This is a genomic window from Pseudomonas sp. OV546, assembly GCF_900116845.1.
GTDB classification, from domain to species: Bacteria; Pseudomonadota; Gammaproteobacteria; order Pseudomonadales; family Pseudomonadaceae; genus Aquipseudomonas; species Aquipseudomonas petroselini.
In genome coordinates this window covers 346030-403700 of record NZ_FPCE01000004.1, presented here as the reverse complement: position 1 = coordinate 403700, position 57671 = coordinate 346030, and the positions used below count along the sequence as shown (strand labels likewise).

At 60.9% G+C, this 57671-nt stretch carries 46 protein-coding genes and 2 pseudogenes (2 of these 48 only partly in view); 33 read left to right on the top strand and 15 right to left on the bottom strand.

What is annotated here, in order from left to right; genetic code table 11:
- The 3 genes from BM403_RS12190 to gpmI all read right to left on the bottom strand — a co-directional run.
- Window positions 1-603, bottom strand: partial view of a S41 family peptidase gene (locus BM403_RS12190; protein WP_012721751.1) — the start only. The gene continues 714 nt to the left of window position 1, outside the view; 603 of the gene's 1317 nt are visible here — the first part of the coding sequence; it begins with the start codon at window positions 601-603; its stop codon lies off the left edge, out of view.
- 30 nt (window positions 604-633) lie between these two features.
- The gene (locus BM403_RS12185) at window positions 634-1929 is read right to left on the bottom strand and encodes a murein hydrolase activator EnvC family protein (protein WP_093542915.1); all 1296 of its coding nucleotides are present in this window, start codon (window positions 1927-1929) and stop codon (window positions 634-636) included.
- Between the two features lie 197 nt (window positions 1930-2126).
- The gene (gpmI, locus tag BM403_RS12180) at window positions 2127-3653 is read right to left on the bottom strand and encodes a 2,3-bisphosphoglycerate-independent phosphoglycerate mutase (protein ID WP_012721753.1); all 1527 of its coding nucleotides are present in this window, start codon (window positions 3651-3653) and stop codon (window positions 2127-2129) included.
- 151 nt (window positions 3654-3804) lie between these two features.
- On the opposite strand from gpmI, the gene BM403_RS12175 reads away from it, so the two are divergent.
- From BM403_RS12175 to secB, 3 genes are read left to right on the top strand one after another with little or no spacing between them, the layout of a single operon-like run.
- Window positions 3805-4218 (top strand): rhodanese-like domain-containing protein, encoded by a 414-nt coding sequence (locus BM403_RS12175; RefSeq protein WP_043204648.1) that lies wholly within the window; start codon window positions 3805-3807, stop codon window positions 4216-4218.
- 1 nt (window position 4219) lies between these two features.
- Window positions 4220-4474: a glutaredoxin 3 gene (grxC, locus tag BM403_RS12170; protein WP_010213876.1), complete on the top strand. Its 255-nt coding sequence runs from the start codon at window positions 4220-4222 to the stop codon at window positions 4472-4474.
- Between the two features lie 40 nt (window positions 4475-4514).
- Window positions 4515-4994, top strand: a complete 480-nt coding sequence (secB, locus tag BM403_RS12165; RefSeq protein WP_012721755.1) for a protein-export chaperone SecB — start codon at window positions 4515-4517, stop codon at window positions 4992-4994.
- A 119-nt stretch (window positions 4995-5113) separates the two neighbouring features.
- Here the strand turns inward: secB and BM403_RS12160 are convergent, their stop codons facing one another.
- The gene (locus BM403_RS12160; RefSeq protein WP_003171120.1) at window positions 5114-5569 is read right to left on the bottom strand and encodes a tRNA (cytidine(34)-2'-O)-methyltransferase; all 456 of its coding nucleotides are present in this window, start codon (window positions 5567-5569) and stop codon (window positions 5114-5116) included.
- Between BM403_RS12160 and BM403_RS12155 the strand changes: the two genes are divergently transcribed.
- Entirely contained in the window at window positions 5568-6008 is a 441-nt protein-coding gene (locus tag BM403_RS12155; protein ID WP_012721757.1) for a hypothetical protein, read from the top strand. The genes BM403_RS12160 and BM403_RS12155 overlap by 2 nt on opposite strands.
- Window positions 6009-6540: 532 nt before the next feature.
- On the opposite strand, the gene ntrC is transcribed toward BM403_RS12155, so the two are convergent.
- From ntrC to BM403_RS12130, 4 genes are all read right to left on the bottom strand, one after another.
- Window positions 6541-7977 (bottom strand): nitrogen regulation protein NR(I), encoded by a 1437-nt coding sequence (gene ntrC / locus BM403_RS12145; protein ID WP_046034637.1) that lies wholly within the window; start codon window positions 7975-7977, stop codon window positions 6541-6543.
- Window positions 7974-9059 (bottom strand): nitrogen regulation protein NR(II), encoded by a 1086-nt coding sequence (glnL, locus tag BM403_RS12140; RefSeq protein ID WP_046034638.1) that lies wholly within the window; start codon window positions 9057-9059, stop codon window positions 7974-7976. Before glnL ends, ntrC begins: the two co-directional genes overlap by 4 nt.
- 295 nt (window positions 9060-9354) lie before the next feature.
- Complete coding sequence (locus BM403_RS12135) at window positions 9355-9780, bottom strand: cupin domain-containing protein (protein ID WP_012721759.1); 426 nt, start codon at window positions 9778-9780, stop codon at window positions 9355-9357.
- Window positions 9781-9857: 77 nt separating this feature from the next.
- Window positions 9858-10394, bottom strand: coding sequence for a chorismate mutase (locus tag BM403_RS12130; RefSeq protein ID WP_046034639.1), 537 nt, complete (start codon window positions 10392-10394; stop codon window positions 9858-9860).
- Between the two features lie 447 nt (window positions 10395-10841).
- Here BM403_RS12130 and BM403_RS12125 point away from each other — a divergent pair, with 447 nt between their 5' ends.
- A complete protein-coding gene (locus BM403_RS12125) occupies window positions 10842-11078 on the top strand; it encodes a DUF6124 family protein (protein WP_046034640.1) in 237 nt (78 codons plus the stop codon).
- A gap of 76 nt (window positions 11079-11154) precedes the next feature.
- Here BM403_RS12125 and glnA read toward each other — a convergent pair whose 3' ends face one another.
- Complete coding sequence (gene glnA / locus BM403_RS12120) at window positions 11155-12561, bottom strand: type I glutamate--ammonia ligase (protein ID WP_012721762.1); 1407 nt, start codon at window positions 12559-12561, stop codon at window positions 11155-11157.
- A gap of 334 nt (window positions 12562-12895) precedes the next feature.
- Here glnA and thiI point away from each other — a divergent pair, with 334 nt between their 5' ends.
- Window positions 12896-14350, top strand: coding sequence for a tRNA uracil 4-sulfurtransferase ThiI (gene thiI, locus BM403_RS12110; RefSeq protein ID WP_012721763.1), 1455 nt, complete (start codon window positions 12896-12898; stop codon window positions 14348-14350).
- A gap of 139 nt (window positions 14351-14489) precedes the next feature.
- Window positions 14490-16310 (top strand): translational GTPase TypA, encoded by a 1821-nt coding sequence (gene typA / locus BM403_RS12105; RefSeq protein WP_003217997.1) that lies wholly within the window; start codon window positions 14490-14492, stop codon window positions 16308-16310.
- A 226-nt stretch (window positions 16311-16536) separates the two neighbouring features.
- Here typA and BM403_RS12100 read toward each other — a convergent pair whose 3' ends face one another.
- Window positions 16537-16971 carry a YkgJ family cysteine cluster protein gene (locus BM403_RS12100; RefSeq protein ID WP_012721764.1) on the bottom strand — a complete coding sequence of 145 codons (435 nt, stop codon included), beginning with the start codon at window positions 16969-16971 and terminating at the stop codon, window positions 16537-16539.
- A 239-nt stretch (window positions 16972-17210) separates the two neighbouring features.
- On the opposite strand from BM403_RS12100, the gene BM403_RS12095 reads away from it, so the two are divergent.
- From BM403_RS12095 to BM403_RS12070, 6 genes are all read left to right on the top strand, one after another.
- The gene (locus BM403_RS12095; RefSeq protein ID WP_012721765.1) at window positions 17211-19661 is read left to right on the top strand and encodes a glycogen/starch/alpha-glucan phosphorylase; all 2451 of its coding nucleotides are present in this window, start codon (window positions 17211-17213) and stop codon (window positions 19659-19661) included.
- Window positions 19662-19820: 159 nt separating this feature from the next.
- Entirely contained in the window at window positions 19821-23345 is a 3525-nt protein-coding gene (locus tag BM403_RS12090; RefSeq protein ID WP_093542908.1) for a DUF2339 domain-containing protein, read from the top strand.
- Window positions 23342-24697, top strand: coding sequence for a DUF3999 domain-containing protein (locus BM403_RS12085; RefSeq protein WP_012721767.1), 1356 nt, complete (start codon window positions 23342-23344; stop codon window positions 24695-24697). Before BM403_RS12090 ends, BM403_RS12085 begins: the two co-directional genes overlap by 4 nt.
- 108 nt (window positions 24698-24805) lie before the next feature.
- Window positions 24806-25816 carry a class 1 fructose-bisphosphatase gene (locus BM403_RS12080; RefSeq protein WP_003237460.1) on the top strand — a complete coding sequence of 337 codons (1011 nt, stop codon included), beginning with the start codon at window positions 24806-24808 and terminating at the stop codon, window positions 25814-25816.
- Window positions 25817-25992: 176 nt separating this feature from the next.
- Complete coding sequence (locus tag BM403_RS12075; RefSeq protein WP_012721768.1) at window positions 25993-26247, top strand: hypothetical protein; 255 nt, start codon at window positions 25993-25995, stop codon at window positions 26245-26247.
- A gap of 30 nt (window positions 26248-26277) precedes the next feature.
- Entirely contained in the window at window positions 26278-26847 is a 570-nt protein-coding gene (locus BM403_RS12070; protein ID WP_012721769.1) for a lipocalin family protein, read from the top strand.
- Between the two features lie 129 nt (window positions 26848-26976).
- Here the strand turns inward: BM403_RS12070 and BM403_RS12065 are convergent, their stop codons facing one another.
- Window positions 26977-28341, bottom strand: a complete 1365-nt coding sequence (locus BM403_RS12065; protein ID WP_012721770.1) for a formimidoylglutamate deiminase — start codon at window positions 28339-28341, stop codon at window positions 26977-26979.
- Window positions 28342-28488: 147 nt separating this feature from the next.
- Between BM403_RS12065 and hutC the strand changes: the two genes are divergently transcribed.
- From hutC to BM403_RS11965, 20 genes and pseudogenes are all read left to right on the top strand, one after another.
- The gene (hutC, locus tag BM403_RS12060; RefSeq protein ID WP_224265956.1) at window positions 28489-29199 is read left to right on the top strand and encodes a histidine utilization repressor; all 711 of its coding nucleotides are present in this window, start codon (window positions 28489-28491) and stop codon (window positions 29197-29199) included.
- A complete protein-coding gene (locus BM403_RS12055) occupies window positions 29196-29756 on the top strand; it encodes a HutD/Ves family protein (protein ID WP_064054080.1) in 561 nt (186 codons plus the stop codon). The genes hutC and BM403_RS12055 overlap by 4 nt, the downstream gene beginning before the upstream one ends.
- 406 nt (window positions 29757-30162) lie before the next feature.
- A complete protein-coding gene (hutU, locus tag BM403_RS12050; protein WP_012721773.1) occupies window positions 30163-31833 on the top strand; it encodes a urocanate hydratase in 1671 nt (556 codons plus the stop codon).
- A 78-nt stretch (window positions 31834-31911) separates the two neighbouring features.
- A complete protein-coding gene (locus BM403_RS12045; protein ID WP_012721774.1) occupies window positions 31912-33357 on the top strand; it encodes a purine-cytosine permease family protein in 1446 nt (481 codons plus the stop codon).
- A gap of 69 nt (window positions 33358-33426) precedes the next feature.
- Window positions 33427-34392 (top strand): ABC transporter substrate-binding protein, encoded by a 966-nt coding sequence (locus tag BM403_RS12040; protein ID WP_012721775.1) that lies wholly within the window; start codon window positions 33427-33429, stop codon window positions 34390-34392.
- A gap of 71 nt (window positions 34393-34463) precedes the next feature.
- Entirely contained in the window at window positions 34464-35315 is an 852-nt protein-coding gene (locus tag BM403_RS12035; RefSeq protein WP_012721776.1) for an ABC transporter permease, read from the top strand.
- Window positions 35312-36136 carry a quaternary amine ABC transporter ATP-binding protein gene (locus BM403_RS12030; protein WP_005783958.1) on the top strand — a complete coding sequence of 275 codons (825 nt, stop codon included), beginning with the start codon at window positions 35312-35314 and terminating at the stop codon, window positions 36134-36136. The genes BM403_RS12035 and BM403_RS12030 overlap by 4 nt, the downstream gene beginning before the upstream one ends.
- A gap of 143 nt (window positions 36137-36279) precedes the next feature.
- Window positions 36280-37788: a histidine ammonia-lyase gene (hutH, locus tag BM403_RS12025; protein ID WP_093543083.1), complete on the top strand. Its 1509-nt coding sequence runs from the start codon at window positions 36280-36282 to the stop codon at window positions 37786-37788.
- Between the two features lie 46 nt (window positions 37789-37834).
- Entirely contained in the window at window positions 37835-39373 is a 1539-nt protein-coding gene (hutH, locus tag BM403_RS12020; RefSeq protein ID WP_093542906.1) for a histidine ammonia-lyase, read from the top strand.
- Window positions 39374-39575: 202 nt separating this feature from the next.
- On the top strand, window positions 39576-40985 hold the full coding sequence (locus BM403_RS12015) for an amino acid permease (RefSeq protein WP_046034002.1): 1410 nt from the start codon (window positions 39576-39578) through the stop codon (window positions 40983-40985).
- A gap of 15 nt (window positions 40986-41000) precedes the next feature.
- On the top strand, window positions 41001-42206 hold the full coding sequence (gene hutI, locus BM403_RS12010; protein ID WP_093542903.1) for an imidazolonepropionase: 1206 nt from the start codon (window positions 41001-41003) through the stop codon (window positions 42204-42206).
- 12 nt (window positions 42207-42218) lie between these two features.
- Window positions 42219-43019: an N-formylglutamate deformylase gene (gene hutG, locus BM403_RS12005; protein ID WP_046034004.1), complete on the top strand. Its 801-nt coding sequence runs from the start codon at window positions 42219-42221 to the stop codon at window positions 43017-43019.
- Window positions 43020-43334: 315 nt separating this feature from the next.
- Window positions 43335-44306 carry a prolyl aminopeptidase gene (gene pip / locus BM403_RS12000; RefSeq protein ID WP_012721782.1) on the top strand — a complete coding sequence of 324 codons (972 nt, stop codon included), beginning with the start codon at window positions 43335-43337 and terminating at the stop codon, window positions 44304-44306.
- On the top strand, window positions 44303-44740 hold the full coding sequence (dtd, locus tag BM403_RS11995) for a D-aminoacyl-tRNA deacylase (protein WP_012721783.1): 438 nt from the start codon (window positions 44303-44305) through the stop codon (window positions 44738-44740). Before pip ends, dtd begins: the two co-directional genes overlap by 4 nt.
- A gap of 267 nt (window positions 44741-45007) precedes the next feature.
- The gene (locus tag BM403_RS11990) at window positions 45008-46753 is read left to right on the top strand and encodes a glucan biosynthesis protein G (protein WP_093543080.1); all 1746 of its coding nucleotides are present in this window, start codon (window positions 45008-45010) and stop codon (window positions 46751-46753) included.
- A pseudogene (mdoH, locus tag BM403_RS11985) lies at window positions 46746-49318 on the top strand (glucans biosynthesis glucosyltransferase MdoH); the annotation flags it as partial. The gene BM403_RS11990 and the pseudogene mdoH, both read left to right, overlap by 8 nt.
- Window positions 49319-49501: 183 nt before the next feature.
- A complete protein-coding gene (locus BM403_RS11980; protein ID WP_012721786.1) occupies window positions 49502-50302 on the top strand; it encodes a transporter substrate-binding domain-containing protein in 801 nt (266 codons plus the stop codon).
- A 220-nt stretch (window positions 50303-50522) separates the two neighbouring features.
- On the top strand, window positions 50523-51320 hold the full coding sequence (locus tag BM403_RS11975; protein WP_046034015.1) for a transporter substrate-binding domain-containing protein: 798 nt from the start codon (window positions 50523-50525) through the stop codon (window positions 51318-51320).
- A gap of 37 nt (window positions 51321-51357) precedes the next feature.
- Window positions 51358-52317 (top strand): amino acid ABC transporter permease, encoded by a 960-nt coding sequence (locus BM403_RS11970; RefSeq protein ID WP_012721788.1) that lies wholly within the window; start codon window positions 51358-51360, stop codon window positions 52315-52317.
- Window positions 52310-53044 (top strand): amino acid ABC transporter ATP-binding protein, encoded by a 735-nt coding sequence (locus BM403_RS11965; RefSeq protein ID WP_032890203.1) that lies wholly within the window; start codon window positions 52310-52312, stop codon window positions 53042-53044. Before BM403_RS11970 ends, BM403_RS11965 begins: the two co-directional genes overlap by 8 nt.
- Window positions 53045-53237: 193 nt before the next feature.
- Here BM403_RS11965 and BM403_RS11960 read toward each other — a convergent pair whose 3' ends face one another.
- The 4 genes and pseudogenes from BM403_RS11960 to BM403_RS11950 all read right to left on the bottom strand — a co-directional run.
- Window positions 53238-55145 carry a HAMP domain-containing methyl-accepting chemotaxis protein gene (locus BM403_RS11960; protein ID WP_093542901.1) on the bottom strand — a complete coding sequence of 636 codons (1908 nt, stop codon included), beginning with the start codon at window positions 55143-55145 and terminating at the stop codon, window positions 53238-53240.
- A gap of 171 nt (window positions 55146-55316) precedes the next feature.
- Window positions 55317-56021 carry a methyl-accepting chemotaxis protein gene (locus BM403_RS32500; RefSeq protein ID WP_371914020.1) on the bottom strand — a complete coding sequence of 235 codons (705 nt, stop codon included), beginning with the start codon at window positions 56019-56021 and terminating at the stop codon, window positions 55317-55319.
- 201 nt (window positions 56022-56222) lie between these two features.
- Window positions 56223-57143, bottom strand: a pseudogene (locus BM403_RS32495) (methyl-accepting chemotaxis protein); the annotation flags it as partial.
- A 197-nt stretch (window positions 57144-57340) separates the two neighbouring features.
- A protein-coding gene (locus BM403_RS11950) for a 16S rRNA (uracil(1498)-N(3))-methyltransferase (RefSeq protein WP_012721792.1) crosses the window boundary here: on the bottom strand, window positions 57341-57671 show its end. It continues 377 nt past the right edge of the window; only the last 331 of its 708 coding nucleotides appear in the window; its start codon lies off the right edge, out of view; its stop codon occupies window positions 57341-57343.

The following is a 57671-nucleotide window of genomic DNA, read 5'->3' as shown; positions in this document are numbered from 1 at the left end:
CAGCTGGCTCTTCACGCTCTTGACCACAATGGTCGCGCGGGTCAGCGTCACGTCGAACGGGTTGCCGCCGTCGCGTACCAGGGTCAGGGTGATTTTCTGGCCGATCTTGCCGCGCATCTTGTCGACGGCTTCGGTCATGGTCTGGCCACGGGTCGGCTGGCCGTTGATCTTCACGATGAAGTCGCCGGCCTGGATGCCAGCCTTGGACGCCGGGGTGTCATCGATCGGCGAGACGACCTTGATGTTGCCGTCTTCGGCGCCGACTTCAATGCCCAGGCCGCCGAATTCACCGCTGGTGCTCTCCTGCAACTCGGCAAAATCTTCCGGGCCCAGGTAAGCGGAGTGCGGATCGAGGTTGCTGAGCATGCCCTTGATGGCATTCTCCAGCAGGGTCTTGTCATCTACGGGTTCGACATAAGCGGCCTTGATCCGGTCCATGACCTCGGCAAAGGTGCGCAGCTCGTCCAGCGGCAACGGCGCCTTGGTGGTTGCGGCCGTGGCGGCGGGTGCAGCCGGAGCGGCCTGGTCGGCGAATGCCAGAGGCGCGCCGATCACCAGGGCGATCGTCAAGGCCAGCGAAGTGAGGCGGGACAAATGCAGCATGTCGAACGAACTCCTAATGTAGATGCGACCCTATCCTTGGGATCTGCACCATTGTGCAGGATCGCTCGGGCGACCCTGCTGACGAATAGCGAAGTACAGCGCCGGGGTGTCCTGGCCACCACTGTTACCGACAGTGGAGATGGATTCACCGGCTTTTACAACATCACCTGCCGACTTGAGTAAAGTCTGATTGTGGCCGTAAAGGCTTAAATAGCCATTGCCGTGGTCAAGAATCACCAACAAACCGGCGCCCCGCAGCCAATCGGCAAACACGACACGGCCACCGTGAACAGCGTGGACCTGGCTGCCGGCGGAGGCGCTGATCATCACACCATCCCACTTGGCGCGGGTGTCATCGCCACGGGTTTCCCCAAAGCGTGCCAGTAATCGACCATCAACCGGCCATGGAAGTTTGCCGCGCGCTGAAGCAAAAGGGCCACCGAACGATTCGCCTGCGCTGGAAACCAGCGGGCCAGGGGCTGCATGCGCCGGTTTACGCGGTGCCGGGGCGTCCGAGGTGGCAGCCATCTCGGCCTCACGCTGGCGCTTTTTTTCGGCTTCCTGCTGGGCGATCAGCGCTTTTTGCCGCGCTTCTTCGGCCTCGCGTGCCTGGCGAGCCAGGGTTTCTTCGATGGTCTTGAGCACTTTGGCCAGGTCGGCCTGGTCCTGCTCGCGGGCCTGCAGCTTGGCGTCACGGGCTTTTACGTCGTCATTGAGCTTGGCCAGGGCGACCTGGCGCTCCTTGCGCACCTTGTCCAGCTCGTCGCGCTGGGCAGTGAGGCTGTTTTTCTGGTCTTCCAGCTGCGATTGCTGGTTGGCGATTTCCTGTTCGACGTTGACCAACTGGCGCAAGGTCTCGTTGAAGCTTTTCAACTGCTCCATACGGGCCTTGCTCAGGTAGTCGTAGTAGGTCAGGGTGCGCGCGAATTTTTCCGGGTTCTGCTGGTTGAGCAGCAGCTTGAGGTATTCCTGGCGGCCGTTCTGGTAGGCGGCACGGGCCTGGATAGCGATCAGGCGTTGCTGTTCAACGCGGGCGCTCTGGAGTTTTTTTTTCTCAGCGTCGAGTCGCTCCAGTTCCGACTCGCTCTTCTTTAATTCTTTTTGTAGCTCCTGGACCTGCTTCTCGAGCTTGCCCATCTCGGTTTCCGTACCGCGCAGGTCTTTTTGCACCCCGGACTTTTCTTCCTGGAGCTTGCCGAGCAGTTTTTTCAGCTCGGTAATGTCCTGACGCGTAGCGTCCAACTGTTGTTGGGTTTGTGCGCGCTCATCGGCAAACGCCGGTTGGAGCAGGCAGACAAGAGCAAGGGTAATCAAGGCGCGAAGCATAGAGGCGGGCGACACCAGGGAAAGGGACGGCCTAGTATGCCCGCCAAGCGCGGCAAAAAAAACGCCCAATTCGGGCTGGAAGGCAAGATAGGTGCCGAGCGGCGCTGGAATGGCGAAAAGATATCTACCAAACACAGAAGATCCAATGTGGAAGGGAGCAAGCCCCCTCCCACATTATTTTTCGGTGATGCTGGGAATCAGACCAGGATCGAAGTGCCCGTCATTTCCACCGGCTTCTCCAACCCCATCAGCATCAACATTGTCGGTGCCACATCCGCCAGCACGCCGCCATCACGTACTTTGAAGTCGCGCTTACCGACGTAGATGAACGGCACCGGCTCGGTGGTATGGGCGGTGTGGGCTTGCCCAGTGGATTCGTCGGACATCTGCTCGCAGTTGCCGTGGTCGGCAGTGATCAGTGCTTCACCGCCAACGTTCTCCAGGGCATCGACGATGCGGCCGACGCACAGGTCCAGGCATTCCACGGCCTTGGTCGCGGCTTCCAGGTTGCCGCTGTGGCCGACCATGTCGCCATTGGCGTAGTTGACCACGATCACGTCGTAACGCTGGTTGTCGATGGCGTCGACGATCTTGTCGGTGACTTCCGGCGCACTCATTTCCGGTTGCAGGTCGTAGGTGGCGACCTTTGGCGATGGGATCAGGATGCGTTCTTCGCCTGGGAACGGCTCTTCGCGGCCACCGGAGAAGAAGAACGTCACGTGGGCGTACTTCTCGGTTTCGGCGATGCGCAGTTGGGTCTTGCCGTTTTTCGCCAGGTAGTCGCCCAGCACGTTATCCAAAGTGCCGGCGGCAAAGGCGGCGGGGGCCGGGATGCTGGCGGCGTATTGGGTCAGGCCCACGTATTGGACTTTTGGCTGGCGGGCGCGCTCGAATTCCTTGAAACCATCTTCGACAAATACGCGGCTCAGCTCGCGTGCGCGGTCTGCGCGGAAGTTCATGAACACCACGGCGTCGCCGTCTTCGACTTTCACCGGCTCACCGATGGTGGTGGCTTTGACGAACTCGTCGCTTTCGCCACGGGCATAGGCGGCTTCAAGGCCTTCCTGGGCGGTGGCGGCGTGGAAGTCGGCCTGGCCGTCGACGATCAGGTTGTAGGCCTGGGAGACGCGGTCCCAGCGGTTGTCGCGATCCATGGCGAAGTAGCGGCCCACCAGGCTGGCGATACGGCCCTTGCCCAAGGCGGCGAACGTGGCGTCCAGCAGCTCGATGGAGGATTGTGCGCTTTTCGGCGGTGTGTCGCGGCCATCGAGGAAGGCGTGCAGGTAGATCTTGTCGGCGCCGCGCTTGAAGGCCAGTTCGGCCATGGCGACCAGGTGGTCCTGGTGGCTGTGGACGCCGCCATCGGACAGCAGGCCCATGAAGTGCACCGCTTTGCCGGCGGCGACGGCTTTATCGACCGCGGCGCAGATGGTTGGGTTCTCGAAGAACTCGCCGTCGCGGATCGCTTTGGTGACGCGGGTGAAGTCTTGATAGACCACTCGTCCGGCACCGAGATTCATGTGACCGACTTCCGAGTTGCCCATCTGGCCGTCCGGCAGGCCCACGTCCATGCCCGAGCCGGAGATCAGGCCGTTGGGTACGGTGGCGGTCAGGCGGTCGAGTACGGGCTTCTTGGCCGCGTATACCGCGTTGTCGTGGTGGCTTTCACTGTGTCCGAAGCCATCGAGAATTATCAGGACCAAAGGTTTAGGCGTAGTAGTCATAGATCCTCTCGCGGCGGTAATAAAGGAAGACAATTGAAAAGGGAGTGGCAGTTTAAAGCGAAGTTCCGACCACGTCACCGCTTTACGGGGGTTGGCCCCCCCTGGCGGCTGTGTATACTTACCGCCATTTTAACGCCCTGGAACCTCCTTGATGGTTGATCACCTGATTGCATTTGCCACTGCCCACTATCTGCTCGTGGGTGCCTTCGTCATCCTGCTGGCGCTGCTGATTGCTCATGAAATGAGCCGTGGTGGCCGCAGCCTGAGCACGTCGGAGCTGACCGCGCTGGTCAACAAGGATGAGGCCGTTGTCGTTGATATCCGCCCGGCCAAGGATTTCGCCACCGGCCATATCGTCGGCGCCCTGAATATTCCACAGGACAAGCTGATCGCACGCCTGGCCGAGCTGGAAAAATACAAGGCCAAGACCATCATCCTGGTCGACGCCCAAGGCCAGCACGCCGGCACTCATGCGCGCGAAATGCTCAAGGCCGGTTTCACCGCCGCCAAGCTGTCCGGTGGCATCAGCAGCTGGCGCGGCGATAACCTGCCACTGGTGAAGTGATATGAGCCAGGTCGTCGTGTATTCCAGCGATTGGTGCCCTTACTGCATGCGGGCCAAGGCCTTGCTGGAGAAAAAGGGCGTTGCCTTCGAAGAAATCAAGGTCGATGGCAAACCCCAGGTGCGTGCCGAAATGGCCCAGAAGGCGGGGCGCACGTCCGTGCCGCAGATCTGGATCGGCGCCAAACACATCGGTGGCTGCGACGACCTGTTCGCCCTGGAGCGCGCGGGTAAACTCGATGCGCTGCTGCTCGTCTGACTCCCAACCCCTATAAAGACCCCAAGATCAAGGATCTGAGATGACTGACCAACAGAACACCGAAGCAGCAGAAGCCCAAGGCCCACAATTCTCGTTGCAGCGCATCTACGTGCGTGATCTGTCGTTCGAAGCGCCGAAAAGCCCGGCCATCTTCCGTCAGGAATGGACCCCAAGCGTTGCGCTGGACCTGAATACCCGCCAGAAAGCACTGGAAGGCGACTTCCACGAAGTCGTGCTGACCCTGTCCGTTACCGTCAAGAACGGCGAAGAAGTGGCCTTCATCGCTGAAGTGCAACAGGCCGGCATCTTCCTGATCCAGGGCCTGGACGAAGCATCCATGAGCCACACCCTGGGCGCGTTCTGCCCGAACATCCTGTTCCCGTATGCCCGCGAGACCCTGGACAGCCTGGTCACCCGTGGCTCGTTCCCTGCGCTGATGCTGGCACCGGTGAACTTCGATGCCCTGTACGCGCAAGAGCTGCAGCGCATGCAACAGGAAGGTTCGTCGACGGTTCAATAAGTCGACGCGGTAAAAATGTGGGAGGGGGCTTGCCCCCGATAGCGGAGTGTCAGTCGCATAGATGTCGACTGGCACTCCGTCATCGGGGGCAAGCCCCCTCCCACACTTGTTTTACGGTGTTATTTGAAGCCGAGTTGGCGCCAGCCTTCATAGACGGCGACGGCCACGGTGTTGGACAGGTTCAAGCTGCGGCAACCCTCGCGCATTGGCAGGCGCAGGCGATGGCCGTCGGGCAGGGCATCGAGAACCTCGGCCGGCAGGCCCCGGCTTTCCGGACCGAACAGGAAAGCATCGCCCTCGGCAAAGCTGGCATCATGGAACGGCCGTGAACCCTTGGTGGTGAACGCGAACAGTCGCGGATGCCCCAGGCTCTCCAGGCAGCTGGCCAGGTCGGCGTGGCGCTTGAGGGTGGCGTACTCGTGGTAGTCCAGCCCGGCGCGGCGCAGGCGTTTGTCGTCCATGTCAAAGCCCAGGGGCTCGATCAAATGCAGGTGGCAGCCACTGTTGGCGCACAGCCTGATAACGTTGCCGGTATTCGGCGGAATTTCTGGTTGAAAAAGGATGACGTGAAACATGCACGGCTCCGAAGGCAAAGATGCGCTGCATTCTACCCCCGAAGAGGACCCAAGGCCGAAGCTAATGCCGAGGGTCATGGGTTCGTTGGCGATTGTCGGCCTGATGGTGGGCCTGATGATTGGCCGGCTGACCACGCCGGACCCGGTCGAGCTGCAGCAGGTCGAGACTGTGGCGGACGGCGTGGTGGTGTGGTTCAACAGCGAACCCAAGCTGCACGGCGAGCTGATCGACGGCACGGTGGCGCTGCTATTCGACGCACAGGGCAAGGCGGCCAGTGGGCAACTCAAGTTCAATGAAAAGGACGTGAACTGGCGCGTGCGCAAGACCGATGCGGGCCTGCTGCTGAACCTGGTGGCGGCCCGGCCGTTGCGAGGGGAGTGGAAAGGCGAGAAAGCCGATGGCCGCTGGCGGCTGGAGATCCATCTCCAAGAGCAATAAAAGAGGGAATCCCCGGCCTGCCTGTACCAAGGTCCCCAAAACGGGCTGGGGCTATGGGCGCTGCGCCACATAAGCCCCGGGTGTAAAGAAGGGAGTTCCCGGCCTGCCTGTACCAGGGCTCCCAAAACGGGGTGAAGCCTTGAAGGCTTCGGTGTTAAAGAGGGGATTCTCGGCCTGCCTGTACCAAGGTCCCCGAAACTGGGTAGTACGAGGGTTATTGCAGGGCGCGTGCCAGAGTTGCCAGATTGTGCCAAAAAAATTTTCCAGAAAGCGCAAAGCCCCGGAATACGGGGCTTTGGTGTTTTTGGTGTTCAGTTTTTTTCCAATGAGGCATAGGTTTCAGGTGTCGGATCCATGCCCGATGCCGGTTCATGGTGCATTGAAGCGGTGCACAGTCTTGAACCTTGTGAAGATCCAAATGTGGGAGGGGGCTTGCCCCCGATGGCAGTAGGTCAGTCACAACATCTGTGGCTGATATACCGTCATCGGGGGCAAGCCCCCTCCCACATTGGATCTTCAGTGGATCGGCGATTCAGACTTCATCGCCCTCGTCATCATCCCCACCATCCACCTTCATCCCCAACTCCTTGATCTTGCGCGTCAGGGTATTACGGCCCCAACCCAGCAGCACGGCAGCGTCGCGACGGCGCCCGGCGGTGTGCTTCAGGGCGGTTTCGATCATGATCCGCTCAAACGCAGGCACGGCGCTGTCCAGCAGGTTCGACTGGCCGCGTGCCAGGGCCTGATCGGCCCATTGGCGCAGCGCCTGTTCCCAGTTGGTGACGGGGGCAGAGTCCTGCGGCAGGCTCAACAGCTCCGGCGGCAGGTCGCTGATGTGCACTTCGCGCCCGGACGCCATCACGGTGATCCAGCGACAGGTGTTCTCCAGCTGGCGCACGTTGCCCGGCCACGGCAGGTTCTTGAGGTATTCCTCGGTCTCGCTTTTCAGCAGCTTCGGCTCGACGGCCAGCTCCTGGGCGGCGCGGCTGAGGAAGTGGCGGGCGAGGGTCGGGATGTCTTCGCGACGGTCCGACATGCGCGGAATATGGATGCGGATCACGTTGAGGCGGTGGAACAAGTCCTCACGGAATTTGCCCGCGTGCACCAGGGTTTCCAGGTTCTGGTGAGTCGCCGCGATGATGCGCACATCAACTTTGACCGGCGTGTGCCCGCCCACCCGATAGAACTCGCCATCCGCCAGCACGCGCAACAGGCGGGTCTGGGTATCGGCCGGCATGTCGCCGATCTCATCGAGGAACAGGGTGCCGCCGTCGGCCTGTTCAAAGCGGCCGCGACGCAGATTGGCCGCGCCGGTAAACGCCCCTTTCTCATGGCCGAACAGCTCGGACTCCATCAAGTCCTTCGGGATCGCCGCCATGTTCAGCGCGATAAACGGCGAGGCCGCCCGTGGGCTGTGACGGTGCAGGGCATGGGCCACCAGCTCTTTACCGGTACCCGATTCGCCGTTGATCAGCACGGTGATGTTGGAGTGGCTCAAGCGCCCGATGGCGCGAAACACTTCCTGCATCGCCGGCGCTTCGCCGATGATCTCCGGGGTGCGGGTCAGGGCGGGCGGAGCTTCTTGGTTCTGCTGCTCCTGGGCGTGCTGGTTGGCGCGCTTGACCAGCGCCACCGCCTCGTCCACGTCGAACGGCTTGGGCAGGTATTCAAAGGCGCCGCCCTGATAGGACGCGACAGCGCTGTCCAGGTCCGAGTGCGCGGTCATGATGATCACCGGCAAGCGTGGGTGCTGCTCGCGAATCCGCGCGAGCAGGTCCAGGCCGCTGGCGCCGGGCATGCGGATGTCGGAGATGATCACGTCGGGCTGCTGGCGAGCCAGGCGGCTCATCACCCCGTCCGCGCTGTCGAAGCTCTGGGTGGTCATGCCTTCCTGTTGCAAGGCTTTCTCGAGGACCCAGCGGATAGAACGGTCGTCATCGACGATCCAGACGGTTTCACTACGGCTCATGTCGATGGGGCTCCTTGTTCCAGAGGCAAAAAGATCGAGAAGGTGGTGTGGCCAGGATGGCTCTCACATTCGATCAGACCCTGGTGCTGGCTGATGATGTTCTGGGTAATGGCCAGGCCCAGCCCGGTACCGTCCGGGCGGCCGCTGACCATGGGAAAGAAGATAGTTTCCTGGAGTTCCGCAGGAATGCCTGGGCCGTTGTCGATGATCTCGACTTTGGTCACCAGGCGATGGCGCACATGGCCGATGGTGAACTGGCGCAGAGCGCGGGTGCGCAGGCTGATACGGCCCAGGCGCAGCTCGTTCTGGCTGCTGATGGCCTGCATGGCGTTGCGCACGATATTGAGCACCGCCTGGATCATCTGTTCGCGGTCGATCAATACGTCGGGAATGCTCGGGTCGTAGTCGCGCACCAAGGTGATGCAGCCCTGGCTTTCGGCTTCTACCAGGTGACACACGCGTTCGAGCACTTCGTGCACGTTGGTCATCGCCAGCGATGGCAGCTTGTTGGAGCCGAGCATGCGGTCTACCAGGTTACGCAGGCGGTCGGCCTCTTCGATGATGACGTTGGTGTAGTCCTTGAGGTGTTCCTCTGGCAGCTCGCGGGCCAGCAGTTGTGCCGCACCACGAATGCCGCCCAGGGGGTTCTTGATTTCGTGCGCGAGGCCGCGCACCAGCATCTTGCTGGTTTCCTGCTTGGACAGTTGCGCTTCTTCCTTGGTGATGCGCAGCAGGCGGTCGCGGGGGTGCACTTCCAGCAGCAGCAAGGTCGCACCGTTGCTCAGGATAGGGGTCACGGCGTAGTCGACCGTCAGCGTCTGGCCGGTAAGCGCAGTGAGCATGGCTTCGCGCTTGGTGAACGGGTGTGCTTGCTCCACTGCCTGGCGCAATGAACTCAGGGCTTCGGCCGACTCGGTGAACAATTCACTGATGAACTGCCCATGGCTGCGCTGGCCGCTGATGGCCAGGAGCATCTCTGCCGCCGGGTTCATATACTCAAGGCGCAAGTCGTCATTGAGCAGGATGGTCGCGGTGGTCAGGTTGTCGAGTAGCAAACGGTGCAGTGCATCGCTGATGGTCATTGGGACCTCTTTTGGAGCAAGGCGCGGGCTTGAGGCACACGCTGATACAAGGAAAATGCAAAAACCAAACCAAGGCTCCGAAAAGAAGCGTGCAAGCCCTGAAATGGGGGATTTAGGCGCGAAACTGTGGCGTTCTGCCAGCTTGCTCGGGAAGTTTCGAACCAAAATGGGCTGGCCAGGTGGGAAGGGTGCAGCCTGTCGCACCAATATAGTGCGGTTTTATGAAGGTTGTTCAGGAAGTGGCGAGTGGATCGTTTTCAGGGCGGGTTGAAAACGATCCGGAGTGGGGGATGGATCAGTGTTGTTCGGAAAGTGGCATGCCCGGACGGCCCGCGTAAAAGACCAGCAGCTCGACCGGGGTGTTGCCGGTAATACCACGATGTTCAATGCCTACCATCTCGGCCAGGGTTTGCCCTTGCCTCAAGGTGCGCGTCAGTCCGCCCTTACGGGTTTCAACGGTTAGTTCTCCCGAAACGATGTAGGCGGCATTCGGCATTGGGTGAGTGTGCCAGGGCAATTGCGTGTGCGCAGGGATCTTGAGGCGTATGAGCGTCAGTTGCGGCGGACCTGAGGGGTAGGCTTTGTAAGGTGTGCCATCCCATGACGCGCTGCGTTCAAGCAACACCTCTTTTTCGATGTGTACGGCGTTCTTTGGGTGGGTGCCGCAGCCAAGCAACGACAAACCCACCGCTGCTGCAATCAAGCACTTGAGGGTGATCATGGTTCCATCCTGTTCGATAAATGAACAGTCAGGCTATGGCTACCGGCCTCGGTGAAGATGCAGGACGGGTCCTCAAATCAAGTAGGTCCAGTGCACAGTTCGGCCGTGGCGCGGATCATCGCCAGCTGACGCAACGGATCGTTCAGCGGCTCATGCACGGCCTCGGCCAACCATTGTGGGCACTGCGGGTCGGTACGCTGCGGGGTGAAGTCAGCCAATTGCTGCAGCAGGCGTTTCTGCAGCTCGTCCAATTGCGGGCGGATCTGTTTCACCAGGTCGGGGCGTGGATCGTCAGGTGCCTTGCCCTGGAATTGCCAGTCGGAGAGGTGGGTGTACTGCACCAGTTTGTTGGCTTCGATCTGCGCCGAGAAGAACTGCTCGGCAGCGCCAGGTGGCAGCTTGTAGCTCGGTGCCTGGGCGGCGACGCTGGCGATCACCTCTTGTTCGCGCTTTTTATCTTCTACAGGCTTTTTGCTGTCCCATTTGCTCAGTGCGACCTGATCGGCAATCTCCAAGCGTTCGGCGATGCTGTTGAGCAGCGGTTCGAGCGTGGGTGGTGCGGCACTCGCAGTGGCACTGACGAACAGCAGAGCGAACACAAATCGAAACTTCAAGGGTGATCTCCTGTGGGAGGGGCTTGCTCCCGGTGGGGGTGTATCAGTTGGCCTCTATTTGACTGAACCACCGCCATCAGGAGCAAGCCCCCTCCCACATTTAGATTGGGTTGGCAGGTTTTGAGCGGCGTCAGCCAGAGGCTACCTTAACTTGCGTGGTTGCCTACAGGTGCGCCAGAATCCGCCGGCTTGTACGGCTGGCTTGTCGTCTCTAAGGTTGCTCGGTCGCTGCTCATCAGCGATCAGGTTTAGTAGCCTGGATTCGAATTGTAGGTCGTGCATTCTCCATCAATCAGATTTCCCGAATCTGTGCTTGATGGTGGCTGTGCGCAGGGCATTTTCGGATGCGCCGGGCTTCTACATTCACCGGTCTACTAACCTGCGCACAGCCGCCACCCTTTCGTTTAGTAGCGAAGCGAAGGCGGCCTCATTTGAGGAATGTAGAAAATGTTCAAGCCAACCCCAAATCCACCCCCATCAGTCTTCACAATCGCCGACGATATCGACGACGAAGCCCTGATGATCAACAGCTTCGAGACCTTCTCATCGGTCAGCACCTTGTTGCTGGATCTCTCTGAGGATCTGGATGGCAAGCACCGCGATGCAGCGCTGGCCATCCACCAGTTGAGTGCATTGGGCACGTTGATGGTCAGCCGGATGCTCGACCGCCAAGCGGCCATCTGATAATCCCCAGGCAAAAAAAAGACCTCCCGGAGGAGGTCTTTTTTGTCACGCCGCTCTAAGAGGCGGCGCTACTGGATTAGCAGCTGTAGTACAGCTCATATTCCAGTGGGTGTACGAAGGTACGCACCTTGATTTCTTCAGCGCTTTTCAGCTCGATGTAGGCATCGATGAAGTCGTCGCTGAACACGCCGCCTTTGGTCAGGAACGCACGGCCCTTGTCCAGCTCTTCCAGGGCTTCTTTCAGGCTGCCACACACTTGTGGGATCTCTTTGGCCTCTTCAGGCGGCAGGTCATACAAGTTTTTGTCGGCGGCGTCGCCAGGGTGGATCTTGTTCTGGATACCGTCCAGGCCGGCCATGACCAGGGCAGCGAAGGCCAGGTATGGGTTGGCTGCTGGATCCGGGAAGCGGGCTTCGATACGGCGAGCACGAGGGCTGGACACGTAAGGAATACGGATCGACGCGGAACGGTTACGTGCCGAGTAGGCCAGCATTACCGGTGCTTCGAAACCTGGGACCAGACGCTTGTAGGAGTTGGTCGACGGGTTGGTGAAGCCGTTCAAGGCCTTACCGTGCTTGATGATACCGCCGATGAAGTACAGGGCGGTGTCGGACAGGCCGGCATAACCTTCGCCAGCGAAGGTGTTCTTGCCATCTTTGGCGATGGACAGGTGAACGTGCATACCCGAACCGTTATCGCCGTACAGAGGCTTAGGCATGAAGGTAGCGGTACGGCCGTAAGCAACGGCGGTGTTGTGTACGCAGTACTTCAGGGTCTGTACTTCGTCAGCCTTGGCAACCAGGGTGTTGAACTTCACACCGATTTCGTTCTGACCGGCAGTGGCCACTTCGTGGTGGTGCACTTCGATGACCAGGCCCATGTCTTCCATGGCGTTGCACATGGAGGTACGGATTTCGTGGTCGTGGTCGAACGGCGGAACTGGGAAGTAGCCCCCTTTGATACCTGGACGGTGGCCATGGTTGCCGCCTTCCACGTCTTGGTCGGACATCCAGGAGCCTTGTTCGGAGTAGATCTTGAACATGGAACCGGAGATGTCGGACTTGAACTTAACCTGGTCGAAGATGAAGAATTCTGGCTCTGGGCCCACGAATACGGTGTCACCGATACCGGTGGACTTCAGGTATTCCTCGGCACGCTTGGCGATCGCACGTGGGTCGCGGTCGTAGCCTTGCATGGTCGAAGGCTCGATCACGTCGCAGACGAGGATCAGGGTTGGCTCTTCGGTGAACGGGTCAAGTACGGCAGTGCTGTCGTCCGGCATCAGGATCATGTCGGAGGCTTCGATGCCTTTCCAGCCGGCGATGGAGGAACCGTCGAACATTTTGCCTTCTTCGAAGAAAGCATCATCCAGCGCATCGCGAGCCGGCATGGTCACGTGGTGCTGAGTGCCTTTGGTGTCCGTGAAGCGCAGATCAATCCATTTAACGTCATGATCTTTGATGAGTTGAACCGACTTCGACATAGTGTCCTCCGGGTGGCTTCGGGCTGGGGTAGTGGAGTTAGCCCTTAGAATGTGGGTGATGCCGGCGCGGATAGTCCGCCATGGCAACCTGCCTCACAAGAGAGCAAATTGCATGCCAGTGCGCCAACATGGGTTTTTTGCTCCAAAAACGCCCCTATAACGGTGCATTGCGACAAAAGCGCAAAAATCGCGCACCTCAATGTGGCGCAAAAGCACGCAAATGCACCTATTTAGTGCGTAGCGCTTACTGTGCATATTAACTGGTTAAACCTTGAGCGATTTCCGCTATAATCCGCGCCCCCCTTTTTCAGCAGGCCCGGCGCGCGCTGTTTCCATGAAATTAATCGTTAAAGTCTTCCCCGAGATCACCATCAAAAGCCGACCGGTACGGACGCGTTTCATCCGTCAGTTGGCCAAGAACATCCGTGCCGTGCTCCGCGATCTGGACCCGGCTGTGGTGGTGAACGGCGTGTGGGACAATCTCGAGCTGGAAACCCGTATCACCGAGCCCAAAGCCTTGAAGGACATGACCGAACGCCTGAGCTGCATGCCGGGCATCGCGCATTTCCTGCAGGTGGATGAGTACCCGCTGGGCGACTTCGACGACATCACCGAGAAGTGCAAGCAGCACTATGGTCAGTCGCTTGAAGGTAAGATTTTTTCGGTGCGCTGCAAGCGTGCCGGCAAGCACACCTTCAGCTCCATGGACGTCGAGAAATACGTCGGCAGCAAGCTGCGTCGCGAGTGCGGCGCCGCCGGAATTTCCCTGAAAGCGCCGCAAATTGAAGTGCGCATGGAAATTCGCGACCAACGGTTGTTTGTGATCCACAGCCAGCACGACAGCATCGGCGGCTACCCGCTGGGCGCCCTGGAACAGACCCTGGTCCTGATGTCCGGCGGTTTCGATTCCACGGTGGCGGCCTACCAGATCATGCGCCGCGGCCTGATGAGCCACTTCTGCTTCTTTAACCTGGGCGGGCGTGCACATGAATTGGGCGTGATGGAAGTCGCGCACTTTATCTGGAAGAAGTACGGCAGCTCCCAACGCGTGCTATTTGTAAGCGTGCCCTTCGAGGAAGTGCTGGGCGAAATTCTCGGCAAAGTCGATAACAGTCATATGGGCGTAGTTTTGAAGCGTATGATGTTGCGCGCTGCGTCCCGGATTGCCGACCAGTTGCAGATTGATGCGCTGGTGACCGGTGAAGCGATCTCCCAGGTCTCCAGCCAGACGCTGCCGAACCTGTCGCTGATCGACTGCGTCACCGAAAAGCTGGTGTTGCGCCCGCTGATCGCCAGCCACAAGCAGGACATCATCGACCTGGCAGAAGAAATCGGCACCGCTGACTTTGCCAAGCATATGCCTGAATATTGCGGGGTCATCTCGGTGAACCCCAAGACCCACGCCAAGCGCAACCGCGTGGAGTACGAAGAACAACAGTTTGATATGGCGATTCTGGAGCGTGCGCTCGAGAACGCCAAGCTGGTCCCGATCGATCGCGTTATCGACGAACTGGGCCAGGATGTGCAGATCGAAGAAGTCAGCGAAGCCCTGGCCGGCCAGATCGTTGTCGACATCCGTCATCCGGATGCCGCTGAGGATGAGCCGCTGGAAATCGCCGGCATCGACGTGCAAACGTTGCCGTTCTATGCATTGAACGCGCGTTTCAAGGAACTGGATAACAGCCGTCAGTACCTGCTGTATTGCGACAAAGGCGTGATGAGTCGCCTGCATGCCCACCATTTGCTCAGTGAGGGGTATGCCAATGTGCGCGTTTATCGACCGAGCTAAGAGCCCGGGGCTGTTTGCCTGTGGCCTGCGTCACCGGCCCCCCGACTCTGCCGTCAAGCTGTAACGGCAAGGCCTGACTCTACTGTTAATCGCTGCCACGACCTGTCAGCACACCGAATCCTCTGATCGAGATACACAAGTGATCGAAAATCTACGTAACATCGCCATCATTGCTCACGTTGACCATGGTAAAACCACCCTGGTAGACAAACTCCTGCGTCAATCCGGCACCCTGGAGCGCAACGAGCTCAACGACGAGCGCGTGATGGACTCCAACGACCAGGAAAAAGAGCGCGGTATTACCATCCTGGCTAAAAACACCGCGATCAACTGGAACGGCTACCACATCAACATCGTGGATACCCCGGGCCACGCCGACTTCGGCGGCGAAGTAGAACGCGTAATGTCGATGGTTGACTCCGTTCTGCTGTTGGTTGACGCTCAAGACGGCCCTATGCCGCAAACCCGTTTCGTGACCAAGAAGGCTTTCGAAGCCGGCCTGCGTCCGATCGTGTGCATCAACAAGGTTGACCGTCCAGGCGCGCGTCCGGACTGGGTTCTGGACCAGATCTTCGACCTGTTCGACAACCTGGGTGCCACCGAAGAACAGCTGGACTTCAAAGTCGTCTACGCCTCGGCCCTGAACGGCATTGCCGGTCTGGAACACACCGACATGGCTGAAGACATGACCCCGCTGTACCAGTCGATCGTCGACAACGTGCCGGCTCCAAAAGTTGACCGTGAAGGCCCGTTCCAGATGCAAATCTCGGCACTGGACTACAACAGCTTCCTGGGTGTTATCGGCGTTGGCCGTATCGCGCGTGGTAGCGTCAAGCCGAACACCCCGGTTGTTGCTATCGGCGCCGACGGCAAGAAACGCAACGGTCGTATCCTGAAGCTGATGGGTCACCACGGTCTGCACCGTATCGACGTTGAAGAAGCGTTCGCCGGCGACATCGTGTGCGTGAGCGGTATGGACTCGCTGTTCATCTCCGACACCCTGTGCCAGCCGGACAACGTCGAGGCGATGAAGCCTCTGACCGTTGACGAGCCAACCGTTTCCATGACCTTCCAGGTAAACGACTCGCCTTTCTGCGGTAAAGAAGGCAAGTTCGTGACGTCCCGTAACATCAAGGAACGTCTGGACAAAGAGCTGCTGTACAACGTTGCTCTGCGCGTTGAAGAAGGCGACTCGGCCGACAAATTCAAGGTTTCCGGCCGTGGTGAGCTGCACCTCTCGGTACTGATCGAAACCATGCGTCGCGAAGGCTTCGAAATGGGCGTTGGTCGTCCAGAAGTGATCATCCGTCAAGTTGACGGCGTGAAGCAGGAACCGTTCGAAAACGTCACCATCGATACCCCTGAAGAATCCCAGGGCAAGGTCATGGAAGAGATGGGCCTGCGTAAGGGCGACCTGACCAACATGGTGCCGGATGGCAAAGGCCGTGTACGTCTGGAATACAACATCCCTGCTCGCGGTCTGATCGGTTTCCGTAACCAGTTCCTGACCCTGACCAACGGTGCTGGCATCCTGACCTCGATCTTCGATCGCTACGACACCATGAAGTCCGGCGACATGTCCGGCCGTCAGAACGGTGTTCTGGTATCGGTAGAAACCGGCAAGGCGCTGACCTACTCCCTGGAAACCCTCCAGGCGCGTGGCAAGCTGTTCGTTGAACACGGTCAAGAGATCTACAACGGCCAGATCGTTGGTCTGAACAGCCGTGACAACGACATGGGCGTCAACCCAACCAAAGGCAAGAAGCTCGACAACATGCGTGCTTCGGGTAAAGACGAAACCATCGCTCTGGTTCCACCTGTTCGCTTCACCCTGGAACAGGCCCTGGAATTCATCCAGGACGACGAGCTGTGCGAAGTCACGCCTAAGTCGATCCGCCTGCGTAAGAAGATCCTGGACGAAGGCGAGCGTACCCGCGCTGCCAAGAAAGCCAAGAACTGAGTTAACTCAGGCTGAATGAAAAACGCCCCCGGTCGAAAGGCCGGGGGCGTTTTTTTGTGCCTGCAGTTTGTGTGCAGAGCGCGCTCTTGTAGTGAGCGGGCTTGCCCCGCGCTGGGTGGCGAAGCCGCCCCAACCCAGGCACAGCGTTTCTCCAGTTACAACGAGGTCTCAGGTTTTGGGGCGGCTTCGCCCCCCAGCGCGGGGCAAGCCCGCTCACTACAGGGGATCAGAACTTATCGAGGGTCTTGAACGTGGTCTCGCGCACTACTTCCTTTGGCTTATACGCACAGTACCCCGGGCGCGGCCCGATTTTCGGGTGGTTGCGGCAGGTATCCGGGCGCTTGTCATAAATAGTGCAGAAGCGCGTCTTACGATCCAGGTACAGGCAGTCGTTGTTGCTCATGCGCTGCAGGGTAAAGATCTCGGATTTGGAATTGAAACGCTCGACGATGCCTTCCTTCTGCAACCGCTTGGCGATGTTCTTCGGCGGGTCGCCGCGCTCGAATTCATCGACGATGCCGATGCGGATCAGGTCCTTGATCTTCACTTCGACCGGCAGCGTGCAGCAGCTGGACACGCAACCACCGCACATATGCGCGGAATATTTCTGCCACGTTTCAAGACGGTCGAGTTCCGCGGCGGCGATCAATTGAGGCTTCATCAGGGTTCCAAAGGTGGGGCTATATCCGGGCGCGCGATCATACCGGGATTGGTGATTTTTTGAACAATATTTTGCTGTTTTCAGCTCAAAGGTTTGCCGGCGGGCTGAACGGGCACGACCCCTGCATCTAATTCGCGTAAAGGTGAATGAGTTAAAAAACTGCCGAACCAGAGCGTCTACCGTCTGTCAGACCGTCTAGGCTCTAGCAACTCCTTCTATCTCGCCCGAGGTCGCAATTGATGTCTCAGGAACCACTTGCACGAGAAGCAGAGGTAGCCGCATTTCGCGATGCCGTCTTGACCAAACTCACCTACGCGGTGGGCAAGGACCCGGATCACGCCTTCGACCATGACTGGTTCGAAGCCATTGCCCTGGCCGCACGCGACCAGATGGTCGACCACTGGATGGACCATACCCGGCGGATTTACCGCAAAGGCCAGAAGCGGGTGTATTACCTCTCGCTGGAATTCCTTATCGGTCGTTTGCTCTACGACAGCCTGAGCAACCTTGGCGTGCTCGAAATCGCGCGCGAAGCACTGTCCGAGCTGGGCGTCGACCTGGAGCGCATCCGCCTGCTGGAGCCCGACGCGGCGCTCGGCAACGGTGGCCTGGGCCGCTTGGCGGCGTGCTTTATGGAGAGCATGTCGACCTTGGGCATTGCCGGCCACGGTTATGGCATCCGTTATGAACACGGCTTGTTCCGCCAGGCGATTGTCGATGGCTGGCAACAGGAGCAGACCGAACGTTGGCTGGATTTCGGCAACCCGTGGGAGTTTGAACGGGCCGAAGTGATTTACCCGATCGGCTTTGGCGGCAGCGTCGAAACGCTGCCGGATGCCTCCGGCAAGCAAATCCAAGTGTGGTCGCCGAGCGAAACCGTACGCGCCGTTGCCTACGACACGCCCGTCGTCGGCTGGCGTGGCGCCAGCGTCAACACCCTGCGCCTGTGGCGTGCCCGGGCGGTGGAAGACTTGCACCTGGAGCGCTTCAACGCCGGTGACCACTTGGGCGCCGTCGCCGAAGTGGCCCGCGCTGAAAGCATCTCCCGAGTGCTGTACCCGGCCGACAGCACCGAAGCGGGGCAGGAGCTGCGCCTGCGCCAGGAATATTTCTTCGTCTCCGCGTCCCTGCAGGACCTGCTGCGCCGCCACAAAAACATGCACGGCTCAGTGCTGAGCCTGGGCGAGCACGCCGCGATCCAACTCAACGACACCCACCCGTCGATCGCCGTGGCGGAGTTGATGCGCCAATTGGTCGACCTGCACGACATTCCATGGGAAGCCGCCTGGGACGTGACGGTCGAAACCTTGTCGTACACCAACCACACCCTGCTGCCTGAAGCGCTGGAAACCTGGCCGGTCGGCCTGATGGAACGCATGCTGCCCCGGCACATGCAGATCATCTACCTGATCAACGCCCAGCATATCGACTCGCTGCGCGCCAAAGGCATCCACGACTTTGATGTGCTGCGCGCGGTGTCGCTGATCGAAGAAGACAACGGGCGTCGCGTGCGCATGGGCAACCTGGCATTCCTCGGTTCTCACAGCGTCAATGGCGTGTCCGGCCTGCACACCCAACTGATGCGCAGCACGGTGTTTTCCGAGTTGCACAAGCTGTACCCGGACCGTATCAACAACAAAACCAACGGCATCACCTTCCGCCGCTGGCTGTACCAGGCCAACCCGAAGCTCACCCAGATGCTGGTGGAGGCATTGGGCCCGGACATTCTCGACAACATGGAAACCCGCCTGGGCGAATTGGAAACCTTCGCCGAGAAGCAGACTTTCCGCAAAGCCTTCGCCGACCAACGTTTGCACAGCAAGCGCGCGCTGGCCGACATCATTCACGAGCGCCTGGGGATTGCGATCAACCCGGCGGCGATGTTCGATGTGCAGGTCAAGCGTATCCATGAATACAAACGCCAACTGCTGAACCTGTTGCACACCGTGGCGCTGTACCAGGCCATTCGTGCCGAACCTGGCACCGATTGGGTGCCGCGCGTGAAGATCTTCGCGGGCAAGGCAGCGGCGAGTTATCACCAGGCCAAGTTGATCATCAAGCTGACCAACGATATCGCCCGCACCGTCAACAACGACCCGACGGTGCGCGGGTTGCTGAAGGTGGTGTTCCTGCCTAACTACAACGTCAGCCTGGCGGAAAGCATCATCCCAGCGGCGGATTTGTCGGAGCAGATTTCCACGGCCGGCTTTGAAGCCTCGGGCACCAGTAACATGAAGTTCGGCCTCAACGGTGCGCTGACCATCGGCACCATGGACGGCGCCAACGTGGAGATGCACGAGCGCGTGGGCGCCGATCACATGTTTATCTTCGGCCTCAGTGCGCAGCAGGTGGAAGCCCGCAAGCATGCCGGTGAATTCAACGCCGGGCCGGACATCGCCGCGTCCCATCGTCTCAACGATGTGCTGCAAGCGATCCGCGGCGGGGTGTTCTCGCCGGATGACCCGGGCCGCTATGTGGGCTTGATCGACGGGTTGATCGACTACGACCGCTTCCTGGTGTGTGCCGACTTCGATTCCTATTGGGATGCCCAGGCGCGGGTCGAAGCGCATTGGCATGACTCCAAGGCGTGGTGGCGTTCGGCGGTACTCAATACCGCGCGTATGGGCTGGTTCTCTTCGGACCGGACGATCCGCGAGTACGCTACTGAGATCTGGAAAGCGCTCGACTAAACACGGCTGATCCCAAGGTGTGGGAGGGGGCTTGCCCCCGATAGCAGAGTGTCAGTTTGCAGATATGTCGACTGATGCACCGCTATCGGGGGCAAGCCCCCTCCCACATTGGGCCCGCGTCGATATACTGAGCGCCGGTTTGCCTAGGGAATATCGACCATGCAATGGATTTTCATGCTGATTGGCCTGGTGCTCGGCTGGACGCTCGATGAGTCGTTCAGTGATGCGGGCATCGGTGCGCTGCTGGGGTTGGGCATTGGCCAGGCGATTCGCCTGGCGAAGCTGTCGGCCCAGGCGGACCAGCAGGCGCGTCAGTTGGAAACCACGCAGAAATCCCTGATAGCCCTGGGTGAGCGCCTGCGGCAACTGGAAGTGCCCACGCCCACGCCTGCGAGCACTGCGTTTGTTGAACCCTCTATTGCGCAACCAACACCTGTCGCTAAGACGCCCGAGCTGGTGTGGGAACTGCCTGCCGAGCTGACGGCCGTCGCGGTGGTCGCCGAGCCGAGCCAGCCGCTGCCGGACGATGTCTGGACGCCCGCCCCGACCCCGCTCCTGCAAGAGCCCGCCATTCCCCGTGGCCCCAACCTTATCGAACGTGCCATCAGTGGCGCGCGCAACTGGCTGTTTGGCGGCAATACCGTGTTGCGGGTCGGCGTGGTACTGCTGTTCCTCGGCCTGGCCTTCCTGCTGCGCTATGCCACCGAGGGCATGGTAGTGCCGATCGAGGTGCGCTACGCCGGCGTCGCCGCCGCTGCATTGGGGCTGCTCGGCCTGGGCTGGTGGCTGCGCCTGCGTAACAGCCATTACGGCTTGATGCTGCAAGGCACCGGTATCGCCGTGCTGTACCTCACGGTGTTCGCCGCGATGCGTTTGCACCCGCTGATTGATCCGAGCGCGGCGCTTGGGCTGCTGGTGGCGGTCACGGTGTTTTCGGCGATCCTGGCGATTACCCAGGATGCACTCGGGCTCGCGTGCGCAGCGGCGCTCGGCGGTTTTGCCGCACCGATCCTCACGTCGACCGGCGCCGGTAACCATGTCGCATTGTTCAGTTACTTCGCCCTGCTCAACGCCGGCATTCTTGCCATCGCCTGGTTCAAGGCTTGGCGGCTGCTCAACCTCATCGGTTTTGTCGGCACCTTTGGTATTGGCTTCGCCTGGGGCATGCGTTCCTACACACCGGAACTGCTGTGGAGTACCGAGCCGTTCCTGATCCTGTTTTTCCTGATGTACCTGGCCATCGGCCTGTTGTTCGCCCGGCGCAAATTGCTCGAGCTGCGCGACGCGCCTGAGGATGACAGCCGTGGCGCGCTGCTGCGCTGGTCGGCGGCCAAAGGTGATTATGTCGACGGCAGCATGCTGTTCGGCCCGCCGCTCGTGGGCTTCGGCCTGCAGTTCGCCCTGGTGCAGCACCTGGAATTTGCCGCAGCGTTCAGCGCCTTGGGCCTGGGCATCCTCTACATGGGCCTGGCCCGACTGCTGAGCGGCGGGCGTGCCTTGCTGCTGGCGGAAACTTGCCTGGCCTTGGGCGTAATCTTTGCCAGCCTGGCGATCCCCCTGGGCCTCGACGCACGTTGGACGGCGGCGGCCTGGGCGGTGGAAGGTGCCGGCATCTTCTGGCTCGGCTTGCGCCAGCAGCGGCCATTGGCGCGGGCCTTTGGCGTGTTGCTGCAAGTGGGCTCGGCGCTGGCGTTCCTCAGTGAACTGCGCGTCGGTGAACAGGCGTTGCTCGACGGCGCTCCGCTGGGGGCGTTGCTGTTGGGCGCGGCGCTGTTGTTCAGCTTTGATCAGCTGCGTAAGGCTTCGCCCGAGCAGGCGGCGGATTGGGAGCGCAAAGGTCTGCCCGTGCTGGCGAGCCTTGGCTTGAGCTTTTTGTACCTGCTCGCGCCCTTGCTGTTGCAGACCCAAGGCACCGCCATCAGTTGGGCCATCGCTGGGCTGGTGACGCTGGTCATCGGTCTGCGCATCGGCTCGCGTACCTTCCTGTTCACCGCGTTTGCCGTGCAATTGTTGGGCGGCGCGTTGTTCCTGCTGCGATTGCAAGGTGGTGACGGGGTCGCTGTGTTCAATGCGGGCTGGAGTGGTTTGTTGACCGCTTCACTGATCGGCCTGGCCTTGATCGGCGGCATGCTGCTGGCGGCACGCGATGACAGGGTGCGCGGCGATGTCCGACTGCTGCGCGGGTTGTCGGTGGTGCTGCTGGCGGGTCTTGTACTGATCAATCTTGCCGTGTTGTTCGTGCTGCCATGGGAAAGCGCCAGCGGCGTGTGGGCGGCCAGCGGTTTGTTGATTATCTGGCTGAGCCTTTACCTGCAACAACGCGTCAGCTTTGTGTTCGGCTTGCTGCTGCAACTGATCGGCGGCGGGTCTTTCCTGCTGGCGGTACCCGAATTGCTGGGGCCATTGACCCACGAGGGTTTGCGCCCGCTGGCCCACAGCGGTTTCTGGACGCCGATGGTGCTGGGCCTGGCCGCACTGGTCGGCGCCTGGCGCTTGCAGCGTGAACCGCATGCGCCGGTGTTTGCCGTGTTGAAACTGCAACGCCTGTCCGACCTGCTGTTGGTGTGGGGCGCGGCGTGGTGGACGTTGGCGCTGGTCAGCGAAGTGTTGCGCTTTATTCCACAGGAATTGCAGGGCGCGTTCCTGCTGGGCGGCGCGGCGATCAGCGTGGCGATCTGGATGCTGCTGGCATCGCGTTTGAACTGGGCGTCGCTGGGCACATTGTGCACGTTGCTGATGCCGGCGGTGGGCGTGGTGTTGCTGGTGTGCGCGCATACCTATTACCACCCGGCGGCGCAGTACGGCTGGCTGGCATGGCCGGCGGTGTTTGCGGTGCATTTCATCTCGCTGCGGCGTTTGGCGGCGATCGCTCCCGCCAAGGCGCTGAGCGTGGCCCACGTGCTGGGCTGCTGGATGCTGATCGGCCTGTTGGCGCTGGAGTTGCGCTACGGTCTGCTGAGGCTGTCGGCCGAGTACAACGCCTGGCGCTGGCTGGGTTGGGCGATTCTGCCAAGCCTGTATCTCGTGCTGGCTGCTGCGCCGCGCAATTGGCCATGGCCGGTGGCGGCGTATCCAAAGGAATATCGAGTGTTGGCGGCCTTGCCATTGGCGGTGCTGATGCTCGGCTGGTTCTGGCTGGCGAACAGCTTCAGCGACGGTACGGCCAAGCCGCTGCCCTTTGTGCCGCTGATCAACCCTCTGGACCTGGGCCTGTTGTTCGCGCTGCTGGGTGTGTACCTGTGGTCCCGCAGTGTGGCGCCACAGCGCGGGCCGCGCGCCGAGCTGATCGCCCAGGGTGTCGCGGGCGTCTCGCTGTTTGCTTTCTTTACCGCGCTGGTGATGCGCACCGCCCATCATTGGGGCGGCGTGCCGTTTCACTTGGACGCGTTGCTTGAGTCCATGCTGGTACAGGCAGGTCTGTCGATCGTCTGGACCTTGATCGCCCTCGGCCTGATGATCGGCGGCCACCTGCGCCATCGTCGTGACGTGTGGCTGATCGGCGCGGCGCTGATTGCGGTGGTGGTGGCCAAGCTGTTCTTTGTCGAACTGAGCAACCGCGGCGGCCTGGCGCGGATCGTGTCGTTTATCGGTGTGGGCGGGTTGTTGCTGGTGGTAGGTTACTTTGCACCACTGCCGCCCAAGCGTGCCGAACCTGCGTTGGAAACTGAAGGAGCATCCTCTTGATCGGTAAGTTGAGCGTGGTCGTGGTCGGCTTGTGTACGGCCTTGTCAGTGTGGGCGCAGGAAACGCCTGCCGACTTCACCACCCAGGTGCCACTGAGCATCAGCGGCAGTGGGCCCTGGTATCGCCTGGAACTGCCGCTGGCCGTGCAATTGAATGCGCGCCAGGCTGATCTCAGCGATGTGCGGGTATTCAACGCTGCCGGCGAGCCGCAAGCCTACGCGTTATCGCGTCAGTCCTCACAGCGCACCGAAAGCCGCAATGTCACCGACGTTAAGTGGTTTCCGCTGTACGCCGCCGACACCCAGCAAGCCTTGCCCGACGTGGTGATGAAGGCCACTACCGCAGGCACCCTGGTTGAAATCAAGCCGTCCACCGCGACGAAACCCGGCAAGCAAGTGCTGCGTGGCTGGGTGCTGGACGCCAGTGCAATCAAGGCGCCGCTGCGGCAACTGAGCCTGGACTGGAGCCGCGAGCAGGAGGGCTTCCAGCGTTTCAGCATTGAAGCCAGTGATGACTTGCAGCACTGGGACGCCTGGGGCGATGGACAGGTGGCGCGCTTGTCGTTCGCCGACGAACGGGTCGAGCAGCATGACGTGAGCCTGCCTGGGCAACCGGCGCGTTACTTGCGGCTGGTCTGGCAAGGCCAGGCGGCGCCGTTGCTGACCTCGGCCAAGCTGGTGAGCGCGACCAGTAGCAGCTTGCCGCTGCCATGGGTCTGGTCGCAGCCACTGGCAGGCATGCGGCTCAAGGCCGGTGAATACAGTTGGCAGTTGCCCATGGGGCTGAGTATCGAGCGGCTGCGCATCGAGTTGAAGCAACCCAACACGTTGGCGCCCGTGACGTTGGCGGGGCGCAGGGACAGCAAACAGGCGTGGCAGCCGCTGAGCAACGGTTTGCTGTATCGCCTGACCCAGAATGGCAAAGACGTGGTGCAGGATGAACTGCAGCTGCCGGGCCAACCGGTTGCCGAGCTGAAATTGCAGGTGGATGAACGCGGCGGTGGCCTGGGCGTTGAAGCCCCGGCGCTGCGATTTGCGGTGCGCGCCACGCAGTTGGTGTTCCTGGCTCGGGGTGAGCCGCCGTTTACGCTGGCGCTGGGGAGTGCGTCGGCCAAGGCGGCGAACCTTCCGCTTTCCACCCTGATCCCGGACTACAACGCCGAGCGTCTCAAGACAGTGGGGCAGGCCAAGGTTGTCGGTGAAGTGGTGGTCACGTCACCTGCCGCCGCCGCTGCTGTCGAGGCCGGGACGGACTGGAAAAAGCTCGGCCTCTGGGCCGTGCTGCTGCTCGGCGTGGCGGCACTGGGCGCCATGGCCTACAGTTTGCTGCGCAAGCCGCCGGTGGCACGTTAAATAAAGTCCATGAACTCTATTGGGTTTAAATCCTCTGATAGGAGGAAATACGCCCCGACTCGCGCTAAACTGCGCGGGTTTTTAGCCCCCCATTCTCCGGAGCCTTCCATGTCCCGCGTTACCTTGAGTCGCTATTTGATTGAGCAGACCCGCAGCAACAACACGCCTGCCGATCTGCGCTTCCTTATCGAAGTGGTGGCGCGTGCCTGCAAGGAAATCAGCCACGCCGTGTCCAAAGGCGCACTGGGTGGTGTCCTGGGCAGCATGGGCACTGAAAACGTGCAAGGCGAAGTGCAGAAGAAGCTCGACGTCATCTCCAACGAGATCCTGCTCGAAGCCAACGAATGGGGCGGTCACCTGGCCGGCATGGCGTCCGAAGAAATGGACAATGCCTACCAGATCCCGGGCAAATACCCGAAAGGCGCGTACCTGCTGGTGTTCGACCCACTGGACGGCTCGTCCAACATCGACATCAACGCACCGGTTGGCACCATCTTCTCGGTACTGCGTTGCCCGAACGAATACCTGAGCCAGAACGAAGCCCTGAACGAAAAGGCCTTCCTGCAGCCAGGCACCGAGCAGGTGGCTGCCGGTTACGCCATCTACGGCCCACAGACCATGCTGGTGCTGACCCTGGGCGACGGCGTCAAAGGCTTCACCCTGGACCGCGAAATGGGCAGCTTCGTACTGACCCACGAAGACATCACCATTCCTGCATCCACCCAGGAATTTGCGATCAACATGTCCAACCAGCGCCACTGGGAAGAGCCGGTCACGCGTTACGTGGGCGAGTTGATGGCGGGCGAAGAAGGCCCGTTGAAGAAGAACTTCAACATGCGTTGGGTCGCCGCGATGGTGGCTGACGTGCACCGTATCCTGACGCGTGGTGGCTTGTTCATGTACCCACGTGACAGCCGCGAGCCGTCCAAACCAGGCAAACTGCGCCTGATGTACGAAGCCAACCCAATGTCCTTCCTGGTCGAGCAAGCGGGCGGCGCGTCCACCGACGGCCACCAGCGCATTCTCGACATTCAGCCCGAAGGCCTGCACCAGCGTGTGGCGGTGTTCTTGGGTTCCAAGGAAGAAGTTGAGCGCGTGACGGCCTACCACAAGAAGTAAGTCTTCGCGATAAGTGATCGGCGTTGTTGTGAGCCGGTTCACCCTTGAAGAAGCCCCGAAACGTTTCAGCGTTTTCGGGGCTTTTTTGTTTTTGCTCATCGGGAACCAGAAACCTCTTTTCCCTTCTAAGCTTCTGGCAGACCCCCATGCTGCTCAGTCCCTCCAGGAGTTTTTCCATGTCGTTACGCCGTCTCTCCCTGCTGGCTTTTTGCGTGCTGTTGGCCGCTTGCAGCAAGGTCAACCAAGAAAATTATCAAAAATTGTCGGCTGGCATGGCCAAGACAGAGGTCGAGTCGTTGCTGGGCAAGCCGACTGATTGTTCCGGCGCACTGGGCATGTCCAGTTGCACCTGGGGCGATAAAAACAGCTTTATCAGCGTTCAATATGCCGGTGACAAGGTTCTGATGTTTTCCGGGCAAGGCCTGAAGTAAACCGGGGCGAAAGCCTGCGGGAGAAGAAGAATGATCCGTTTTGTTTTGTTCCTTTGCGCCAGCCTGTTTTTGGCGGGCTGCGCCAGCCATTCTGGCGATGATCTGCAACCCAAGACCGCGAACAACGTCAACCTCAAGCGTTACCAGGGCACCTGGTATGAGTTGGCGCGATTGCCGATGTACTTCCAACGCAACTGCGCACAGTCCGAGGCGCGCTACACGCTGCTGCCGGATGGCGATATGTCGGTGTTCAACCGCTGCCTGACGACCGAATGGAAGTGGGAAGAAGCCAAGGGCACGGCTACGCCGCAAGTGCCGGGCAAGACCGACAAGCTCTGGGTGGAATTCAATAACTGGTTTACCGCCCTATTGCCGGGCGTTGCCAAGGGCGATTACTGGGTGCTGTACGTCAGCGATGACTACAAGACCGCGATTGTCGGCAGCCCGAGCCGGCGTTACATGTGGATATTGTCGCGCACGCCGACGGTCAATGCGGACACCCGCGAAGACCTGCTGAGCAGGGCGCGGCAGCAGGGGTATGACACCACACGGCTGATCTGGCGCACGTCGGACAAGCAGATGGCGAAGACTTCGCAGTAACTCTGGACCAGCGCCAATCCAATGTGGGAGGGGGCTTGCTCCCGATTGCAATGTGTCAGTCAGCACGTCTGAAACTGATACACCGCCATCGGGAGCAAGCCCCCTCCCACATGGGTTATGGGTTGCCGGTTAGCCCAGCAAATCCCTCAAGACCTGCGTGAACGCACGGCCGCTTTCTTCCTCGCCGGCATGATGCCCGTCCCGCACCACCCACTTGCCGTTGACCAGCACATCACGCACTTGCCGATCACCGCCTGCGAACAGCCAGCGATTGAGAATCCCGTCCTCTGTCGCTGTCGCCAGGTAAGGGTCGTTACCGTCCAGCACAATCCAATCCGCACGCTTACCCACTGCCAACTGACCAATCGGTTGTCCCAATGCCTGGGCACCACCGTCCAGGGCGGCATCAAACAGCGTGCGGCCGACCATCGGTTGATCGCTGCGATACAAGCGATTGCGCCGTTGATCACGCAAGCGCTGCCCATATTCCAGCCAACGCAGTTCTTCCACCACGCTCAATGAAACATGGCTGTCGGAACCGATGCCCATGCGTCCGCCCTGGGCGAGGTAGTCCACCGCCGGGAAAATCCCGTCACCGAGGTTGGCCTCGGTGGTCAGGCACAAGCCGGCAATGGCGCGGCTCTTGGCCATCCGTGTCACTTCGTCTGCGTCGGCATGCGTGGCGTGCACCAGGCACCAGCGTTCATCGATGTCGACATTGTCATAGAGCCATTGCAGCGGGCGCTTGCCGCTCCAGGCCAGGCAGTCGTCGACTTCTTTCTGTTGTTCGGCGATGTGGATATGCACCGGGCACGCCTTGTCGCTGGCGGCCAGCACGTCACTGATTTGCTGTGGCGTGACCGCGCGCAACGAGTGGAAGCACAGGCCCAACTGCTGCGCCGGTTGCGCCGCGAGGACCGGCTGCAGGCGTGCTTGCAGGTCCAGGTAGTGTTCAGTGCTGTTGATAAACCGGCGCTGGCCCTCATTGGGCGCCTGGCCGCCAAAACCGGAATGGGTATAGAGCACCGGCACCAGCGTCAGGCCGATCCCGCTGCTGGCCGCTGCCTGGCTGATCTGACGCGACAGTTCCGTGCGGTCGGCATACGGCTGGCCGCTGACGTCATGGTGCACATAGTGAAACTCGGCCACGGACGTGTAGCCGGCCTTGAGCATCTCGATGTACAGCTGGCGCGCGATCACCTGCAATTGATCCGGGCTGATCTTGCCCACCATGCGGTACATCAGGTCGCGCCAGGTCCAGAAACTGTCATTCGGGTTGCCGGCGACTTCGGCCAAACCGGCCATGGCACGTTGGAATGCATGGGAGTGCAGGTTCGGCATGCCCGCCAATACCGGGCCTCTCAGCCGTTCGGCACCCTCTGCGCTGGCATTGGCCTCAACCTGTGTCAGCAGCCCATCGGCGCTGACTTCAAGACGTACATCATTGGCCCATCCATTAGGCAGCAGCGCGCGTTCGGCAAAGAAAGCGGACATGATCAAGGCACCCCGGTCGTGTGTTTATTTGTATATACATATACAGACGTTTGCCTGCTCGGTAAACTCCGGCAATCTATGCATCTTTTCCCCCTGCAAGGATTCCCTGTGCCGACTCCGCCCGCCAAGTCTCCACTGGCTGCCCACATGGACGAAAGTCCGGCGCCCTTGTATGCCCGTGTCAAACAGATGATCAGCCAGCAGATCCTCAACGGCAACTGGCCGCCCCATTACCGCGTGCCGTCGGAGAGCGAACTGGTCAGCCAGCTGGGTTTCAGCCGCATGACCATCAACCGCGCCCTGCGCGAGCTCACCGCCGAAGGTCTGCTGGTGCGCATGCAAGGCGTGGGCACCTTCGTCGCCGAGCCCAAGAGCCAATCCGCGCTGTTTGAAGTGCACAACATTGCCGATGAGATCGCCTCTCGCGGTCATCGCCATACGTGCCAGGTCATTACCCTGGGTGAAGAGGCCGCCGGTTCCGAGCGCGCTGTCGCCCTGGAAATGCGCGAAGGCGGTCGGGTGTTCCACTCGCTGATCGTGCACTTCGAAAACGATATCCCCGTGCAAATCGAAGACCGCTTCGTCAACGCCCTGGTCGCGCCGGAATACCTGCAGCAGGATTTCACCCAGCAGACGCCCTATGCCTATTTGAACCAAGTGGCGCCTCTGACCGAAGGTGAGCACGTGGTTGAAGCCATCCTCGCCGACGCCGCCGAATGCAAGTTGCTGCAGATCGAGCCTACCGAGCCATGCCTGTTGATTCGCAGGCGCACCTGGTCTGGCCGTCAGCCGGTGACTGCCGCGCGTTTGATCCACCCCGGTTCCCGTCATAGCTTGGAAGGACGTTTCAGTAAATGAGTGCAATAAGCGTCTGGCGCGCCGTCGATTACGTGCGCATGCCGTGGAAAAACGGCGGTGGCAGTACCGAAGAAATCACCCGTGATGCAGGCACCGGCCTGGAGGGTTTTGGCTGGCGTCTGTCGATTGCCGATATTGGTGAGTCGGGCGGGTTTTCCAGCTTCGCCGGCTACCAGCGCGTGATCACTGTGATCCAAGGTGCCGGCATGGTGTTGACCGTTGATGGTGAAGAGCAGCGCGGGTTGTTACCGCTGCAACCCTTTGCGTTCAAGGGTGACAGCCAGGTGTCCTGCCGATTGATCACGGGGCCGATCCGCGATTTCAACCTGATCTATTCGCCAGAGCGTTACCACGCGCGGTTGCAGTGGGTGGATGGCGTGCAGCGGTTCTTCAGCACGGCGCAGACGGTGTTGGTGTTCAGCGTGGCGGATGAAGTAAAGGTGTTGGGCGAGAAACTCGGCCATCACGATTGCCTGCAAGTGGACGGTAACGCTGGCTTGCTGGATATCTCGGTCACGGGCCGTTGCTGCATCATTGAACTGACCCAACGCGGTTAAAAAATGTGGGAGGGGGCTTGCCCCCGATGGCAGTGTTTCAGTCATAGATGCACCGACTGATCCACCGCCATCGGGGGCAAGCCCCCTCCCACATTTGTTTTTGCGCTGTTTACATAATCTGTTTCCAGTCCTCGCACCAATTTGTTACCGAATGCCCCAGCGTGGCGCAAAACCTCGCTCTGGTGACAAACCTCCCTCGCCGTAAACCTGCCTCTTAAGAAATTTCATCATGCCTTGAAGCCTTAATTTCCAAGGCTTGCACGCACTTTCCAAAAAAATCCAAACACCTCGCCCAGAAAGTTGGCCGCTCGATTGCATATGCTTGTATGTACAAGTAAAGATGTGTGCGTAAGAGTCGTCTTCGCACTCACCAAGCATGCGCATCGATCGCCGAGGAGTCCTAGCTGTGACCAAGCCTACAAAATACCGTGACGTCGAAATCCGTGCCGCCCACGGTAACAAGCTCACCGCCAAAAGCTGGCTGACTGAAGCGCCGCTGCGCATGCTGATGAACAACCTCGACCCGCAAGTGGCCGAGAACCCAAAAGAATTGGTGGTGTACGGCGGTATCGGCCGTGCGGCACGTAACTGGGAGTGCTACGACCAGATCGTCGAGAGCCTCACCCACCTGAACGACGACGAAACCCTGCTGGTGCAATCTGGTAAACCGGTCGGTGTGTTCAAGACCCACAGCAATGCCCCGCGTGTACTGATCGCCAACTCCAACCTGGTGCCGCACTGGGCGAGCTGGGAACACTTCAACGAACTGGATGCCAAGGGCCTAGCCATGTACGGCCAGATGACCGCCGGCAGCTGGATCTACATCGGCAGCCAAGGCATCGTCCAGGGCACCTATGAAACCTTCGTCGAAGCCGGTCGCCAGCACTACGATTCAAACCTCAAAGGCCGTTGGGTCCTCACCGCCGGTCTCGGCGGCATGGGCGGTGCCCAGCCGTTGGCTGCAACCCTGGCCGGTGCGTGCTCGCTGAACATCGAGTGCCAGCAGGTCAGCATCGATTTCCGCCTGAACAGCCGTTACGTCGACGAACAAGCCACCGACCTCGACGACGCCCTGGCGCGTATCGCCAAATACACCCAGGAAGGCAAGGCTATCTCCATCGCCCTGCTGGGTAACGCGGCGGAAATCCTGCCGGAACTGGTCAAGCGTGGCGTACGCCCGGACATGGTCACCGACCAGACCAGCGCCCACGACCCACTCAACGGCTACCTGCCGGCCGGCTGGACCTGGGACGAATACCGCGCCCGCGCCAAGACCGAGCCCGCCGCCGTGATCAAGGCCGCCAAGCAATCGATGGCCGTGCACGTCAAAGCCATGCTCGCGTTCCAGAAACAAGGCATCCCGACCTTCGACTACGGCAACAACATCCGCCAGATGGCCCAGGAAGAAGGCGTGGAAAACGCATTCGACTTCCCAGGCTTCGTACCGGCCTACATCCGTCCACTGTTCTGCCGTGGCGTCGGCCCGTTCCGTTGGGCGGCTCTGTCCGGCGACCCGCAAGACATCTACAAGACCGACGCCAAAGTCAAAGAGCTGATCCCGGACGACGCCCACCTGCACAACTGGCTGGACATGGCCCGCGAACGCATCAGCTTCCAGGGCCTGCCGGCGCGTATCTGCTGGGTTGGCCTGGGCCAGCGCGCCAAGCTCGGCCTGGCGTTCAACGAAATGGTGCGCAGCGGCGAGCTGTCGGCGCCGGTCGTGATCGGCCGTGACCACCTGGACTCCGGCTCGGTCGCCAGCCCGAACCGCGAGACCGAAGCTATGCAGGACGGCTCCGACGCTGTGTCCGACTGGCCGCTGCTCAACGCCTTGCTCAACACCGCCAGCGGCGCGACCTGGGTCTCGCTGCACCACGGCGGCGGCGTGGGCATGGGCTTCTCCCAGCACTCCGGCATGGTGATCGTCTGCGACGGTACCGACGAAGCGGCTGAGCGGATCGCCCGCGTACTGCACAACGACCCGGCCACCGGGGTGATGCGTCACGCTGATGCCGGCTACCAGATCGCGATCGACTGCGCCAAGGAACAGGGCCTGAACCTGCCGATGATCAAGTAACCCAGGGGGGAGGGGCAAGCCCCCTCCCACATTTGATCTGCAGTGAACCAGAAAACAATCCATCAGAGGTTGAACAACATGGCTGCAAATGACACCACCCCGTTGATCGAAAGGCGTTCGATCGACTACATCCCGGAAGTGGAAAGACACGGTCGTCTGTTGAGCCAGTTCACCCTATGGATGGGCGCCAACCTGCAAATCACCGCGATTGTCACCGGGGCCCTGGCCGTGGTGCTGGGCGGTGATGTGTTCTGGTCGTTGATCGGTCTGTTGATCGGTCAACTCATCGGCGGCGGTGTCATGGCGCTGCATGCGGCGCAAGGTCCCAAGCTTGGCCTGCCCCAGATGATCTCCAGCCGGGTTCAGTTCGGCGTGTACGGCGCGGCCATCCCGATCGTGCTGGTGTGCCTGATGTACCTCGGTTTCACCGCCACCGGCACCGTGCTTTCCGGCCAGGCGCTGGGCCAGTTGTTTGGGGTCAGTGACAGCGTCGGCATCCTGATCTTCGCCAGTGTCATTGTGCTGGTCACCGTGCTGGGTTACCGGGTAATCCATTTCATCGGCCGCGTCGCCAGCGTCATTGGCGTGATTGCCTTTGTCTACCTGTTCAGTCGCCTGGTGAGCCAGACCGACGTTGGCGCCCTCCTGCAAATCCGCCACTTCAGTTGGAGCAGCTTCCTGCTGGCGGTGTCGCTCGCGGCCTCCTGGCAGATCGCTTTCGGCCCTTACGTGGCGGACTATTCACGTTACCTGCCGAGCGCGACGTCTTCGGTGAAAACCTTCCTTGCCGCCGGCGCCGGTTCGGTCATTGGCGCGCAGGTGGCGATGGTCCTCGGCGTGTTTGCCGCGGCCATGTCCAACGGGCAGTTCGCCGGTCACGAAGTGGCCTACATCGTGGGTTTGAGCGGCACCGGTGCCACCGCTGCGCTGCTGTATTTCAGCATCGCGTTCGGCAAGGTCACCATCTCTACGCTGAACTCCTACGGCAGCTTCATGTGCATTGCGACCATCATCAGCGGCTTCCGTGGCCGCCTGGAGGTCACGCGCCTGCAGCGTCTGGTGTTCGTGTTGGTCATCGTCGGTACCGCGACCCTGATCGCGTTGCTGGGCCAGCACTCGTTCCTCGGTGCGTTCAAGTCTTTCATCCTGTTCCTGCTGGCGTTCTTTACGCCCTGGAGTGCGATCAACCTGGTGGACTACTACTGCATCACTCGCGAGCGTTATGACGTGCCGGCGCTGGCCGACCCGAACGGTCGCTACGGCCGCTGGAACCTGCTCGGTATCAGCGTCTATGTGTTCGGCGTGCTGGTGCAATTGCCATTCATCTCCACCAAGTTCTACACCGGCCCCTTGGTGGCCGCGCTGGGTGACGTGGACATTTCCTGGATCATCGGTCTGGTACTGCCTGCAGCCCTGTATTACCTGTGTGCGAAAAAATGGCACGGCACAGTGCCCGATCACCTGATCCTGCCGGTAGAGCAGGGCGCTACACCAACAACAAACGGGCTGGCCGCACAAGCCTGATGGGACGTGGACAGGGCAGGATGCCTACTGACTGCCGTAATCCATTTCAAGATTGGGAGCGTCACAACAATGAAAATGCATAAGACCCTGCTGGCCACCTTGCTCTCTGCAGGTTTGCTGGCCAGCGCTGGCGCCCAGGCGGCCGGCTGGTGCGAATCCGGCAAACCAGTGAAATTTGCCGGCCTGAACTGGGAAAGCGGCATGTTGCTCACCGACATCCTGCAAACCGTGCTGGAAAAAGGCTACGACTGCAAAACCGACAGCCTGCCGGGCAACTCCATCACTATGGAAAACGCCCTGAGCAGCAACGATATCCAAGTGTTTGCCGAAGAATGGGTCGGCCGCAGTGAAGTCTGGAACAAGGCCGAGAAGGCCGGCAAAGTCGTCGGCGTCGGTGCCCCGATTGTCGGCGCCATCGAGGGCTGGTACGTGCCGCGCTACGTGATCGAAGGCGACGCCAAGCGCAAGTTGGAACCCAAGGCGCCGGACCTGAAGAACATCGCCGACCTGGCCAAATACGCCTCGGTGTTCAAGGACCAGGAAGAGCCGTCCAAGGGCCGCTTCTACAACTGCCCGGCCGGCTGGACCTGCGAGCTGGACAACAGCGAAATGCTGAAGAGCTACGGCCTGGAAAGCACCTACACCAACTTCCGTCCAGGCACCGGCCCGGCACTGGATGCGGCGGTGCTGTCGAGCTACAAGCGCGGCGAGCCGATCCTGTTTTACTACTGGTCGCCCACGCCGCTGATGGGCCAGGTCGACCTGGTCAAGCTGGAAGAAAAACCCGGCGTGGATAAAAGCGTGAGCATCAAGGTCGGCCTGTCCAAGGCTTTCCACGAGCAAGCCCCGGAATTGGTGGCCGTGCTGGAAAAGGTCAACCTGCCCATCGACCTGCTGAACCAGAACCTGGGTCGCATGGCCAAGGAGCGAATTGAGTCGCCGAAACTGGCGAAAATTTTCCTCAAGGAACATCCTGAAGTCTGGCACGCCTGGGTGAGTGAAGACGCAGCCAAGAAAATCGACGCGGCCTTGTAGGTCAAGCGTGCCCGGCTACCCTGAGGGGCAGCCGGGCGCCTGGCCACAACCCACTGGATCGAGAGCACGCTATGTTTCCTGAGAGTTTTACGTTTTCCATCGCCGACTGGGTCAACGGTTGGGTGGACTCACTGGTCACCAACTACGGTGATGTGTTCCGGCACATCTCCGACACCCTGCTATGGGCCATCGTCAACCTGGAAGGGTTGCTGCGCGCTGCCCCCTGGTGGCTGATGCTGGCCATCGTCGGCGCGGTTGCCTGGCACGCCACCCGCAAGGTGGTGACCACGGCGGTGATCGTCGGTTTGCTGTTCCTGGTGGGCGCGGTTGGCCTGTGGGACAAGCTGATGCAAACCCTGGCGCTGATGATGGTCGCCACGGTGATCTCGGTGCTGATCGGCATTCCGTTGGGCATTCTGTCGGCGCGCAGCAATCGCCTGCGTTCGGTGCTGATGCCGTTGCTCGACATCATGCAGACCATGCCCAGCTTCGTGTACCTGATCCCGGTGCTGATGCTGTTCGGCCTGGGCAAGGTCCCGGCGATTTTTGCCACGGTGATCTACGCCGCGCCGCCGCTGATCCGCCTCACCGACCTGGGCATTCGCCAAGTTGACGGCGAAGTCATGGAAGCGATCAACGCCTTTGGTGCCAACCGCTGGCAGCAACTGTTCGGCGTGCAGCTGCCGCTGGCGTTGCCGAGCATCATGGCCGGCATCAACCAGACCACCATGATGGCGCTGTCGATGGTGGTGATCGCCTCGATGATCGGCGCCCGTGGCTTGGGTGAAGACGTACTCGTCGGCATCCAGACCCTCAACGTTGGCCGAGGCCTCGAAGCCGGGCTGGCGATCGTGATTCTCGCCGTGGTCATCGACCGCATTACCCAGGCCTATGGTCGTCCACGACACGAGGCGAGCAAATGACTACTGTCAGTAAAATCGAAGTTAAAAACGTCTTCAAGATCTTCGGCGCGCGCTCCAAGGATGCGCTGGCCATGGTCGGGCAGGGCAAGACCAAGGACCAGGTCCTGGCCGAGACCGGTTGTGTGGTCGGCGTGAACGACCTGTCCCTGAGCATCGGCACCGGTGAGATCTTCGTGATCATGGGCCTGTCGGGCTCGGGCAAATCCACCTTGGTGCGCCACTTCAATCGCTTGATCGACCCGACCAGCGGCGCGATCCTGGTGGACGGCGAAGACATCCTGCAACTGGACATGGAAGCCCTGCGCCAATTCCGTCGGCACAAGATCAGCATGGTGTTCCAGAGCTTCGGCCTGCTGCCCCACAAGAGCGTGCTCGACAACGTCGCCTACGGCCTCAAGGTGCGTGGTGAAACCAAGCAGGTGTGCGCCGAACGCGCCCTGCACTGGATCGAAACCGTGGGCCTCAAGGGTTACGAAAACAAATACCCGCACCAGCTTTCCGGCGGCATGCGCCAGCGTGTGGGCCTGGCTCGCGCACTGGCGGCCGACACCGACATCATCCTGATGGACGAAGCCTTCAGCGCCCTCGACCCGCTGATCCGCGCCGAGATGCAGGACCAGCTGCTGGAGCTGCAAAAGACCCTGCACAAAACCATCGTATTTATCACCCACGACCTCGACGAGGCCGTGCGCATCGGCAACCGCATTGCGATCCTCAAGGACGGCAAGCTGATCCAGGTCGGCACGCCTCGGGAGATCCTGCATTCGCCGGCGGATGAGTATGTGGATCGGTTTGTTCAGCGGCGGGCGGCGGTGGTCTGACCCAAAAGATCGGGTGCGGCGGCTGGCCCTATCGCAGGCAAGCCCCTCCCACATTGGCCCTGTGTTAACCCGATCAAAGGTGGGAGGGGGCTTGCCCCCGATAGGGCCGGTAAGGCTGCACAAGAATTGAAGAGAGTATGAAGATGCCCCAGGCAACAACAATCACCCTCCCCGACACCCCAATGCGCTGGCAGGACGTAGTCGCCGTCGCCCGCCACGGCGCGGTGCTCGAGCTCTCGGGCCAGGCCTGGGCGCGCATCGATAACGCCCAGGCCATCGTGCAGCGCATCGTCACCCGCGGTGAGCGCGCCTATGGCGTGAACACCGGCCTGGGCGCGCTGTGCAATGTGTCGCTCAAGGGCGAGCAACTCAGCCAGCTGTCGCGCAACACCTTGCTCAGCCATGCCTGCGGCGTCGGCCCGGCATTGAGCGACGAGCAGACCCGCGCGATCATCTGCGCGGCCATCATCAACTACAGCCACGGCAAATCCGGCCTGCATCCGCAAGTGGTGCACGCGCTGCTGGCGCTGCTCAACCACGGCATCACACCGCAAGTGCCGTCCCAGGGCTCAGTGGGTTACCTGACCCATATGGCCCACGTCGGCGTGGCCTTGCTGGGTGTGGGCAATGTCAGTTACCGCGGTCAGATCGTTCCCGCTCAAGAGGCATTAAGTGCGGAAGGCTTGCAGCCGGTGGTGCTCGGCGCCAAGGACGGCCTGTGCCTGGTCAACGGCACGCCGTGCATGACCGGCCTGAGCTGCCTGGCCCTGGCTGATGCACATCACTTGCTGCAATGGGCCGACGTGATCGGCGCCATGAGTTTCGAAGCCCAGCGCGGGCAGATCGATGCATTCGATGAAGAAATCATCGCACTCAAGCCGCACCCTGGCATGCAGCACGTGGGGATGAACCTGCGCGCCTTGCTCGATGGCAGCGAAGTGATCGCCAGCAGCAAAGGCATTCGCACCCAGGACGCCCTGAGCATCCGCTCGATCCCGCAGATCCACGGTGCGGCGCGCGACCAGGTGGCGCACGCCACCCGTCAAATCGAGACCGAACTCAACAGCGCCACCGATAACCCGTTGGTGCTCGGCACACCGGACAACTATCGCGTGGTGTCCCAGGCCAACCCGCATGGGCAATCCGTGGCGTTGTCGGCGGACATACTGGCGATTGCCATGGCTGAAATCGGCTCAGTGGCCGAACGCCGCCTGGATCGCCTGATCAACCCGCACGTCAGCGGCCTGCCGGCGTTCCTGGTGAGCAACCCCGGGGTCAACTCCGGGATGATGATCGTGCAGTACGTCGCCGCTTCACTGTGTGGGCAAAACCGCCAACTGGCGCAACCGGCGGTGCTCGACAACTTCGTCACCTCGGGCCTGCAGGAAGACCACCTGAGCATGGGCACCAATGCCGCGCTCAAGCTGCATCAGGTATTGGCCAACGTTACTCAGATCCTCGCCATCGAGTATTTGCTGGCGGCCCAGGCGTTCGAATTTTTGAAAGACCAGCACTTCGGCGTGGGCACCGACCGCGCCTGGCGCCTGTTGCGTGAAGTGGTGCCGGCTTATGAACAGGACCGCTGGCTGGCGCCGGACATTGCGGCGGCTGCCCAGGTGCTCAAAGACACCGCATTACCCAATTTGCACTGAAGACTTATTCAACAGAAGTATTCAAAAAGAACAATTCACAAGGAGTATGAATGTGACTGCGCTAAACCTGATTCCAGGCCAGCTGAGCCTTGCCCAACTGCGCGCCATCTACCAGCAGCCGGTAACCCTGCGCCTGGATGACAGCGCCACGGCGCAGATCGAAGCCAGTGTGGCCTGCGTGGAGCAGATTCTCGCCGAGAACCGCACCGCCTACGGCATCAACACCGGTTTTGGCCTGCTGGCCTCGACCCGCATCGCCAGCGAAGACCTGGAAAACCTCCAGCGTTCGCTGGTGCTGTCCCACGCCGCGGGCGTCGGTGAGCCGATCAGCGATGCGCTGGTGCGACTGGTCATGGTGCTCAAGGTCAACAGCCTGAGCCGTGGGTTCTCCGGGATCCGCCGCCAGGTGATCGACGCGCTGATCGCGCTGATCAACGCCGAGGTGTACCCGCACATCCCGTTGAAAGGTTCGGTCGGCGCGTCCGGCGACCTGGCGCCGCTGGCGCACATGTCCCTGGTGCTGCTCGGCGAAGGCAAGGCGCGTTACAAAGGCGAATGGCTGGAAGCGACCGAAGCGTTGAAAGTCGCGGGCCTGACGCCGCTGACCCTCGCCGCCAAGGAAGGCCTGGCGCTGCTCAACGGCACCCAGGTGTCCACTGCCTATGCCCTGCGTGGCCTGTTCGAAGGCGAAGACTTGTTCGCCGGCGCCCTGGCCTGTGGCGGCCTCACCGTGGAGGCGGTGCTGGGTTCGCGTTCGCCGTTCGATGCGCGCATCCACGCGGCTCGCGGCCAACGCGGCCAGATCGATTCCGCTGCGGCCTATCGCGACCTGCTGGGTGAAAGCAGCCAGGTGTCCCAGTCGCACCAGAACTGCGACAAGGTTCAGGACCCGTACTCCCTGCGCTGCCAGCCACAAGTCATGGGCGCGTGCCTGACCCAATTCCGCCAGGCTGCCGACGTGCTGGTGGTCGAGGCCAACGCCGTGTCGGATAACCCGCTGGTGTTCGCCGCTGAAGGCGACGTGATTTCCGGCGGCAACTTCCACGCCGAGCCCGTGGCCATGGCTGCCGACAACATGGCGCTGGCCATCGCCGAAATCGGTTCCCTGAGCGAGCGTCGTATCTCGCTGATGATGGACAAGCACATGTCGCAACTGCCGCCGTTCCTGGTCGGCAATGGCGGGGTGAACTCCGGTTTCATGATCGCCCAAGTGACCGCCGCTGCACTCGCCAGCGAGAACAAGGCACTGGCTCATCCCCATAGCGTCGACAGCCTGCCGACTTCCGCCAACCAGGAAGACCATGTGTCGATGGCCCCGGCTGCCGGCAAACGCCTGTGGGAAATGGCCGAGAACACCCGTGGCATTCTCGCCGTGGAATGGCTGGCCGCGTGCCAGGGCCTGGACCTGCGCGAAGGTCTCAAAACCTCACCAAAGCTGGAAAAAGCACGTGGGATTTTGCGCGACAAAGTGGCGTTCTACGACAAAGACCGCTTCTTCGCCCCGGACATCAACGCCGCCAGCGAATTGCTCGCCACTCGCTGCCTGAATGAGCTGGTGCCGGCCAATCTCCTGCCGAGCCTGTAACCGCAACACCCTGTAGTGAGCGGGCTTGCCCCGCGCTGGGCTGCGCAGCAGCCCCAAAACCCGCCGTCGCGTTCTGTCTGAAAGACATGCGGTGGCCACTTCAGGGCTGCTTTGCAGCCCCGCGCGGGGCAAGCCCGCTCACTACAGTTGTCAGGCGCCAGGTTTGGATTTTTCTCAGGATAAAAATAATTAAGGACGAGAAATGCACCAGCAAGAAAAGGGTTTGAAACGCGGGCTCAGCGCCCGACATATTCGCTTCATGGCACTCGGTTCCGCGATCGGCACCGGGCTGTTCTATGGCTCTGCCTCTGCGATCCAGATGGCGGGCCCCGCTGTGCTGTTGGCCTACCTGATCGGCGGCGCCGCCGTGTTCATGGTGATGCGCGCCCTCGGCGAAATGGCCGTGCACAACCCGGTCGCCGGCTCCTTCGGCCAGTACGCCAGCACCTACCTGGGCCCAATGGCGGGGTTTATCCTCGGTTGGACCTACGCCTTTGAAATGATCATCGTCTGCCTGGCAGACGTCACCGCCTTCGGCATCTACATGGGTTTCTGGTTTCCCGACGTCGCGCGCTGGGTCTGGGTCCTCGGCATTGTGTTTCTGATCGGCGGCCTGAACCTGTGCAACGTCAAAGTGTTTGGCGAAATGGAGTTCTGGCTGTCGCTGCTCAAGGTCGGCGCCATCGTCGCGATGATCCTCGGCGGTTTCGGCATCATGCTGTTCGGCATCCATTCGGCCGGTGATACCCAGGCCAGCGGTCTCAGCAACCTGTGGGCCCACGGCGGCTTCATGCCCAATGGCATCGGCGGCCTGATCGCCTCGTTCGCGGTGGTGATGTTCGCTTTTGGCGGCATTGAAATCATCGGTATTACCGCCGGCGAAGCCAAGGACCCGCAACGCGTGATCCCCAAGGCGATCAACGCGGTGCCGCTGCGTATCCTGTTGTTCTACGTGTTGACCTTGTTTGTGTTGATGGCGATCTACCCATGGCCGCAGATCGGCAGCCAGGGCAGCCCGTTCGTGCAGATCTTCAGCAACCTGGGCATCGGCTCGGCGGCGACCATCCTCAACATCGTGGTGATCTCGGCAGCCGTCTCGGCCATCAACAGCGACATCTTCGGCGCCGGCCGCATGATGTACGGCCTGGCCCAACAAGGGCAGGCGCCCAAGGGCTTTGCGCAGTTGTCCAAGCACGGCGTGCCGTGGATGACCGTGGTGGTGATGGGCGCGGCGCTGCTGGGCGGTGTGGTGCTCAACTACCTGATCCCGGAAAACGTGTTCCTGCTGATCGCCTCGATCGCGACCTTCGCCACTGTGTGGGTCTGGCTGATGATCCTGTTCACCCAGGTCGCGATGCGCCGCTCGATGACCCAGGAACAAGTCGCCGAGCTGAAATTCCCCGTGCCGTTCTGGCCTTATGCGCCAGCGGCCGCCATCGTCTTCATGCTGTTCGTGTTTGGCGTGCTGGGTTACTTCCCGGACACCCAGGCCGCTTTGCTGGTCGGTGCCGTGTGGATCGTGCTGCTGGTGGTTGCCTACCTGTTGTGGGTCAAGCCTGCAGCCGGGCAAGCGGCCAAGGTGCACTACGACCCGGCTTTGTCTCATCGTTAATCTAGGGAGGCGTTGATGAAAACGCTTTGGCAACACTGCCACGTCGCAACCATGGCCCAGGGCAAATACTCGATCATCGAGGACGCCGCCCTGGTGACCGCCGGTTCGCTCATCGAGTGGATCGGCCCCCGCAGCCAGGTACCGGCGGCGGATTACGCCCAGGTGCATGACCTGCACGGCGCGTGGGTCACCCCCGGGCTGATCGACTGTCACACCCACACGGTGTTCGGTGGCAACCGCAGCGGCGAATTCGAGCAGCGCCTCGAAGGTGTCAGCTACGCCGAGATCGCCGCCAAGGGCGGCGGTATTGCCAGCACCGTGCGTGCCACCCGCGCTGCGACGGAAGATGAACTGTTTGCCAGCGCTGAAAAGCGCTTGCGCAGTCTGCTGCGCGACGGCGTCACCACGGTGGAGATCAAGTCCGGCTATGGGCTGGACCTGGTCAACGAACGCAAGATGCTGCGAGTGGCCCGTCGCCTCGGCGAAGCGTTGCCGGTCAGCGTGCGCGCCACGTGCCTGGCGGCCCACGCGTTGCCGCCGGAGTACAAGGACCGCGCCGACGATTACATCGACCACATCTGCACCGAAATGCTGCCGGCTTTGGCGGCCGAAAGTTTGGTGGACGCGGTGGATGCGTTCTGCGAATACTTGGCGTTCTCCACCGAGCAGGTGGAGCGCGTGTTCAAAGTCGCCCAGCAACTGGGCCTGCCGGTGAAGCTGCACGCCGAACAGCTTTCGTCGCTGCACGGCTCCAGCCTCGCGGCGCGTTACCACGCGTTGTCGGCGGACCACCTGGAATTCATGACCGAAGAAGACGCCATCGCCATGGCCGCCTCCGGCACCGTCGCGGTCTTGCTGCCCGGCGCGTTCTACTTCCTGCGCGAAACCCAGTTGCCGCCGATGGAGGCCTTGCGCAAACACGGTGTGAAAATCGCCATCGCCAGCGACCTCAACCCCGGCACGTCCCCAGCGCTGTCGGTGCGCCTGATGCTCAACATGGCCTGCACGCTGTTCCGCATGACCCCGGAAGAAGCCCTCGCCGGTGCTACGCAACATGCCGCCACTGCCCTGGGCATGGGCGACACTCATGGTTCGTTGGAAGTGGGCAAGGTCGCGGACTTTGTGGCCTGGCAGATCGATCGCCCTGCCGACCTGGCCTATTGGCTGGGTGGCGAGCTGGATAAACGCGTCGTGCGCCACGGCGTCGACGTCACTGTTTGAGGAGTATTGCTTGTGGATAAGGTTCTGAACTTCACACAAGGCCGCGTGCCGCTGCTGATCAGCATGCCCCACGCCGGCCTGCGCCTCACACCCGCCGTCGAGGCAGGGTTGATCCCCGAGGCGCAAAGCCTGCCGGACACCGACTGGCACATCCCCACGCTGTATGACTTCGCCGAAGCACTGGGTGCCAGCACCCTGTCGGCCGAATATTCGCGGTTTGTGATCGACCTGAATCGGCCCTCCGACGACAAGCCACTGTATGCCGGTGCAACCACCGGCCTGTACCCGGCCACGTTGTTCGAGGGTGTGCCGTTGTTCCGTGAAGGGCTGGAACCGAGCGAGACCGAGCGCGCCAGTTACCTGCAAAAGATCTGGGGCCCCTATCACCGCACGCTGCAAGAAGAACTGGCGCGGCTCAAGGCCGAGTTCGGTTATGCCTTGCTGTTTGACGCGCATTCGATTCGCTCGGTGATCCCGCACCTGTTCGACGGCAAGTTGCCGGACTTCAACCTTGGCACCTTCAACGGCGCTGCCTGTGATCCAGGACTGGCCAGCCAGTTGGAGGCCATCTGCGCCACCCATCCGCAGTACACCCATGTACTCAACGGACGTTTCAAGGGCGGCCATATCACCCGGCATTACGGTGACCCGGCGCAGGATATCCATGCTGTGCAGCTGGAGTTGTGCCAGAGCACTTACATGGAAGAGGTTGAGCCGTTCCGTTATCGCCCGGACCTGGCCGAGCCGACGCGGGTGGTGCTCAAGCAATTGCTGGAAGGGGTGTTAGCTTGGGGGCAAGCGCACTATCGGTGAGTGGTGGTGTTGCTGAAATAGCTATCGGGGGCAAGCCCCCTCCCACACTTGACCGCGTTTTGTCTGGATGACCGCGGTTCAATGTGGGAGGGGGCTTGCCCCCGATGACGGTCTCACTGTCGCTCCTTTGCCGGCAGGCTCTGCACGCCGCGGGCGTATCCACTCTGTTGGACCCCGATGGCCGGGGGAGAGAAGGGCTGACACAGGTCTAAGCGCGCAAGGACATGCTCATTGCACAATTCGGGTTTATAGTGCCAGACGGCAAAATAAAAGACGTCCCCCCAGGGATGAACCCGACCCCTTACGGAGCGCGCAATGCAGACTTGGTACCCGCAGATCAAACCCTACGCCCGGCACGATCTGGCAGTCGATGACACCCACACGCTGTACGTCGATGAAAGTGGCTCCCCCGAAGGCTTGCCCGTCGTATTCATCCATGGTGGCCCTGGCGCAGGTTGCGACGCACAGAGCCGCTGCTATTTCGACCCGAACCTGTACCGCATCGTCACCTTCGACCAGCGTGGTTGCGGGCGCTCCACCCCTCGCGCCAGCCTGGAAAACAACACCACCTGGGACCTGGTCGCCGACCTGGAGCGCATCCGCGAGCACCTGGGCATCGACAAATGGGTGCTGTTCGGCGGTTCCTGGGGCTCGACCCTGGCCCTGGCCTACGCGCAAACCCATCCAGAGCGTGTGCATGGCCTGATCGTGCGTGGCATTTTCCTGGCCCGCCCGCAGGATATCGAATGGTTCTACCAGGCCGGTGCCAGCCGTCTGTTCCCGGATTACTGGCAGGATTACATCGCGCCTATCCCGGCGGAAGAGCGCCACGACATGATCGCGGCCTATCACAAGCGTCTCACCGGCAACGACCAGATCGCCCAGATGCACGCGGCCAAGGCCTGGTCCGGCTGGGAAGGCCGCATGCTGGGGCTGTGCCCGAGCCCGCAGCACGTGGAGCGGTTTTCCGAGCCGCAGCGCGCGCTGTCCATCGCGCGTATCGAATGTCACTACTTCACCAACAACTCCTTCTTGGAGCCCAACCAACTGATCCGCGATATGCACAAGATTGCGCATCTGCCTGGCGTAATCATCCACGGTCGCTACGATATGATCTGCCCGTTGGATAACGCTTGGGAGCTGCATCAGGCGTGGCCCAACAGCGAGCTGCAGGTGATTCGCGAGGCTGGCCATGCGGCGTCGGAGCCCGGTATTACCGATGCGCTGGTACGCGCGACCGCTGAAATGGCACGGCGCCTGCTTGATCTGCCGCCTGAAGAAGCATGAAGGGCCTGTTGCAACGGGTACGAGGCGCCCGGGTCGAGGTGGCGGGCGAAATCGTCGGCGCCGTCGATCAAGGGTTGCTGGTGCTGGTGGCTGTCGAGCCTTCGGATACGCCGGAGAGTGCCGATAAACTGCTGCACAAGCTGCTGAACTACCGGGTATTCAGTGACGACGAAGGCAAGATGAACCTATCGCTCAAGGATATCGACGGCGGTTTGTTGCTGGTGTCGCAGTTCACCCTGGCGGCGGATACCAAGAGCGGGCTGCGGCCGAGCTTCTCCACAGCGGCCCCGCCGGCCCTGGGAGCGGCGCTTTTCGATCATTTGCTGTTACAAGCGCAACAATTGCATGGCAAGGTGGCGTCGGGGCGTTTTGGCGCCGATATGCAGGTGCATTTGGTCAATGACGGGCCTGTCACCTTCCTCTTACAGACGTGAATGTATTAAAAACGACTTTTAATGCCTAAAAACGTAGGGTTTCGCTACAAATACTTCGTTATCCCTGATGCGTTGTTTCGCGGGCTACTAGATAATCGCGCGCTACGGGGATCAGCGTTGTTTGGTCCATTTTTGACTTAGGTAGAGACTTGTCCGACAACCGATGGGGAATCATTTTGCCCAAGGGGAGTCGGAACAATGCTCGCCAACCTGGCATATAGATAGCTGGCCGTTGGTTTTTTGATCTGTTTTCGGCGAGGGTTGCTCGTGATTGTTAGTCCCTGTAATGCACCAAAATTGTCAGCCAAACGGTTACGAAACGCACTGGTGACGGGCTCTGCCCTGTTTTGCCTGTTCGGCGCGGGTCAACTGTGGGCATTCAGTCTGGATGATGTGTCGGCCAAGGCAAAAGAGCTGGCCGGGCAGAAATACGAAGCTCCGCGTAGCAATCTGCCGAACGAATTCCGCGAAATGAAATTCGCGGACTACCAGAAGATTCGTTTCCGCAACGAAAAAGCCGAGTGGGCCGATCAGAACACCCCGTTCAAGCTGTCCTTCTATCACCAGGGTATGCACTTCGATACACCGGTGAAAATCAATGAAGTCACCGCCGACAGCGTCCAGGAAATCAAGTACGACCCGACGCGTTTCGATTTCGGCGACGTGAAGTTTGATCCTAAAGCCACCGAACAGCTGGGTTATGCCGGCTTCCGTGTGCTGTACCCGATCAACAAGGCCGACAAGCAAGACGAAATCATGACCATGCTCGGCGCGAGCTACTTCCGCGTGGTCGGCAAGGGTCAGTCGTATGGCCTGTCCGCCCGTGGCATGGCGATCGATACTGCCTTGCCGTCCGGCGAAGAATTCCCTCGCTTCACCGAGTTCTGGATCGAACGTCCAAAGCCGGGTGAGAAACAACTGGTGATCTTTGCCCTGTTGGACTCGCCACGCGCTACCGGCGCTTATCGCCTGATCCTGCGTCCGGGCACCGACACCATTGTCGATGTGAAATCCCAGATGTTCCTGCGCGACAAGGTCACCAAACTGGGCGTAGCCCCGTTGACCAGCATGTACCTGTTCGGTGCGAACCAGCCGTCCAAAGTGCTGAACTACCGTCGCGAGCTGCACGATTCCAGCGGCCTGTCGATCCATGCCGGCAATGGCGAGTGGATCTGGCGTCCGCTGAACAACCCTAAACACCTGTCGGTCAGCAACTTCACCGTAGAGAACCCGAAAGGTTTCGGCCTGCTGCAACGCGGCCGCGACTTCAGCCACTACGAAGACCTCGACGACAACTACGACAAGCGCCCAAGCGCCTGGATCGAGCCTGAGGGCGACTGGGGCAAAGGCACCGTCAACCTGGTAGAGATTCCGACCGCCGATGAAACCAACGACAACATCGTTGCCTTCTGGAGCCCGGAAAAACTGCCGGAAGTGGGCCAGCCGCTGGACGTTTCCTACCGCCTGCACTGGACCATGGACGAGAAAGCCTTGCACCCGGCCGACAGCGCCTGGGTCAAGCAGACCCTGCGCTCCACCGGTGACGTGAAGCAATCCAACTTGATCCGCCAGCCTGACGGCAGCGTGGCCTACCTGGTCGACTTCGAGGGCCCGTCCCTCAAGGCGCTGCCGGCGGATGCCCCGGTGCGCAGCCAGGTCAGTGTCAGCGACAACGCCGAGCTGGTTGAAAACAGCGTGCGCTACAACGAGCACACCAAAGGCTGGCGCTTGACCCTGCGCATGAAGATCAAGGACGCAGGCAAGCCGACCGAAATGCGCGCGGCGCTGGTGCAGGATGTTGCACCGCCGGCCCCTGAGCAGGACTCGAGCCACGTGCTCAAGGCTGACAAGGTCCTGGCCAAGCAACACGAGAAACAGGCCAAGAAAGACGCGAAAGACGCGAAAGACAAGGAAGCCAAGCAGCCAGAAGCTGCCCCAGCCACGCCGGAGCCGATCAAGACCGAACAAGTCCTGACCGAAACCTGGAGCTATCAGTTGCCTGCCGATGAGTAATTCTCAAGTAACGCCTGAGACTCTGTCCGAGTACCTGGCGCATCTACCGATGACCGCTGAGCAGCGCGCCGAACTGGCGGGCTGCACATCCTTCACCGAGTTGCACGAGCGTTTGTCGTCGTCGACGTTCGACGCGCCCACCGACGCCGCCCAGGCGTCGGTAGGCCGCCGTTTGACCCTCAACACGGCCGAAGAGCTGCAAGACGCCGAAATGCTGGTGCTGGATGCCAGCGGCCGTGTGTGCCTCAAGGCCACGCCGCCGATTCGTCGTACCCGTGTGGTGCCGGAGCCGTGGCGTACCAATATCCTGGTGCGCGGCTGGCGTCGTCTCACCGGCCGCAGCAACCCGCCGGCCCCGCCGAAGGATGAGCGCGTATTGCCGGCCGCCCGCTGGCGCACCGTGGGTTCGATCCGCCGTTACATTCTGCTGGTGCTGATGCTCGGCCAGACCATCGTCGCCGGCTGGTACATGAAAGGCATCATGCCGTACCAGGGCTGGTCGCTGGTCGACTTCGACGAAATCCGCAACCAGACCTTGTTGCAAACCGCTACCCAGGTACTGCCTTACGCCCTGCAAACCAGCATCCTGATCATGTTCGGGATTTTGTTCTGCTGGGTCTCGGCGGGTTTCTGGACCGCGTTGATGGGCTTTCTGGAGCTGCTCACCGGCCACGATAAATACCGGATCTCCGGTAAGAGTGCCGGCGACGAGCCGATTCCGAAAGACGCCCGCACCGCGTTGGTGATGCCGATCTGCAACGAAGACGTGCCGCGTGTATTCGCGGGTCTGCGCGCGACGTTCGAGTCGGTCGCCGCCACCGGTGACCTCGACCGCTTCGACTTCTTCGTGCTCAGCGACAGTAATGACGCCGACATCTGCATCGCCGAACAGCAAGCCTGGCTCGACGTGTGCCGTGAAGCGGGTGGTTTCGGCAAGATCTTCTATCGCCGCCGTCGCCGTCGCGTAAAGCGCAAGAGCGGCAACCTCGACGACTTCTGCCGTCGTTGGGGCGGTGACTACAAATACATGGTCGTGCTCGACGCCGACAGCGTCATGAGCGGCGAATGCCTGACCAGCCTGGTGCGCCTGATGGAAGCCACGCCGGACGCCGGGATTATCCAGACCGCGCCGCGTGCGTCGGGCATGGACACCCTGTATGCACGCATGCAGCAGTTCGCGACCCGCGTCTACGGCCCGCTGTTTACCGCCGGCCTGCACTTCTGGCAGTTGGGTGAATCCCACTACTGGGGTCACAACGCGATTATCCGCATGAAGCCGTTTATCGAGCATTGCGCCCTGGCGCCATTGCCGGGCAAAGGCGCGTTCGCCGGTTCCATTCTGTCCCACGACTTTGTTGAAGCTGCGCTGATGCGTCGTGCCGGCTGGGGCGTGTGGATTGCCTACGACCTGCCGGGCAGCTACGAAGAACTGCCGCCGAACCTGCTGGACGAACTCAAGCGTGACCGTCGCTGGTGCCACGGTAACCTGATGAACTTCCGCCTGTTCCTGGTCAAGGGTATGCACCCGGTGCACCGCGCGGTGTTCCTGACCGGTGTGATGTCCTACCTGTCGGCACCGTTGTGGTTCCTGTTCCTGGTGCTGTCCACGGCCCTGCTGGCAGTGAACACCCTGATGGAGCCGCAGTACTTCATGGCGCCACGCCAGCTTTACCCACTGTGGCCGCAATGGCATCCGGACAAAGCGGTGGCGCTGTTCTCCACCACCATCGTGCTGTTGTTCCTGCCGAAGCTGCTGAGCATCATCCTGATCTGGGCCAAAGGCGCGAAAGAGTTCGGCGGCAAGTTCAAGGTGACCTTGTCGATGCTGCTGGAGATGCTGTTCTCCATGCTGCTGGCACCGGTACGGATGATCTTCCACACCCGTTTCGTACTCGCCGCGTTCCTCGGCTGGGCCGCGACCTGGAACTCGCCGCAGCGTGACGATGACTCCACCCCATGGGGTGAAGCGATCAAGCGCCATGGCACCCAGACCTTGCTCGGCTTCTTTTGGGCGTTGCTGGTGGTGTGGTTGAACCCAAGCTTCCTGTGGTGGCTGGTGCCGATCGTGGGGTCGCTGATGCTGTCGATCCCGGTGTCGGTGATTTCCAGCCGTGTCGGGCTGGGCCTCAAGTCCCGCGACGAGAGCCTGTTCCTGATCCCTGAGGAATACAATCCGCCGCAAGCGCTGCTGTCCACCGACAAGTACACCCACGAAAACCGTTGGCATGCGCTGAATGACGGCTTTGTGCGCTCGGTGGTCGACCCGCAGCAGAACGCCCTGGCCTGTGCCCTGGCGACCTCGCGTCACGCGCAGGCCGAGCCGATCGAGTACCTGCGTGCCGAACGTGTGCGTCACGCGTTGAAAGTCGGTCCTGCCGGCCTCAACAACGGTGAACGCCTGGCCTTGCTCAGTGACCCGGTAGCCCTGGCTCGCCTGCACGAGCAGGTCTGGAGCGAAGGCCATGCCGAGTGGCTCGCCGCCTGGCGGGAATCGATCAAGGCTGACCCGCACGCGCCGTTGCTGCCGCTGCAACCGCTGTCGTCCCAGGCCCAACCGGCCTGATTCAGACGCCCCCGAGGGTTCTCCTCGGGGGTGTTCCGAACGCTGGTCCTACAGCGTTTTTCGTTACTTTCCCTCTCGGCTTAACCTCTTGTTATTTCGAAACAAAAGACCCTTGTTCGAGGCGTATTGCCGTGCCCGTGGCTGAGTTAGCATCGCCCCGAATTTAACCGGCTACTGGGGTCTTCATGAGCAAAGGCTATTGTTCTGCGCTGCTGATCAGCGCTGTCGCATGGATTCACATGGGCCTGGCACAGGCTGGCGCGATTGACGACGCCGTTCGACGCGGCGCGCTCAAGGTCGGCACCACGCCCACCTACGTGCCCTTCGAAATGACCGATAAACAGGGACGCATCGTCGGCTTTGAAATCGACCTGCTCAAGGTCATGAGCCAAGCCTTGGGGGTCGAGCTTGAATTGGTCACTGTGCCCTACACCGAGCTGGTGGCGGGGTTGCAGGCAAAGAAATTCGACCTGATCGGCAGCGGCATGACCGTCACCCAGGAACGCAACCTCAAGCTCAACTTCAGCGACTCGTTCATCGTGGTCGGCCAGTCGGTGGTGTTGCACCCAAGGCTTCTGGGCAAGGTCAGCAGTGTCGAGGACCTGGATGACGCCAGTTACCGGATCGCCACCACCGAAGGCACCACGGGTGAGGCGGCAGCCCGACGGTTTTTGGGGGCGGCCCGCATCAGCAGTTTTGCCACTCCGGAAGAAGGGGTACGCCAGGTGTTGGCGGGAGCGGCCGATGCTTTTATTCATGACGCACCCTACAACCTGATCGCCCTGAGCCGCCCGGAAAACAGCACGCTGCTGGCACTTGAGCAACCCTTTACCTTCGAACCCTTGGCGTTCGGCTTGAAAAAGGGCGATTTCGACAGCCTCAACTGGATCAACCATTTTCTTAATCAAGTGGCCCAGGATGGGACCTACGATCGCCTGCACGACAAGTGGTTTAAAGACACCGATTGGTGGGTGGAAATCGACTGAAAGTCATAACTGCTTACACATCAACCGGTTGCCGGTACTCCTCTGCGTAAGTGTCTGCCCCTGAGCTTTGCCGCACCGATGTGGGGCTTTTCCGACATATGCCGATAACAAATAGCCGTGAAACCTTTGTGACGAGCAACGAGTGGGTTAGGATCGCACCCCGAAATGGTGCAGCCCTTTTGCGCGCCGACCTTACAAGAATCGTTCAGGGGACTTGATGATGAAAAAGTATCTTTCGATGCTGCTGCTCGGCGTCACCGCACTGGTCGCGGCCACTGCGGCCCAGGCGGGTGCGATCGATGATGCGGTCAAGCGCGGCACGCTGAAAGTCGGCATGGACCCGACCTACATGCCGTTCGAAATGACAGACAAGCGCGGTGAAATCATCGGCTTCGAAGTCGACATCCTCAAGGCCATGGCCAAGTCCATGGGGGTCAAGCTGGAGCTGGTATCCACCGGCTACGACGGCATTATCCCCGCCTTCCTGACCGGCAAGTTCGACATGATCGGCAGCGGCATGACCCTGACTCAGGAACGCAACCTGCGCCTGAACTTCAGCGAACCCTTCATTGTGGTCGGCCAGACCCTGCTGATCCGCAAGGAACTGGAAGGCACCATCAAGTCCTACAAAGACTTGAACGACGAGAAATACCGCCTGACCTCCAAGCTGGGCACCACCGGTGAGATGGTCGCCAAAAAGCTGATCTCCAAAGCCAAGTACCACGGTTACGACAACGAACAGGAAGGCGTGCTGGACGTGGTCAACGGCAAGGCCGATGCCTTTGTGTATGACGCGCCGTACAACGTGGTTGCCGAGAAAAAAGTCGGCAATGGCAAGCTGGTGTTCCTGGAAGAACCCTTCACCTTCGAACCCCTGGCGTTTGGCCTGAAGAAAGGCGACTACGACAGCATCAACTTCATCAACAACTTCCTGCACCAGATCCGCAACGACGGCACCTACGATCGCATCCATGACAAGTGGTTCAAGAGCTCCGAGTGGCTCAAGGACATGGAATAAGGCTGGCGCGCGCCCGACTCTTTTGGATACTGAGTAAATGAAACAGAAAAAAGCCCAATGGCCCTGGCACCTGCTGACTGTGGTTGTGCTGGTTGGCCTGGCCGGTGCGCTGTACTACGCCACCTCGCTGATGTCCTACGAATGGCGCTGGAACCGCGTACCGCAGTACTTCGCCTACCAGGCTGAAGAGTCCCAACGCGCCGCTGACATCTCCACGGTTGTCGAGTTGGTCCGCAAAGGCGACGTCGCCGAAGTGACCTTGCGCAACGACGCCGGCACCGAGCAAAAGCTGACTGTTGCCGACAACAGCCTGCAAGTGGCGCGCGGTGACGATGTCGCCGAAGGCGATGTGGTGGGCGTGACCCGGCATTGGGCGTTGGGGCCATTGATGTGGGGTTTGTGGACCACGCTATGGTTATCGGTGGTGTCCGGAATCCTCGGCCTGGCGATTGGTCTGGCGACCGGCTTGTGCCGCTTGTCCAGCAACCCGACCTTGCGTGATCTGTCGACGATCTACGTCGAGCTGGTGCGCGGTACGCCGCTATTGGTGCAGATCTTCATCTTCTATTTCTTTATTGGCACGGTGCTCAACCTGTCCCGGGAATTCGCCGGGATTGCGGCGCTGTCGCTGTTTACCGGTGCCTATGTGGCTGAAATCGTCCGCGCCGGTGTGCAGTCCATCACCCGTGGCCAGAACGAAGCCGCGCGCTCCCTGGGCCTGAGTGCCAGCCAGTCGATGCGCCATGTGGTACTGCCGCAGGCGTTCAAGCGCGTGCTGCCACCGCTGGCCGGGCAATTTATCAGCCTGGTCAAGGACACGTCCCTGGTGTCGGTGATCGCGATTACCGAATTGCTCAAGAGTGGCCGTGAAGTGATCACCACTTCATTTTCGCCGTTTGAAATCCTGTTCTGCGTGGCAGGCCTGTACCTGCTGATCAACCTGCCGCTGTCGAAAATGGCCAGCCGGCTTGAGCGGAGGCTCGCGCAAAGTGATTGAAGTTCGCGATCTGGTAAAAGTTTTCGACACCCGTGGCCATGTGGTCCGTGCGGTGGACCATGTGACCACCCAGGTGGCCAAGGGCGAAGTGCTGGTGGTGATCGGCCCGTCCGGCTCCGGCAAGTCCACGTTCCTGCGTTGCCTCAACGGCCTGGAGGAGTTCGACTCCGGCTCGGTGAGCATCGACGGCTTGCAACTGGCCGACCCGAAGACCGACGTGAACGCCTACCGCCGCGAAGTCGGCATGGTGTTCCAGCACTTCAACCTGTTTCCGCACATGACCGTGCTGGAAAACCTGTGCCTGGCGCAGAAAGTCGTGCGCAAGCGCGGCAAGCAGGAGCGTGAGGCCAAGGCCCTGGCGCTGCTGGAGAAGGTCGGCATTGCACAGAAGGCCAATGAGTTCCCCTCACGCTTGTCCGGTGGCCAACAGCAACGGGTCGCGATTGCCCGGGCGTTGGCCATGGAGCCCAAGGTGATGCTGTTTGATGAGCCCACCTCGGCCCTCGACCCGGAAATGGTCGGCGAAGTGCTGGACGTGATGAAGACGCTCGCCTTGGAGGGCATGACCATGGTCTGTGTGACCCACGAAATGGGCTTTGCCCGTGAAGTGGCGGACCGCGTGCTGTTCTTCGATCATGGCAAGTTGCTGGAAGATGCGGCCCCCGCCGAGTTCTTCGACTCACCGAAAGACCCTCGCGCCCAGGCGTTCCTGCGCCAGGTCCTGTAGTCAACACTTCCAGAGCGCTAAAAGTTGACCTGTAGTGAGCGAGCTTGCTCGCGCTGGGCCGCGTAGCGGCCCCCATAAACCCATCCGCGTTTTTAAGCCAAATCGCAGTGGCAGGTTTTTAGGGCCGCTTCGCAGCCCAGCGCGAGCAAGCTCGCTCGCCACAACAAGCCAGTCGCCACACATGTGGTGAGTCTCAGAGCCTGAATTTGCCGACCAGTGTCTGCAGGTCAAGGCTCAATCTTGTCAACTGAACGCTCGCCGCCGCCGTTTCCTCGCTGGCGGCTGCGGTTTGTTCGGAAACATCCCGTACTTTCAACACACTGCGATTGATCTCCTCGGCCACGGCGCTCTGTTGTTCGGCGGCGGCGGCAATCTGCTGGTTCATTTCCTGGATGATCGATACCGTCCGGGCAATCGCCCCCAGTGCGTCGCCGGCGTCGCGGGTCAGGCCGACGCTGTGGTCGGTCAGGTGGCGGCTGCTGTCCATGATGTCGGCCACCTGTTGTGTACCGGCGTGCAGGCCGCTGATCAGCCTTTCGATTTCTTCGGCCGATTCCTGTGTGCGTTGCGCCAGGCTGCGTACTTCATCGGCTACCACCGCAAACCCTTCACCGGCATTGCCCGCGCGTGCGGCCTCGATGGCCGCGTTCAGCGCCAACAGGTTGGTTTGCTGGGACACGGACTTGATCACGTCCAGCACACTGCCGATTTTTTGGCTCTCCTGCTGCAGTGCCAGCATGGCGCGGCTGGACAGGGCCATTTCACTGGCCAGATGGCCGATCTCCTCAATGGCTTGTGCAACCACCTTGTCACCGGCGCAGGCCTGTTGGTCCGCTTCATTGGCCGCGATAGACGCCTGCTCGGCGTGCCGGGCGACTTCCTGGGCGGTGGCGAGCATTTCGTTCATGGCGGTGGCCACCTGATCGGTTTCGTCCTTTTGGTTGCTGAGCCCGGCGCGGGTCTGCTCGGAGACAGTGGACAGCTGTGTGGCGGCACTGGCGATTTGTCGGGCGCTGTCGCCAATACCGCTGATCAGGCCGCGCAGGTTATGCGTCATTTGCCCGATACTGTGCTGTAACTGGCCTAATTCATCCCGGCGAGAGGTGCTGGTGGTGGTGCTCAGATCGCCCTCGGCGATCCGATTAGCCGTCAGCAATACTTGGCGCAGCGGTACGACGATCTGGCCCGCGATCAACCAGGCGGCCAGGCTGCCCAGTAGCAGTGCGGCGACGGTGACATTCAGCAGCAGGGTACGCGCCAGGCTCGCTTCGTTGTTTCGCTTGGTGCTCTGGTCTTCGCTTAACTGGTCGCTTTCCTTGAGCAACTGATCCAGTTGCTGTTCGAGTTGGAACTGCCGGGCTTCAGTACTGAGTTGGGCCTCCTTGAGGTCGGTCAGATGAGTCCGATAGTTGAGCAGGACCTTTTCCAGTGCGGCGCCGTTGACGGGCAATGCAGTGACTGCTTTCTGGGTGCGGTCCAAGGTTTGGATCGCAGTATCGACACTGTCGACATAGGCCTCCAAAGAGGCGGCGGCCCAAGCCTGGGCCTGGGCACGATCTTCGGCTTGTTCCAAGGCGTGGCGCAGTTGTTCGATGGCCTCCAGGGCGTTTTCATCATCTTGGCTGGGCAGATCGCTGGTGAGTTCGGCAAGCGCGTCGCTGGTCTCTGCGGCGCTGCGCTTGAGCTGTGCACGGGTGTTTTCACGGTGTTTGATCAAGCTGTCCAGGCCATTCAGGGCGGCTTTGAAGCTCGCCGCAAAGTCCCGGCTGTTCTGCAGTTGGCGTTGGTTGAGCGGGTCGGTAAAGCGTGGTGAAAGCTCAGTCAGGATGCGGTCGATCTTCTCCATGTGCGAGCTGATCCTTGCCAGGCTCTCCGGGTTGCTGAGGGTCCGGTAAAGGATGCGATCAGCGCGCAACTCTTCGCCGACAATCGCGAGTTGCGAGAGGATTGTCAGTTTCTGTGAGCGATCGACCGATTTGTTCAAGGCTTGCCAGCCGGTTGACGCGATGATCAGGCTGAGGGCCAGCACCAGGCCAAAGCCCAGGGCAAGTTTCAGGGCGATGCTGGTGTTTTCCAGCAGGCGGGTCAGTGGACTAAACATAGTGAACCTCCAACGAATCAAAGATAGCGTTTCGAGATTCCGGCTGACGCGGGTCAGGGGAAGTTGAAACGCTACTTTTTTCGCCGCCATACAAGTCGGTTCACGACCTGAAAAGCGTGTAGGAAATTTCACAAATTGTCGGTGGCGACCCTGATGGCCGCCACGCGGGGATCAAACCTTGAAGCGGCCTACCAGGGTTTGCAGGTAGATACCCAGGCGCGCCAGCTCAGCGCTGGAGGCTGCGGTTTCTTCGCTGGCCGAAGAGGTTTGTTCCGACACATCGCGCACGTTCAACACACTGCGGTTGATCTCCTCGGCCACCGCGCTTTGCTGCTCGGCCGCCGTGGCGATCTGCGAATTCATCGCCTGGATGGTCGAGACCGTACGGGTGATGTTCGCCAGGGCGCTACCGGCACGGCGGGTCAGCTCGACGCTGCTGTCGGTCAGGCCACGGCTGTTGTCCATGATGCTTGCGACCTGTTGGGTGCCGTTTTGCAGGCCGACGATCAGCTCTTCGATCTCTTCGGTGGACTTCTGTGTGCGCTGGGCCAGGCTGCGTACCTCGTCCGCCACCACGGCGAAACCTCGCCCGGCTTCGCCGGCACGTGCGGCTTCAATCGCGGCGTTGAGGGCCAGCAGGTTGGTTTGCTGGGCCACGGACTTGATCACGTCGAGCACGCTGCCGATTTTGTCGCTTTCGCGCTTCAGGTCGCCCATGGCCGCCGTGGAGTTGCCCACTTCGGTGGCCAAGCGTTCGATCTGGGCGATGGCTTCGCCGACCACTTTGTCGCCTTCACGGGCCTGCTGGTCAGCGGCCACGGCAGCTTCGGAGGCTTCCTCGGCGTTGCGCGCCACTTCTTGCACGGTGGCGGCCATTTCGTTCATGGCGGTGGCGACCTGGTCGGTCTCGACTTTCTGGCTGTTGACCCCGGCGCTGGTTTGCTCGGTCACGGCGGACAGCTGTTCAGCGGCGCTGGCGATTTGGGTGACGCCGTCGCTGATGCCACCGATCAGCTCACGCAGGCCGACGGTCATGCTTTGCATGGCGCGTTGCAGTTGACCCAGTTCGTCCTGGCGTAGAGAGGTCAGGTTGTGGCTCAGGTCACCCGAGGCCACGCGTTCGGCCACCTGGAGTGTCTGGTTGAGCGGGATGATGATCTGGCGGGTGATGGCCCAGGCGGCGACGAGGCCGAAGATCAGCGCCAGTACGGTGGCCAACAGCAACAGCTGCTTGGCGTTTGCGGCATCGGCGTCACGCACCACCGTTTGCGAGGTGGTCAGCTTGTTACTGCGGTCCAGCAATATGTCGCCCTGCACGCCCATGATTTTCAGCGCTGCAGCGCTGGCAACCTGAGAGTCGCGGTATTGGCTGACCGCTGCGCGATAGGCTTGCAGTGACACGCTGGCCTGTTGCAGGTTGGTCGAATATTGTTCAGGGATTTGGCCCGTGAGGCTGGCGATTTTTTTCAGGGCATTGTCGATGGCGTCCAGCGCGGGCTGCTCTGCTTCGACCTTGCCGCTGTAGGTATAGCCGCGCACCTGAAAGCGCGCTTGCTGGATCAATTTGCTCACATCAACAACGCTGTTGAACTGGCTGACGTTGTCACCTTGCAGCAGGGATTTTTCGACTTCGTTTACCTTGAGTACCGCGTTGTCAGCGGTATCGCCCAATTTGCTACGGGCGTTTTCGCGATTGGCTCCGGCCTGGACCATGGCATCAAATGCCCGCTTGTACTGGTCGACCCCTGCCAGTTGATCATCGATCAGAGCAATATCGGCGGGCTGCTCGATTAGCGTGCGCGCGGTTTTCAGGCCACCTTCCAGCTTGCCAAGCAGCTCATTGACGGCTGCCGGCCCCTGTTCGCCACGGCGCATTTCGAAGTCCAGGCGCGCAATGCGCAGGTCCTTGCTCAGGTCGTTGAGGCTGGCGATATAACCCAGTTTGTCCCCGCGACTGATCACGCCTGAAAGCCCGGTCCAGCCGGTGAAGGTGATCATTAGCGTCAGCAGTAATACCAGGCCGAAGCCCACGCCAAGTTTGGTTTTGACGCTGACATTCCCCAGCTTTTCGGCTAACCAACGATACATACTGCAAACTCCCGTGGAACAAGGCTTGGACTTATTCACGGGTTATCGGCAGATACGCAGGAATCTGTAGTGACACAGGGGAGCTGCGTCGTTTGCCAGGTTTGTGGTTAGAAGAGCCGGGCGAGCAGGGCGGTGACGGCCGTTTCGACCCGTAGGATGCGTGCACCGAGTTGCACCGGCTGCAGCCCTGCTTGGGTCAGCAGGTCCACTTCGTAGGGAATCCAGCCACCCTCAGGCCCGATCGCCAGGGTCACCGGCTCATCCAGCCCACGTGGGCACGCCGGGTAATCGCCTGGGTGACCGATCAGGCCCAGGGTGCCTTCGGTCATGGCCGGCAGGCGGTCTTCGACGAAGGGCTTGAAGCGCTTTTCGATAACAATCTCGGGTAACACCGTGTCTCGGGCCTGTTCCAAGCCGAGGATCAATTGCTCGCGAATC

Excerpts from the sequence above, each read along its gene's own strand:
- BM403_RS12185 (WP_093542915.1), bottom strand. The coding sequence starts at position 1,929 with ATGCTTCGCGCCTTGATTACCCTTGCTCTTGTCTGCCTGCTCCAACCG.
- gpmI (WP_012721753.1), bottom strand. The coding sequence starts at position 3,653 with ATGACTACTACGCCTAAACCTTTGGTCCTGATAATTCTCGATGGCTTC.
- BM403_RS12175 (WP_043204648.1), top strand. The coding sequence starts at position 3,805 with ATGGTTGATCACCTGATTGCATTTGCCACTGCCCACTATCTGCTCGTG.
- grxC (WP_010213876.1), top strand. The coding sequence starts at position 4,220 with ATGAGCCAGGTCGTCGTGTATTCCAGCGATTGGTGCCCTTACTGCATG.
- secB (WP_012721755.1), top strand. The coding sequence starts at position 4,515 with ATGACTGACCAACAGAACACCGAAGCAGCAGAAGCCCAAGGCCCACAA.
- BM403_RS12155 (WP_012721757.1), top strand. The coding sequence starts at position 5,568 with ATGCACGGCTCCGAAGGCAAAGATGCGCTGCATTCTACCCCCGAAGAG.
- BM403_RS12160 (WP_003171120.1), bottom strand. The coding sequence starts at position 5,569 with ATGTTTCACGTCATCCTTTTTCAACCAGAAATTCCGCCGAATACCGGC.
- ntrC (WP_046034637.1), bottom strand. The coding sequence starts at position 7,977 with ATGAGCCGTAGTGAAACCGTCTGGATCGTCGATGACGACCGTTCTATC.
- glnL (WP_046034638.1), bottom strand. The coding sequence starts at position 9,059 with ATGACCATCAGCGATGCACTGCACCGTTTGCTACTCGACAACCTGACC.
- BM403_RS12135 (WP_012721759.1), bottom strand. The coding sequence starts at position 9,780 with ATGATCACCCTCAAGTGCTTGATTGCAGCAGCGGTGGGTTTGTCGTTG.
- BM403_RS12125 (WP_046034640.1), top strand. The coding sequence starts at position 10,842 with ATGTTCAAGCCAACCCCAAATCCACCCCCATCAGTCTTCACAATCGCC.
- glnA (WP_012721762.1), bottom strand. The coding sequence starts at position 12,561 with ATGTCGAAGTCGGTTCAACTCATCAAAGATCATGACGTTAAATGGATT.
- thiI (WP_012721763.1), top strand. The coding sequence starts at position 12,896 with ATGAAATTAATCGTTAAAGTCTTCCCCGAGATCACCATCAAAAGCCGA.
- BM403_RS12100 (WP_012721764.1), bottom strand. The coding sequence starts at position 16,971 with ATGAAGCCTCAATTGATCGCCGCCGCGGAACTCGACCGTCTTGAAACG.
- BM403_RS12095 (WP_012721765.1), top strand. The coding sequence starts at position 17,211 with ATGTCTCAGGAACCACTTGCACGAGAAGCAGAGGTAGCCGCATTTCGC.
- BM403_RS12090 (WP_093542908.1), top strand. The coding sequence starts at position 19,821 with ATGCAATGGATTTTCATGCTGATTGGCCTGGTGCTCGGCTGGACGCTC.
- BM403_RS12080 (WP_003237460.1), top strand. The coding sequence starts at position 24,806 with ATGTCCCGCGTTACCTTGAGTCGCTATTTGATTGAGCAGACCCGCAGC.
- BM403_RS12075 (WP_012721768.1), top strand. The coding sequence starts at position 25,993 with ATGTCGTTACGCCGTCTCTCCCTGCTGGCTTTTTGCGTGCTGTTGGCC.
- BM403_RS12070 (WP_012721769.1), top strand. The coding sequence starts at position 26,278 with ATGATCCGTTTTGTTTTGTTCCTTTGCGCCAGCCTGTTTTTGGCGGGC.
- BM403_RS12065 (WP_012721770.1), bottom strand. The coding sequence starts at position 28,341 with ATGTCCGCTTTCTTTGCCGAACGCGCGCTGCTGCCTAATGGATGGGCC.
- hutC (WP_224265956.1), top strand. The coding sequence starts at position 28,489 with ATGGACGAAAGTCCGGCGCCCTTGTATGCCCGTGTCAAACAGATGATC.
- BM403_RS12055 (WP_064054080.1), top strand. The coding sequence starts at position 29,196 with ATGAGTGCAATAAGCGTCTGGCGCGCCGTCGATTACGTGCGCATGCCG.
- BM403_RS12045 (WP_012721774.1), top strand. The coding sequence starts at position 31,912 with ATGGCTGCAAATGACACCACCCCGTTGATCGAAAGGCGTTCGATCGAC.
- BM403_RS12040 (WP_012721775.1), top strand. The coding sequence starts at position 33,427 with ATGAAAATGCATAAGACCCTGCTGGCCACCTTGCTCTCTGCAGGTTTG.
- BM403_RS12035 (WP_012721776.1), top strand. The coding sequence starts at position 34,464 with ATGTTTCCTGAGAGTTTTACGTTTTCCATCGCCGACTGGGTCAACGGT.
- BM403_RS12030 (WP_005783958.1), top strand. The coding sequence starts at position 35,312 with ATGACTACTGTCAGTAAAATCGAAGTTAAAAACGTCTTCAAGATCTTC.
- hutH (WP_093543083.1), top strand. The coding sequence starts at position 36,280 with ATGCCCCAGGCAACAACAATCACCCTCCCCGACACCCCAATGCGCTGG.
- hutH (WP_093542906.1), top strand. The coding sequence starts at position 37,835 with ATGAATGTGACTGCGCTAAACCTGATTCCAGGCCAGCTGAGCCTTGCC.
- BM403_RS12015 (WP_046034002.1), top strand. The coding sequence starts at position 39,576 with ATGCACCAGCAAGAAAAGGGTTTGAAACGCGGGCTCAGCGCCCGACAT.
- hutI (WP_093542903.1), top strand. The coding sequence starts at position 41,001 with ATGAAAACGCTTTGGCAACACTGCCACGTCGCAACCATGGCCCAGGGC.
- pip (WP_012721782.1), top strand. The coding sequence starts at position 43,335 with ATGCAGACTTGGTACCCGCAGATCAAACCCTACGCCCGGCACGATCTG.
- dtd (WP_012721783.1), top strand. The coding sequence starts at position 44,303 with ATGAAGGGCCTGTTGCAACGGGTACGAGGCGCCCGGGTCGAGGTGGCG.
- BM403_RS11980 (WP_012721786.1), top strand. The coding sequence starts at position 49,502 with ATGAGCAAAGGCTATTGTTCTGCGCTGCTGATCAGCGCTGTCGCATGG.
- BM403_RS11975 (WP_046034015.1), top strand. The coding sequence starts at position 50,523 with ATGAAAAAGTATCTTTCGATGCTGCTGCTCGGCGTCACCGCACTGGTC.
- BM403_RS11970 (WP_012721788.1), top strand. The coding sequence starts at position 51,358 with ATGAAACAGAAAAAAGCCCAATGGCCCTGGCACCTGCTGACTGTGGTT.
- BM403_RS11960 (WP_093542901.1), bottom strand. The coding sequence starts at position 55,145 with ATGTTTAGTCCACTGACCCGCCTGCTGGAAAACACCAGCATCGCCCTG.
- BM403_RS32500 (WP_371914020.1), bottom strand. The coding sequence starts at position 56,021 with ATGGCCGCCACCGTGCAAGAAGTGGCGCGCAACGCCGAGGAAGCCTCC.